Here is a 57,671-nt window from a genome sequence, read left to right as displayed (position 1 = left end):
ACAAACTCCAGGACATCTTCAGCTGTTACGATGAGACCAACATCTTTTAATTTCCCTAGAATGACATCCAACCTTTTTCTTCTCATTTCTTGTTGACCCTTTAGCATCACACATAATTCTTCATTTTCGTAGTCTAGACCATACCCAAGAATATGAACGCTTTTCCCATTATACTTTGTTGAAAATTCAATTCCTGGGATTACAGTAATACCTAATTGTTTACCTGTTTCAATGGCTTCTTTAACACCTGCAGTCGTGTCATGATCTGTTAACGCAATATATTCAAGACCGACATCCTTACACTTTTGAATCAGCTCACCTGGTCGGTAACCACCGTCAGATGCTGTAGAATGCATATGTAAATCTGTATCTGTATTCCCGAGCTCGTTTTTCATCCCATCATTCCTTTTCGTCGTTCACCATTTTTATCCTTTCATGATCAACATACCAGATCACTTGTCCTGTTCGCAAATGATCTGTGTAGATAAATTCATAGTTATCATTTAGCGGTACCCAAAATGCTGCTTCGCCCCGCACGGTTCGTCCCGGTGCAATCTGACCGCCCAAGATCCCCTTTGTTTCATAGTGGTGGTCATGCTTATGGGCGAAACCTTCTTCATCGACCATCGTTAGCTTATGTAAAGTGAACTCATGGATTTGGTCTTTTCTATTGGTAATGCTTACGTCAACGATGATATATCCATATTCCCCATCTGCTGGTTCAAGTTTTACTTCATTTAATCTAAAATCAATTCCATTGATTTCTACAGAATCACCAACCTCTAATCGGTCACTTATCGTTTCAATGGCTTCAGAATTTACCATTGTAGACCCGGCATAGTTTGTCCCTGCCCAAAAACCGACAACACCAAATAATATCGAACTCAACGCTAATAATAAAATATATTTTTGCTTAATCATAATTTACTCCCTCTTTTACAATTGGTATTAAATTACCCATTGAATATTATGTGGAGGAAGCTTCTTTCATTCTTTTGTTATATGGCATTTATGTGAAAAACCATTGGTCAAGTAGAATAGCCTCTTAACTAATGGCATTCTTTATCGCTCACTATTCAATTTTCCACCAAGTATCGAACACTGTGACTGGTAACTTTCGTTTATGTTCAGTCAATATATAACGCTTTTCGATTTTTTCTTTAATACCAGATGGCACTTCTTTTCCTTCTAAATAATCATCTAACTGGTCATAACTCATACCTAGTGCCACTTCGTCTGGTAACGCTGGTCTATTTTCTTCTAAGTCTGCAGTTGGTTCTTTTTCATATAAATGAGATGGACATCCTAATTCTTTTAACAATGCTTTTCCTTGACGTTTTGTTAACCCAAACAATGGAGCAATGTCACAAGCACCATCTCCATGTTTTGTATAAAATCCAGTAACAGCTTCAGCTGCATGATCCGTACCTACAACTAAACATTGATAGTGTGCACCAATGTCATATTGAACTTTCATTCGTTCTCTTGCCTTTGTGTTACCTTTATTAAAATCTGATAACGTTTGACCAGTTGCTTGTGTAACTGATGAATAAGCTGCATCAACTGCCGGTTTTATATTTACTGTCACCCTTTGTGAAGGTTGAATAAAATCTAATGCATCTTGTGCATCCTGTTCATCTAGTTGGACACCATACGGAAGTCGTACGGCTATAAACGTATATTGTTTAGTTTTAGTTTCACTATTTAATTCATCGACTGCCATCTGAACCAGTTTTCCTGTTAAAGTTGAATCCTGTCCTCCTGAAATGCCAAGTACATACCCTTTTGTTCGAGTATGCAGTAAGTATCGTTTTAAAAAATCAACTCTTCGTTGAATTTCTACAGTTGGCTCGATTTCAGGTTGCACTTGTAACGCCCGCATAATTTGTTGTTGCATTTTTTCCAATTATATTACCCCCAATAACATTCTATCCTGCTATTAATTTGCCCGCTTTCACTAATGACAAACGGTATCTCCACCCTAACATATACATTACATTTTAAATATTGTCATTTCTTTTGTTAAAAAATCTTTCATTTTAATTTTAACACGGAAATCAGGATGGCATAATGGCGTATGACTGTAGCACCGAACGATTAAAAATAAGTCGTATTTTAGCTCACATAGGCATCAAAAAAAGCAGGATTGCCTTTTCACAATACCTGCTTTTCCATTGAATTAATAATTGCCGCGTTCACGGTCTTCTTGTTCATCTTTAATTTCAGATTCAAATGCGTGGATACTCTCGCGGCGACGGTCATTTTTTTGCTCAATAGCTTGTCTTTCAGCCCCATCCACATCACTTTGCGCTAAAGTCTCTTCAGCTGCTTCAATGTTTTGGATCGTATTTTCTCGCATTTGTTGTAATCGTTCTACATTGTTTTTGCGGTTATCTGGTTTTGCCATGGAAGTTCCTCCTTAAGATTTGTACAAATCTATTTTGCTGCTGGAGGTTCCTTTATATTCGGCTTAGAACTTTACTCCACTTCCTTTTTTTCACGCTCATAAACAGCATGCCAATCCGGTAAATGTTTTCTAATGGAAATAGGGCGGAAGGATTCTTTCTTAACACATACGTGTTCACTGGTCCCTGTTACACATTGAACCCCGTTCCCATTTACAATGTTATATCCATATACGACTCTTATTCCATCATAGCGTTCTATCCACGTTTCAATTGTGACTGTATCCCCATATTTAGCTGGAAATTTATAAGCTAAATTAATTGCAGTAACTGGAGACAAAATTCCGTCACTTTCCATCTCGGCGTAATTAAAACCTAATTCTCTTATTAAATGGGTACGACCTAACTCACACCATACGACGTAATTGGAGTGATGAACGACTCCCATTTGATCTGTTTCTTTATATCGGACTTCAATTTCAGTTACTGACTTTTTCATATTTAGAGCTCCTTCCCTAAAGTTGCACTCTTTCTTAGAAATTTCCTAAAACTCTAATTCGAGTGTTAAAAAACAAAATCCTCTTTCGTTAATATCATCAGGTCATCTGGTTGAATTTCATCTTCTTTTAACTGGCAAATTCGTTGGGCTTGTTCGCGAATGGCTAATTCCACTAAATTCACAGCATAACGTCCATTACTTGTTATTGCAATGTTTTGAATTCCTTTTTCGAGGTGTTTAATGGCTCCGTCATCTAGTTGATAACCGTACTCTAATGCATACATCGTCACCATGCGCAAGATTTCGTCTTTTGAGTAATCCTCAAAATGAATGTACTTCTTAAATCTCGACTCTAAACCTGGATTTTGCACAATCAAACGCTTCATTTCATTCGGATAGCCCGCTAAGATCACGACTAGATTTTCATTATGTCTCGTCATCTCTTCAACTAATGTGTCAATTGCTTCTCGTCCAAAGTCTTTTTCTCCGCCAGCAGCTAATGAATAAGCTTCATCAATAAAGAGGACACCGCCCAAGGCTTCTCGAATTTTTTTCTTCGTTTTTATTGCTGTTTGTCCCATATAGCCAGCCACAAGATCTGTTCGACCAGCGACGATGACATGTCCACGTTTTAGTAAACCCATTTCCTTTAATAATTTTGAGAATAGTTTAGCTACTGTCGTTTTACCTGTTCCTGGATTACCTGTAAAAATAGAATGAAGCTGAACGGGTATGACACGCATGTTCTTTTCTGCTCTTAATTGTTGAACACGAACTAATGAGCTAAGTGCTTGTACTTCCCGCTTTACTTCATCTAAACCAATTAAGCGAGACAGTTGTTCCAATGCACTGTCTTCGTTTTCTTCAATTGTACGTTGGTCGGCTTTAACATCTTTTCCGTCAAGCACCGTAAGTTGATCGATTGTTAAGGACTTCGCTGTATCGACCCGAGATCCTTTTTTAAAAATGGAATCAAGTACGATATTTTTCACTGTCCGTGCGTTACCGAATGTTTCATCTACTTGCTCTGTTTCAATCCGTTTTCTTAACTCTCTTAACCCGTCCATTGAGATAACAAAATCATTTTCAAGTGCCATTCTTTCACCAATTAATAGCAACTCATCAATAGAATAGTCGGGTAAATGAATGTGATTCGGCTCCGGGAACCGACTTCTAAGACCTGGGTTTGCCCAAAGAAATTGCCGCATTTCTTCTGGATAACCCGCTAATATCACTGCAAACTTCCCAGCATAATCGCTGCTGGACATCGCTGAAACTAACGTATCAATGACAGCTTGTCCATAGTCATTACTTGCTGCACCTTCTCTTTTTAAACTATAAGCTTCATCAATAAAGAGAATACCACCCATTGCTTTTTCAATTATGTTTATTGTATTTTCTTCCGTTTGTCCTACGAAGCCGCCAACAAGTTGAGAACGGTCGACCTCAAGCACATCTTCTCGCGGCAAAATTCCAAGTTCATAATAAATTTTTGCAAGTAGACGAGCTAACATCGTTTTGCCGGTTCCAGGATTTCCTGTAATGATCATATTTAAACTCAAGTCATCTTGAATGCGAAACCCTTCTTCTTTACGATGGCGTTGATATTGAAGAAAATGATAAAGTCCCCTCACTCGTTCCTTCACGTCTTTTAAACCGATCATTTGATTTAATGTTTTTAGCGATTGGGGGTATCGGTCGTTCGGTGTCATCTTTGCATTTTCTTTTTGAATTGCTTCTTGCCAAGCTTTTTTGGATTCCTCTATCGCTTTTATCGACGATCTAATTTCTTTTAACTGTGAGGCAGAATAAAAGATGCCTGTGGCAGACTCTTGATAAGCCTCAGTCGCTTTTGCAATAGCTAACATCGGCTCATGTAATTCTGAAATGATCTTTTCTAGTTGAGTTACTTTTTCAATTTGTTTATTGTTTTGATTTAGTTCAGCTGACTGTTTGGCTTGATTAAGAATAGAATAAACTTCCGAAGCTTTCGAAAAGAATTGGTTTGCAATCTGAAAATAATCTTGAGCGATTTTTTTCTTCGAAGCCCCATGATCTGTTTCCCGTATTTGTGGTAATTTTTCTGGGATAATATCAATTTCTAATTGTGAGATTAGTCGTTCGGTATCAATCTGATTAGCTAATGGATGGTTCGGTTCAATAGTCAATGCCTCGTCTAGCCATTTTTTTAGTAGCGGATCATCAAGACTATAACGTTCACTTCTTTTTAGAGCTAATAAGCTTAAAACAGATGCACGAAGCCTGCGAGATGCAGGTTCCGTTCGATTCTCTAAGATAGTAAGGTAGCGAAGGGCTACAGCTTCTTGGATAAATTGTTCAGGTTCCTCTAGCCATACTTGGACGTCATTTTGAATTTGGTCAATTGATACTCTTAGCTCGTTCATCAAGATGTTCACCTCTATGTCCAACTTATTTCTTTATTTTACCATCACCTGTTTTTCCTGAATATCCTCTTTGTGTTTCTTTGCTCTTACATAGGTTCCTATATATACCCCTGATAAAACGAAAGCCGCTCCGACTCCATGAGCTATTGTAAATGTTTCACCTAGAAACAGTGTCGCCATAATAACAGCTGAAACAGGCATAACATTGATAAAGATAGATGCCTTAGCAGCACCGACTTTTTGTATCCCTTGATAGTACATAATAAAACTAATAACCGTAACAAATACACTCATATGAAGAAGAGATGCCCATACCCCAATTGACGCGCCTTGTACCTGGGTCCATGTTAGTTCATAAAGTGCAAATGGTAATAAAAAGAGGGTTCCGAAAAATACAGCATACGTCGTTGATACAATGGCACTATATTTTCCAAGCACAACTTTTCCTAATACACTATAGAGTGCCCAGCTAATAACCGCTCCTAATAATATAAAATCAATCGGTTCAAAACCTAGCTTTACTAAATCTAGGAGGTGGCCATTTGAAATAATAATCGCAACACCAAATAAAGCTACACTCATTCCAACAATGTGACGTTTTGTAATTGTTTCTTTTAGAAATAAACCTGATAGTAACACAATTAATACCGGGTTAGATGCAATAAAAAGAGAACTTTTAATTACGGGTGCATGTTTACTCGCTAAAAAGAAGCAAATATTATAAATCGCTATACCGGTTAAACCTAGTAATGCAAATAGTCCCCAATCTTTTTTTGTAGGCTTCGGGCGATTCTTCTCCATCACCCACATAATTGGAAACAACAAAAGTGCCGCTCCAAGGAAACGAAAAAAGGCAACTGTAGCAGGTTCAAAGCTCTCTACCGCAACCTTTCCAGCAATAAATGCACTTCCCCATATACTCGTTGCCACCGCTAACATTATGTACGTTAAAATAGGTGATTTTTGTTTTTCCATTGTACTCCCTCAATTTCACGATTATTTTCTTTATTGTAACACCTTTTTCGGAAAACGAAATATGTGAAGTTGTCGGATTTTAAGAAAAGCGGAGGGCCCTGGAGCTAGACATCTTCGAAAAGCGGAAGGCGCCTGAAGCTAGACATCTTCGAATTTTATAATTCTTCCTTATAAAAAAATTAACACAAGATACGGTGTGATTCCCCTTTAAACTAAAAAAGAGGGAACTATTATCGTTCCCCCAGAATCGTTACTAATGGCAATATACCCCTTCTTCAAGAAAGCCTCTCATGTATCCACCGATAACATCCTCATTTTCATCGAAAAATTCAATCGGGTGATTCGGATCCCATTCTGTATCAGCACTAATTACGTTGATAAACGTATTGTTTTCTACTCGTGCTTCACTTGTTTGCCCTTCAAAATAAATGGTCACTCGGTCCACACCTATAGGCTCACGAATATGCCCAATTGTTACATACGTAAATGGCTGATCTTCTTGAAGCCATGGACCGTTTCGAACAATAAAAGTACGAATTTTATGATCCATTTCACTAATAGGAATACCGCCGATCATTAAGTTACTATCATTAACTTTAAAATACTCCTCGCCCTCTTGATATAAAAGGTCTGCTGCTAATCGATCGTAGTCAATATGATAAACAACCGCGACAAAACCATCATGAAGTCTACGTTCAACCAATACTTCAATCTCTCCAGCTTGACTGGATTGAATTGCTTGTAACGGAGTAACAAACGCCTCTTCCCCAATCCAACCTTGGCTTGATGGCTGCGTGCTGAGTAAGAGTCCTATTAAGGTCACTACTGCAAAAAAAGTAGACACGACCGTGATCCTAATTACCCCTTTACCTTTCATAATTTCAACTATTAACAGAAAAAGAAGTACTGCAGCACCGACTGAAACGCTCGCTGACAACCAATTCACCGAGAAAGCAAGCGGCACCAATGAACCAATATGATCACCAACCATCCACTGATATAACAAGGAAGGATCAGTCGATTGTAGTGTTCTGGCGACTTCATGCGGCGGGACTCTTTCAGTCATAATAGCTGTAATTCCAAAAATCATTAGACCGACAATACTTTCTCCTTTTAAGGTTCGCTTAAAGCTCGAAATACCAACTTTTTGTAATCTTACCCTTAATAAGAAGCCATGAACTACCCCATAAACTACGATTGGAATAATTAAGATATGCTTTAATAGCAATAACTGCCCATAAGAAAGCACCCAAGAGTTCACATACTCTGGAACAATAATTGTCATTAATAATAACCCCGATAAAATTAACATACTTACGGCACCTATTGCGACAGGAGAAAACCAACGAATAAATGAGGACCACTTTTGTAAGTTATCATCATTTGCAAACCAACTAACTATAAAAATTGTACCCATCCATATCGTTGCAGCAATAAAGTGCATTCCATTATACAAAAAGCCGCTAGCCTCGTCTAAAGAAGCAGCATGGCTAGCCCAACTCGATGAAACTGTAAACGCAAGAACGAGAATAAAAAATAGACTTTTGGCGAACATGGATTGCGTCTGCTCAACGATAAAATAACTAACACTTACGAGTAAAGCCAGAATCATCGTAACCATCCAAGCTTGCCCGATTTTATAGCCAAGCACAACTTGTGTGAAAGTTGAGAAGAATGGAGCTTCATATTGTATGTGAATAAAATAGGACACTGATACTACCGGGACGATACTTAACAAGGGGATTAAACCAATGCTTCCATAAACGAAACGGCTTTTCACAAAAAATGAAGGTCTCCATTGACGAGGTACCACTAATAGTAAAGCTATACCTAGCAAAAATGAAAATAAAACATACAGCAGCGCCTGACTCAATTCAACCATTTCTAATCCCCCTCTCCACTTATTTACGGCGACGTAAAAGTACTACAGCTCCGATGACAACAACCAAACCAATTAGTAAAAATAGAATAATATTTGTCGCTTCTTCCGTGTCTTCTTCTATCATTTCTTCACTCTCAACTAGTTCTTCTTCCATTATTTCTTCTTCTAAAACTTCTTCATTAATCTGCGGAACTTCTTCATCTGCTTCAGGAACCTCTTCGTTCACGACTTCTGGTTGAGGCGCATCAACTGCAAATGAAATCATACCTTCAGTTGTGTGTCCGTCACTTCCTAGAGCGGTCCACTGTATCGTATAATGACCACTGTAAATTAACTCATCTAATAACACCACTAAAGTTCGTTCTTCAACATATTGCTCCCGAATTAGAACATTTACTCCGTCCTCATCAACAAGTTCAATCGACGTATGTTCTTCAATGCCCGCATCAAACTGTAATAAAATTTCTTTTAATGGCTCATTTACTACTTCTCCTTCACTAGGTGTAGATGAACTAACATATGAATGACCCAACACTTGTAAGGGCATTAATAAACAAATAACAAATAACAAGCCGACAAATTTTTTCATTATTTCCACTCCTATAAAACCAAGTATTCACCTATGTATTATACACTATATATTAACAATGTGAACTAATCGTGAAAAGTAAAAAGTTTTTTTAGCTAATTTCTTTAAATAAAAGACCTGTCTCGTTATAATTGGTTAAGTTACTAATAGATCAAAATGAGCGCTCATTACCTTAACCACACTACACTTGCAACGAGGAGAGTTTAATGTTTAAAAAAATTGGGGTAGTTACTCTTTATATTATCATCGGATATTTACTATACATTTATGGAGATCAATTAATAGGCTGGCTAAACACGTATGCTAGAAATTATCTACTATTAACGATGATGGTTGCCACTTTATTATCTTTATTTCCCATTATCCCTTACCCTATTATTGGCGGAATCGTTGGCGCAGCTTTCGGCCCAGCATTAGGAGCCTTTGTCATTTGGGTAGGTTCTTCGGCAGCTTCTATTATTATGTTTTTGGTCATTCGTTTTAGTTTTCAAGATTGGGGTAACGCAATCTTGCGTAATTACAAGCCTTTAGAGAAAGTTACCGTTTTGTTTGAGCGAAATGCATTTTTTGCCTTATTTTTAAGTCGACTCATACCATTTATTCCTTCGATCATCGTTAACGTTTATGCTGCTTTAAGCAGGGTTTCATTTATTAACTATGCCGTTGCATCCTCCCTAGGGAAGATGCCATCCATGATGTTATTTGCCATTGTTGGGAATACACTAGTAACCAATCCGCGGGACTTGGTTCTAATATTCTTCTTTTATATAGTATTTGTAGGAATCGTTTTCGGTTGTTATAAACTTTGGAAAAAACGTGTCCTACATCTGAATGAGTCATAAACAAATAAGGAACCTTAACTAAAATGTTAAGGTTCCTTATTTCTTATAAAAGATAATAACCCGCCTATTAATCGACCTCAGAAACACAAATAGTAGGACTCCTATTAATGCACCAAACGTATTTAATATAACATCGTCAATATTTGCAACGCGATACGTAAACATAAACTGACTAGACTCAATAAAAATGGATACAATACAGCCGGCAATTGTAATCTTTAAAATAACTTTTTTTAACTGTTTCATTGCAAATGGAAGTAAAAAACCGAACGGCATAAATAAGACAACATTTCCCACTAATATGGTAATTGGGTCCATTATATCTTTACTAAAAACAGAAATTCGGTAAATACTTCTAAAAGGAATTAAATTAAAATTGCGGCCACCTGGTCCTTCAGCTCCAAGTGAAGCTCCATAATTCCAAGCAAACAACGTGACATAAAAAAGTAAGCATAAGTAAATTATAAATAAAACAAGAGCAAAGGCTCTTATTTGTTGAGAAGAAGATAATTTTCGTTCGTTATTGTTATTAATAGAAAACACGTCCTTCTAATCCACATCGTAACTTAATCTTTGTTTCATTATTGAATTTTTTGGACGATTAGACAAGACTTTTTCTTCTCAAATTTTTGATGAATTTCATCACTTTTCAACACCACGTTTTTGCATTATTTTTACAACTGCTTCTTTCGGATCCCAACAATTAAATTGATAATTTGATTTTGTTTCGTACTTTAAACGAGAACAAAAATAATGGGTATTTCCATCGTTTTTTAAAACTTTAAAGTGCTTGCAAGTAGCACAGCAATGATATTGTTCTTTACCCATACTATCCCCTCTTTAATTCTTTTTCTTCATGATAGCATGGTACTATTGACGTTACGAGGAAAAAGTATTGGTAACAGCAGCTCAACAAGACTTGAATATAAGGTTAACCACCACAAAAAAGTGCTAGGCCTCAACTGAGATGGTGCTATGATTTATAGCACTCCATCATAATTGAGGTCAACTAGCACTTAACGCTTATCCTTTTGGCGGGACATAATCAGGATGTTCATTTCCTTTTGTATTCATTTTCTTTCCGTTATTAGAGTCACTTTTTCTAGGCTGTGTACCTAGGTGATTTGGGCGAAACTTATCAAATGCGTGCTTTGACTTTGCCATTGTTCTCCCCCTTTCTCTACCTATAATGTAAGCAGAAAGGGTGCGAATCATAAGTGGCAGTTTTTGAAAAGAAAAGCGCAAGATCCAGTTTAGCGCGTTCAGGCTGGAGCCTGCCGTATAAGATAAAGGAAACACGGTAAACAGATTTAAAATGCCACACCATTTTCCTTCTGAATTTTTTGTTCCCAGCGCTCTTCAATTTTTTCAAGCGCTTCTTTATCATTCATTAGTTGCCGTTTATTTTCTTGAACTAATTCCTCAAATGATAATTTTCTGACTTTCCTCATGTATATCACTCCTAACAAATAGTATCACTATTTTTACTGTTATAGAGTGAATTTATACCTAATTGTAAGAAAACTCTTACTTTATATTATTATTGTGGCCCTTAATACCCTATTGTGCTCCTTGTTTTTCCTGTGGGCTTATATAGATTTGTCCTGATTCATCCATTGTCATTAGAAATATGTCTTTATAGCTGCCATAACCATGCTTGGTCACTTGGTCTCTGAGCCAATCAATGGTCCCTACCTTATTAACATTCGCTAAGATAATATGTCCATCTTCAATAAGTACGGTTGGATATCCTTTATTGGGTGTTTCTATGGACATATCCTGTGGAGTGATCGTGTCGTATTGACTTTTTTTAATGACACTAATCTGTCCATTCGCTTCCAATATAGCATAATCAACTTCGTTTAAATTCGTTTCAAGTAACCGCATATCCATTAATAAGGAATCAATTGTAACTTTAGCTTTTGTCATTTCCTCTTTTAAGATTTTTCCGTGGCGAATTAAAATGATTGGTTCATCTTCAACAACTCTTCTAAATCGTGGAGTATGTAGCGATATTACGGTTAATGCTAAATGCAGTCCTACAATTAATGCTGCTGCTGCTAATGGTCCACCTAATGGGAGTTCACCACTTGATAAAGGCTCCCCAACAATATCACCAATAATAACACCAAAAATAAAGTCAATAGGATTCACAGTACTTAGAGAGCGCTGACCTAATATCTTAACCAAAAGAAAAACATAAACATAAACAATAAGTGCTCGTATCAAAAATCCGTACACTGCTAAATCAGGTGACCCTGTCCAAAATTCAAACATGTAATGTATACTCCTTTCTAAATTAAGCAGGCTGACTCAAACAAAGTAAAATACACCACTCTATAGATTGGGTGTATAAACACAGGAGTCAGCCCATACCGTCTTAGCCTTGAAAGAAGCCATATCGAGAAGTCTTTTTATACAAAAACAGTTTTACTGATTTTGATTAAATTGCGGCTCCTCGTTTAAAACTTGCTGATATCGACCTTCAAGTAAATTACAGATGTTCTTTTGCTGTTGAGCTAATTGTTCGAACATTTGCTTTGCTTGTTGATTTTCTGTTTCCAACGAAAATTGTACAAGACTAGCTTGAACACTTTGGGCTTGTGCCAGCGCTTGTTGAATTTGCGTTTGAACTGTCATATCACTAGTCTCCCCTACTTGTCCATGTCGCGACTCATTTTTTCAGATTCTACTTCCGCATAAGATGCAAACTCTTCTGCATGGTTTTGTTTGCCTTGCTTTTTAGCATTGTTATTTCGATTGGCATTTGCATTGCCTTTTTTTGTACGTCCCATTTCTTTTTTCCTCTCTTTCACAGAAGTTTTAATTTTTCGTTCATAGGTTTGGCTAAAGTAGAAGAAAATATGAATGTAAAATGGAAGGGGGATTCAAAATGTCTAGCAAGTCAAACGAAGAAATTCAATCTATACTTAATCACCTAAATGATTGGAAAGGTGAACAGCTTTCTATTGAGAAACAAGAACGAGATGATGTAGACAGGAATACTCTGTCACTAGAGGAAGTGGAAATTGTTGAACAAGTGGAAGATACCGATGATTATGTTGATCCGTACACCATTCAATTACGTGGGAAGGGCACAGTCGTTCATACAAATGGAAAAGCCAAACTTCCATTAAATAGTTATGAATTACCGATCCGACAACTGTTATCATTTGAAACATCTAGAGAGTTTATGACCATTAAGACCGACCGGGCTACGTATTATATTAAGAAATAACATTGATGTTACTTGTGTTAGATCATATTTGAATTTTACAAGAAAAGAAAAGCGGAAGGCGTCTGCTTTCGGCTACAAGCGCTGGAGGGCCAGCAATAAGTGGCTTGCTCTTTAGACACGCTTGAGGGACCGAAGCGACCTCGAGCCGATGGCACCTGGAGCTAGACACGAAAAGCGGAAGGTGCCTTCTTTGCGGCGACAAGCGCTGGAGAGCCAGCAATAAGTGGCTTGCTCTTTAGACACGCTTGAGGGACCGAAGCGACCTCGAGCCGATGGCACCTGGAGCTAGACATCTTCGAACTTTTAGATTTTCTAATCTCTTAAAATAAAACAAGGCTGACCCAATGGTCAGCCTTGTTTATTTTAGGAATTAAGCATTTGCTTTTTCGTTAGCTAGTTTGTTACGAAGGATCATTTGAAGAATTCCACCGTGACGGTAGTATTCAATTTCAACTTCACTATCAAAACGAGTTAGTACATCAAATTGCTTTTTGTTTCCATCTTCGTCTGTTGCAGTAACCGTTACAATATCACGAGGTTTAACATCATTTGTAACTGCTACTTCAAACGTTTCTTTTCCAGTTAAGCCTAAAGTCTCAGCGCTATCACCTTCTAAGAATTGAAGTGGAAGAACACCCATTAATACTAGGTTAGAACGGTGGATACGCTCATAGCTTTCAGCGATAACTGTTTTAACACCTAATAGGTTAGTACCTTTAGCTGCCCAGTCACGTGAACTTCCCATACCGTAATCTTTACCAGCAAGGATCGCAAGGCCAGTACCATCTTCTTTATACTTCATAGCCGCATCATAGATTGCCATTACGTCGCCAGTTGGCCAGTAAGTTGTATATCCACCTTCTGTACCAGGAGCTACTTGGTTACGGATACGGATATTTGCAAACGTACCACGCATCATTACTTCATGATGTCCACGACGAGAACCATACGAGTTAAAGTCTACTGGCTCAACACCTTTAGATACTAGGTATTTTCCAGCTGGAGTCGTACTACTGAATGAACCAGCAGGTGAAATATGGTCAGTTGTTACTGTATCACCAAATTTACCTAATACACGTAAGCCTGAAAGTGGTTTAACTTCGCCTGGCTCTTTAGAAAGTCCTTCGAAATAAGGAGGATTTGCGATGTAAGTAGACTCGTCATCCCACTTATAAAGCGCATCTTCTGTTGTTTCGATTTCGTTCCAACGCTCATTACTTTCGAATACATCGTTATATTCTCTACGGAACAACTCAGGAGTTACTGTCTGTTCTACAACAGCAGAAACTTCTTCAGCAGTTGGCCAAATGTCTTTAAAGAATACATCGTTTCCGTCTTTATCTTTACCGATTGGATCGTTCTTAAGATCAACATCTACAGTACCTGCTAATGAGTAAGCAACTACTAATGGAGGTGAAGCTAAGTAGTTCGCTTTCACTAACGGGTGAATACGTCCTTCAAAGTTACGGTTACCAGAAAGTACAGAAGTAACTGTTAAGTCATTGTCAGCGATTGCTTTTTCAAGCTCGTCAGCAAGAGGACCTGAGTTACCGATACAAGTCGTACAGCCGTAACCAACAATGTTATACCCTAATTGCTCAAGGTAAGGAAGTAGTCCAGAGTCACGTAAGTAACCTGTTACAACTTTTGAACCTGGTGCTAAAGATGTTTTTACATACTCAGGAACTTGTAAGCCTTTTTCTACAGCTTTCTTCGCAACAAGACCTGCCCCTACTAAAACGTACGGATTAGATGTATTTGTACAACTTGTAATTGCAGCAATTGCAATTGCACCTGTTTTCATTGTTGTTTCGTTACCATTCGCTAGTTGAACTGTAACTTCTTTATTGAACTCATCTTCTGAAAGACCTAAACCTTGAGTTCCTTGAGGTGCCACTACTGCATTACGGAAAGATTCCTGCATTTGAGAAAGTGGTACAAGGTCTTGTGGACGCTTAGGACCTGAAAGGTTAGCTTCAATTTCAGAAAGGTCAAGTTCTACTACATCAGTAAATACTGGATCTGGAGTTTCACCAGGAACGTAGAACATGCTGTTCGCTTTACAATATTCTTCAACTAACTTAATTTGCTCTTCAGAACGTCCTGTTAGGCGTAAGTAGTTTAATGCTTCCTCATCAATCGGGAAGAAACCACATGTAGCACCATATTCAGGAGCCATGTTAGAAATTGTAGCACGGTCTGCAAGCGGCATTTGTGCAAGTCCTTCACCGAAGAACTCAACGAATTTACCAACAACTTTCTTTTCACGAAGTACTTGAGTAACTTTTAAAGCCACGTCAGTAGCAGTCGTTCCACTTGGAAGTTGTCCAGTAACTTTTACTCCAATAACTTCAGGAACTGGGAAGTATGAAGGTTGTCCTAGCATTGCAGCTTCTGCTTCAATACCACCAACACCCCATCCAAGAACACCAATACCGTTTATCATTGTTGTATGAGAGTCTGTACCAAATACTGAGTCTGGTAATGCTACTGTACCATTCTCATCTGTTGTCGTTTGGATAATATTTGCTAAATACTCTAAGTTAACTTGGTGAACGATACCTGTTGCTGGTGGAACAGCACGGTAATTATCAAATGCTTTTTGCGCCCAGCTAAGGAACTGATATCTTTCTTCATTACGTTGGAATTCAAGGTTCATGTTGAACTCTAATGAGTCAGCAGTACCTGCTTTGTCTACTTGTACTGAGTGGTCAATTACAAGATCAACAGGAATTTCAGGGTTAATTACTTGCGGGTCTCCACCTAGGTCAGCCATTGCTTTACGTAAAGAAGCAAGGTCAACGACACATGGTACTCCAGTGAAGTCCTGGAAAATTACACGTGAAGGTTTGAAAGGTACATCAATGTCTTGTACTTCACTAGTTCCCCATTTTGCTAGATTTTCTACATGTTCTTTCTTAATAACAAAACCGTCTTCTTGGCGAAGAACTGACTCTAATAAAACCTTAATTGAATAAGGAAGTTTAGAGACTTCTCCAACACCAGCTTCTTCTAATGCTTGAAGGCGATAGTAATCGTACTTATTACCATTCGCTTCAAAAGATGAACGTGCGTTAAAAGTATTTGTCATATGTATTCCCTCCTCATAGCTATTATATAACAGATTGACAAAGTTGTCGAAATAGTTGGGAAAAAATTTAATTAAATTTTGTAAAAGCACCTAGGTAAGCGCTTTTAACACTCGAATGTCATTTTCCCTACTCTAGAATAGCAAAAGATTCTTAAAGAATAAATGAATTTTTTAAATTAATATTAAGATTTTAGAAAAACTATTGAAATGGAGGTGATTTCATTGACTAAACGAAAATCTAACCACATCATTCCTGGAGCTAATGCTGCTAAAGGACAAGGGAAAGATGTAGGCTATAATTCCAAGTTTGGGCAAGAAATGGCAAATGAACCATTGACTGAGGAGCAAAGACAAAACAATAAGAAGAAAAAGAAAAATCAATAAGAAAATTCTGCTATGTTGGCTAACTATTGAATAGGCGTGTGACATTTGAAAATTACACATTCCGCCACGAAAACAATAAACACTAACACAGTTAACAGAAAAGCACCCCCAATTTAGATTTTTGACTAAATTGGGGGTGCTTCATGTTATGTTGACGTTTACTCTTGGACTTGACTTCGTAACTGCTCTAAGTCCTGTTCGTATTTATTTAGCTGTTCTCTTTGATGTTCTGATGCATTGGTTAAGGCTTTATTGATTTGAGTAAATGCTTCTTCTATTTCTTGCTTTGCTCTTTTTACATTATGTCCATAATCTGCCCTAGTTGTGTCAATGGAAGCTGTCGCTTCTTGGGCTTGAACAAAAGCTTGTTCTGCGGCTTGGAACGATTGTTGTTTATCTTTATGATAAGGCATAGTATCCCTCCTCAATAATCTCATTTTATTTTTCATTACTTTATGTTGCTTTATTCATCGAATAAACCGAATAAAGATTTTAGATACTATTACTGTAAGTTATTTAGATGCTATCCGATGCTTGTTTAAATAAAGGAGGGATAAATTATGGCAGAACACAATTCTTACAAAGATATCCGCAAGAATGCCCCTAAAGGAGAGAACCCTGGTCAACCGGCACCAATGAAAGGTTCTAAAAAAGTAAAACAACGGAATCACGTTGGCCAAACCGATGGTGAGGGTTAATAGATGAATTTCCATCAGTGGAGAAGGTTTTTTCCACTGATGGCTATCAATGACATAATTTACTGATTTTTTATAGACGTTGAAGCGTGGTAATGATAATATCCACCTCTTCCTCTGTAATGGTACGTAAGTCAATGTGAACTTTCTCGTCAATAATTCGAGTAACAATAGAAGGTTCACTTAAACGCAATTCGTTAAATAACCGCTGTGCACTCCACCCTTTCCTTGCAATGGACACTAAGAAAGTGCCTAATTCAACTCCTGGCATCGTTCCACCACCAATTTGTGATGTTCCTTCTTCAAGTTTTAAGTGATATGGTAGACCTTGTCCTTTTTCTAAAAATTGCATGGCTCTTTTTTGAATACTGCTTTTAGACTCTAATATGGCCTTAACAGTAGGTATTTCATTTCGCATTTCATCAGAATTTGTATAAGCTTTTAACGTAGCTTCAAGTGCTGCTAGTGTCATTTTATCGACCCTAAGTACTCGTGCTAATTGATGTTTTTTCAAGCGTTGAATAATGGCTTTTTTTCCAGCGATAATACCGGCTTGTGGACCGCCCAAAAGCTTATCTCCGCTAAAGGATACGATATCTGCTCCATTTCCTAATGCTTCCTTGACCGTTGGCTCTTCCCCAATGTGGAAATCACGAAAGTCAAGAAGAGCACCGCTTCCTAAGTCTTCATACAATAGTACTTGAGGGTGATTCTTTTTTATTGATGTAAGATTTTTTAAAGGAACAGACGCGGTAAACCCAATCGTCCTAAAATTACTCGTGTGCACTTTCATTATCATAGCGGTTTGTTCTGTTATCGCTTCTTCATAATCATACGAGTGCGTTTTATTTGTTGTACCAACTTCCACAAGTGTTGCTCCGCTTTCTTCCATAATCGAAGAGACTCGAAAAGAGCCGCCAATCTCAACTAATTCACCTCGAGAAACGATTACCTCTTTTTCTTGCGCTAATGCCTTTAGAATGAGGTATACTGCTGATGCATTATTATTCACAACCATCGCAGCTTCTGCACCGGTAACGGTATTAATTACTTTTTCAATAATATCGTGCCTTGAGCCTCTCGTCCCATTTTCGATATTGTATTCTAAGTTAGAGTAATTTCTTGCTGCCATAACAACTTGATCAATGGCTTCTTCACTTAACTTCGCCCTGCCTAAATTCGTGTGTAAGATGGTTCCTGTACCATTAATGACACGTTGAAGAGAGTAAGCTGAAAATTCTTTCACTTTCTTTTCAAGTTCCTCAAAAATACGATGCTGAATTTGTTCGGGGGCTAGAGTGCACTCGCTGTCAGAAGTATTGAGCAATTCTTTTCTAATATGTGCTACCACTTCCTTAGCCATTGCAGTTAATTGGTCTTGTGAAAGGCTGTACCTATCTTTTATTGCTAAAAACCTTTCATGTTTTTGAATTTCGTGAATTGGAGGCAGTTGTCTCATTAACTCATTCATTGAAAACCCTCTTCTCGTTCGTTCGTTACATAATAACCATGAAAAAGAGGCTGTATCCTGATGTCAGCCTCTTTTCGTTTAACTAGCATATTTTCCACATAAAGGTTACCAGTCAGGTTATAATTCCATTACTATTTAATACTTGCATCTCACGGGGCTTTTGTCCCCCACAAAACGCCTTTTTATATTATATCGTTTCTTACATTTTTTCCATTTTGTCAATAATCAGACTTGTTTCAGGGAATTCACCTGTTTCAAGCTTCGAATAGAGTTGTTCTCCATTCACGGTTACTTCAAAAGCACCACCTGAACTTGGGATTAACTCTAATGTTTCAATATTGCCTCTAAAGTGATTAAATAACTCTTCCGCAAACCTTGCGGCTTTAGGTGCGAAGTTTCACATCATGCAAAATTGAACAGATACTTTATAATTCATAAAAAACAACCTTCCCTTCATCATTGTATTTCACCTTCCATTGTAAGGTATCATTTGCCAGTATGCAAAAACATTCATTATACTAAGATTAAATGAAGGTGGAAGGAGGAGAAGAACATGGACGAACGTGAAAAAATCCGCCTTACAGCAATGTCTACAAAAGCTGGCTGAGGATGCAAATTAGGTCCAGGAGACCTGGCGCAAGTTTTGTGCCATTTACCTAAAACGACTGAAGATCCTAATGTTCTCGTTGGATTAGAAACATCTGATGATGCTGGTGTATATAAAATAACAGAGGACCTAGCGATCGTTCAAACGGTTGATTATTTCACACCGATTGTTGACGACCCTTATATGTTTGGTCAAATTGCTGCTGCGAATGCATTAAGTGACGTGTATGCAATGGGAGCAGTTCCGAAAACGGCTTTAAATATAGTTGGTTTCCCTATTAAGAAACTTCCAGAAGAAATGCTTGCCCAGATATTGTTAGGCGCAGCGGACAAAGTGAAAGAAGCTGGTGCGGTTATCATCGGCGGACATTCTATCGATGATCAAGAACCCAAGTTCGGTCTATCTGTTACTGGCTTTGTTCACCCTGAACGAGTGTTTAAAAACTATGGTGCAAAACACGGTGATGTACTAGTTCTAACTAAACCAATTGGAGTAGGAATACTAACAACAGGGATTAAACGAAATGCTGTAACAGCAGAACAAGAAGCAAACGTTACCGAAGTCATGGCTACATTAAATAAAACGGCTTCTGAAACGTTATCTCCCTATCGACCACATGCTGTAACTGATGTAACAGGCTTTGGATTGTTAGGGCATGCTTTTGAAATGGCAAAAGCTAGTGAGGTTAGCTTTATTATTAATCATGAGTCTGTTCCTCTACTCGATGGGACATATGAGTTAGCTAATAAAGGAATTATTCCTGGCGGCTCTAAGGCTAATGCAAAGTGGTTAGAGGATGTCGTTCACTATGACGACTCTCTGCCAGAAAGTACGAGTGCCATTCTTTGTGACGCGATTACTTCCGGCGGGTTACTCATCAGCCTTTCTAAAAGAGAAGCGGAACTCTATATTAATGAGCTACAAGCAAAGGGAATTCGCGAGGCAAGGATCATTGGTAATGTAATTGAGAACCAGGAAAAAGCAATATATGTAAAGTAACTATTTCGTTAGACATAAGGGTACCAGGTACCTCAAACTTAACAAGTTTAGGGTACCTGGCTTTTTATACTATTTCCACACTCGATTTTGCTCTTGTCGGGTTGTGTAACCTAACCGATCTAGCAGTTCTAATAACGGAACAAGATACTTTCTAGAAACATTCAAGACTTCTTTTGCATCTTTGAGCGAAAATTCCTTACTCGTTCCATTTTGTAAATGGGTAACTGTTTCCTTTAAAACAGCCTCATGAATAAAGTGTTTTTCATCGAGGGCATATAGTTGTTCGTTTCGCACCAAGAAATGCCTAATCTCCTCTTGAAGGTCTGATGGAATTTGCTGCCGTGTAAACCAGTCGCTTAACGGTGATACATTCACGCCTTCTTCTTTTAAGCCCGAACAAATAAAGTTGATCCGCTTTTCCCATGTTTTAGGGATAAATGGTGTAAATTCTTTCAACGCTAAAAAAGGTCCTTCTCTCGTAATTTCACCCTTTTCAACAGCTAACTGAATAAAATATTCTAGAAGTTTGAGCTGAATGATTGTTCCAAAACTTTGAGTAATTTCTGCCTTTTTTTTACCGATTTGCATAGAGTTAGTTTCATGAAATTGTCTGAGGTCCTCTTTCATTTGTAACAACGTGCTCTCATAAAGAGTTCGTAATGTAAATTGTCCCTTCTCCCACTCTATGATCTTATTTGTCTCTAGGAGTTGGTCCATGATAACTGTTAATTCCTCTTCATCAATTGCAGATTGAATTAATAATTGTTCATGAGTAACACTTTGCTGCGTTTTCACAACTTCGATTATGATGTCTTTTGGTTCACCTGCTTGTTTACGTTTAAGCATTTCTACTGTTTTTTCACCGAAACGGTACTTTTGCCCATTTGCGTTTATCACTATTCCCCCGCCGATCGTCTCCATAGGGGTAGGACGCCTTAATATAAAATGGTCCCCTCGCTTTGTAACGACTGGTTCTTCGAGCTGCAATTGGCAAAGTACTTCTTCTTTTTCCTCAAGTTTATTTCGATCAAACATAACGATCTTACCATAGACTTCCGCAGTGCCGATATGTACTTTTATGTACCCTCTTTGCTTGACAGGATAATCTAATTTTTTTACAACTTGTAAAGAGACATCGATTATCGTCGTTACCGTGTAATGTTGTGAAGAAACGAGAACATCTCCTCGTTTTACCTCATCCTTGGATAAACCTCCGATGTTGATTGCCGCTCTTTGACCAGCTGCTGCTTCTTGAACAGGCTGGTGATGGACTTGAATTTGCCGTGCTCGTGTCTTTTGTTCCGATGGTAAGATTTCAAGAAATTCACCTTCTCTTATTCTACCTTCATAAACCGTTCCACGTACTACAGTTCCCTGTCCCTGAACAGAAAATACTTGGTCAATAGGCAAACGAAAAGGACCCATTGAGTTTCGATGTGTTACAAAGTGGAGTTCATTGTTAATTAATTGCTTTAAATCATCAATCCCTTTTAAACTAACGCTGTCTACATTACAGATTGGGGCACTCTCGAGAAATGTCCCTGTACATTCTGAGCGAATATCCTCTTCAACTAACGCTAGTAATTCTTCATCAACTTTATCTATTTTCGTAACTACTATTATTCCGCGTTCAATACCAAGAAGGCGGAGAATTTCTATATGTTCTCTCGTTTGCGGCATCACAGCCTCATCCGCTGCAACAACGAGCAACACTAAATCAATACCGGCAACTCCTGCAATCATTTGCCGTATAAACCGCTCATGTCCTGGCACATCAATAACTGAGATGACAGATTCGTCCGAAAGTTGAAAATAAGCATACCCCAACTCTATTGAAATATTTCGCTCTTGTTCTTCTTTTAATCGATCCGTTTCCATATTCGTTAGTGCTTTTGTTAATGATGTTTTTCCATGATCGATGTGCCCTGCTAAACCTATTGTATAATGTGTTTTGATCTTGATCACCCCAACTAGCTCATTTCACCCTATTATAACTATTTTTTATAGAAGCTAAAATATTTACATTAATTATCTTATAACCTTTTGTGGAACAAGTGTTATAATAGGGCTTGAATCGATGGAGAAAGGCGGATAGTATGAAAGCTTTAAATCGCTTATTAAAAACTAAACCTTATTATAAAATTCCCTTACTATACATTATATTAGGGATCGTTTGGATTCTCGGGACGGACCTATTTCTAACTCATATGGAGCAGTCAAGTAATATTGATACGATATGGAGAACCTTTAAAGGCTGGTTCTTTATCGTTGTGTCAGGAATACTTTTTTTTATATTATTTAAAAACCAATATAAAATGCAAAAAGTTGAAGAAGAACGCGAAATGCTGTCCTCTTTTATTAATGCGATGTCAGATTTTATTTCTATAAAAGATGGTGAAAATCGTTGGCTCCAACTAAATGACTTTGCTTATAAATTATATGATCTGCACGAGGATGACTACTCTGGAAAGAATGATGCAGAACTTAGTCAGTTATACCCTGACTATCGTGAGCACTTCATAGAGTGTGTTAAAACAGACGAAGAAGCATGGGCTAAGCGAAAACCAATACAATTCGAAGAAGTTCTCCAACTAGAAGAAGGAGAAAGAATTTTTCAAGTCATTAAAGTCCCTTTGTTCACTAAAGAAGGAAAACGCAAATCCTTAGTCGTTATTGGAAGAGACGTGACTGACATTAAACGCGCGGAAGAATTGATTGCGAAAAATGAAAAGTTATCAGTTGTAGGACAATTAGCTGCCGGTGTGGCTCATGAAATTCGCAACCCCCTAACCTCTTTAAAAGGATTTGTTAAATTAATCCAGGAAAATAAAGGGGATAATGACTTTTATTTAGGAATTATGGATAAAGAATTAGAGAGGATTAACATTATTGTAAATGAACTTCTATTAATTGCGAAGCCTCAAAAAGAAGCCTTTACTCAAAATAATATCGTTAATTTATTAAGAAGTGTTATCGATTTAATGATCTCCGAGGCAAAATTGACTGGGGTTAAAATAGAAGTGGATGCAGCAGACGACCTCCCTCTCATTGATTGTGAAGCCTACCATCTTAAGCAAGTATTTATTAATATTATTAAAAATGCGATTGAGGCTTCTATTGAAGGTGACCTCATTAAGGTAAAGATTTTTCAAAACGAAGGAAACATCTGCGTTGCAGTAATCGATGAAGGTTGTGGCATTGAGAGAGAACGCCTGCAAAGAATTGGCGAGCCGTTTTTTACAATGAAAGAAAAAGGGACAGGTCTCGGAATGACGGTTTCGTATAAGATTATCCAAAATCATAACGGTTCCCTGCATATTGATAGTGAACTTGGCAGTGGTACCACCGTTACCGTTCACTTACCAATTGAAAATAAGCAAAAATAATAAAAAAACGAGAGGCTATATCCATTGGATATAGCCTCTATCTCTTATTTAAAAAGTAACTCATCGCTCCCGTAAAAGCACCTAATAACGCTCCAGCAAAGACTTCGCGTGGTTGATGACCTAACATTTCTTTTAACTTACGATCCTCTTCTTCATGTGCTGCATGCCGGTCATGTCCCGCTAGTCGTTCTATTTCATCGTCCAAATGATTTACCTTTATTGACAATTCCCCAGCTTGTCTTCGAATACCTTGTGCGTCATACATGACAATCATGCCGAACACCGCTGCTAACGCAAAATCGACAGAAGTAAATCCCTTTTTTAAACCAACGTACGTTGCTAATGCGGTAACTCCTGCAGAGTGTGAACTTGGCATATTCCCACTTTCAATAACTGATTTCCAATTCCACGATCCCGTCGCTTGTTTATTCAAAGGAACTTTCAGTAACTGCGCAATACCGATCGTCGTTAGTGCCGTTGTAATTTCTTTATTCACCCGTTATCACCTCATCTCTTATTGTTTGTTATCCATAAGTTTCTATGCTGATAAACAAAAAATAAAGAAGAGGATAGTGGATTTCTTTCTAATTACTTCCCAAATTTATCGATGATGTCTTTCATTTCATTTGGTCGTAAAAATTCAACGGGTGACGCCCCTTTGCCAAACTCCAGCCTGTCCCCTTCTAATAATACATAATACCGACCATTTTGTTTTCCAATATGAACGTTGACACCAAAGTCAGAAAGAAGTGCTTTAATTCCGATATGATCTAATTTAAACGATAAGTCTAATTCAGGAATTTGTTCGACAAGATGATAAGACGCTTCCATCACTTGTTCGGCTGACCACTGCTCTTGGAGTTCCCGTTTTGGCGTTGTCGCCCACACTTCCATCGTTGTATCGAAATCCGTTTGTGGTGGTGGTGATGGTGCTTCAGCAGGACTTATAGCTTCCGTTTCTTCGATTTCTTCGGTTTCTTCTTCCTCAGGCTGTGTAATTTTTAGGTTAGGCATAACTCCCGTATCTTCATAATACTGCTTTGCCATCGTAATCACTTGATCTTTCACAATTTCAGGCATCGATCGTTCATACTCTACAAACTTCAGGAAATCTTCGAAATAACGGGAGTGAGACGATTGATGAATTTTTAACTCCCATTCTTCGATCATCCCCTCTTCTGGCATGTAGGGGTATTGGATCGACTTCATATTTTTGGTTGTTATCGCCATTTCAACCTGTTGGATCAAACTTCTTTCATCTGTAATGGTAGCTACTTTCGGTTCAAAATCACATTTTAAAACGAAAACAAATGGTTCATCGAAATACTTATTTAGTTTAGCTCTAGCAACAATTAATGCGCCTCCTCGGATCGAACTTGTATCCATATAGGATCGGACCAATTGTTCGCAGCTATGTTGAAAATCGTCCGAGGACTCAGCACTACGAATTTTATTAAATTGATTGTAATTCGGGTTTGATGCTAAGTCATACCCTTCTTCCACGAGAAACCTTCCTATTTTCGTAGGGACTTGATCAGACTTTGGATGCCTTTCAACTTTTCTCTTAGAAATTTTCATTAACTCCCCTTCAAGAAAGTCACTTAAAGGATGATTTACGTAAGAAACTTCATCTAACGTTTGATAATGTTTGTAGCTTTTCGCTCCTTGTTCCCCTTGTCCTTCACTATCAATGACGAAGAATGATAAATATTGAATATCAAAGTCCATTTACTTCACCTAATTTATGTATAGAATGATAACTTATTTAGTATAGGTATTGGCGTCTCCAGCGTCAACCGCTAACCTCAAGAAAAAACAACTCTTGAATTAACAGGACGAAAAATACTATAATAGTGTTTAGTTGTCCGCAAGTATCTATACGGGGCTGGCTGGGGTACTGGTGTCCCCCAAGGTCTTCAAAACCTCTCGGGAGGCACGTGCTGTCTCCGGTGGGTTCGATTCCCACACAGTCCCGCCAAACACTTACATATCAAGGGTTTAGTCCTTCCCCTCTTATCTTGAGAGAGGGAAGGATGACCCTTTTTTTATGCACCGGTGCCGAAACGGTGCCGATTTTGTTATTCATCGAATACTTGATCAAAAACGTCTACAGCACTTTCCTGAAGAGATGGAACAGCGTGACTATATAAATCCACTGTAATGGAAGATTTCGAATGACCTAAACGATCACTTACAATTTTGTGATGGACGTTTTTTTGAAGCAAAATCGTCGCATGTGAATGCCTTTGGTCATGAAAACGGCTATCTGAAGAACTGCTCTTTTAATCGCTACCTTTAATGCTTTGGATACTTCTCTTGGATCAATATAATTTCCCTTGGAATTGTAAAAAACAAGATCCAACGGATTCAAAGTCTCTCCCAATTCTTCTTTCAGCGAATGATACGTTTCTTGATGTTTTTTTAGAAATTCCATTAATCGTTTCCCCATAAATAGATACCGGTCTTTGCCATTTTATCTCGTGATAGTATTCGTTCCATTAACATTTCGATATTCCTTTCCACGTGAATGAGTTTGTCTGTTTTGTTTCAATTCCTATTCCAACCTCTTGAAGTCCCCGTGTATTCACCACTTCCTCCTTCAAGTAAGTCCTCTTGGATTGTCTGTTTCAACATAGGAATTAGACGCCGAGTTCTCATTCTTCCTAATTGTTCAGTCCTTCCTTCATCATCTCGAGTTGATGAAGTACTATGACGTCTGCTGACTTCTGACTGTTCAGCTATTTATCACTAAATAGGTTACCAAAGGAGTTTGGCGTACCAATCAGACCTCCCCAGGTAAGAATACAATCTTTCCTTCCATGTATCTGCTTCATTTAGTCTGTATTACCTTCGGCAGAAAGGGCTTGCCCAATAGCTTTATGCGTTTTGCCAACACCTGGCGCCCCTAAAAATATTAGATTAAAAAATTCTTCAAGCCAAGAGAGCTCTTGTAGCTGTCTTAATGTCTCTTACTAAGTGATGGCAATTCTTTAAGATCAAACTCATCAAGAGTTTTTTGATAAGGAAACTTTGCCCACTTCAAGTGTTTTGCGATCATCTTTTCTTCCGGCGCTTTTCCTCATAAGAAAGTAATTCCCGAAGAAACTCTTGATAGGTCCATGAGTGTAACTCTGCTTTCCTTAAAAAAGAAGGCAGCTCCTCAGATGTTTCGGACATTCTTAAATGATGCAATTGTCTTTGTAAACAAGAAGTCGGTGAGATAATAGGGGTATCCAAAGTAGCCGTATCAGGTTATGAGAACGGAATTCGTAATCCTGAAATAGATACCTTAAAGAATATTGCTAATTTATTTGGGACGTCTATTGATTACCTCGTCGGTTATTCAGATATTCCTGACAAAGCTTCAGATAAAAATAACTCAACATTTGTTCACCATGTTTCTGATATCGGTTTAATTAAGGGTGAAAATAAACTTATTATCGACAATAAACTATTAGAAGATGATTTATTAAAAGAAGCTTTAGATTTTATAAGAGCAAAAAGAATTATGAAAGAGTTGGTAGCAAAAAATTGCCACAAAGCATAAGATTCTTAGACTTGAAAAATATTCAGTTATATTTATATAGAATAATAAATTGCATAATTATCTATGTTTGTCATCTCAGTTGTCAAATAGCAACTTGAAGAGTTAGACCTCGGTTTAGCTCCCCTCTTTACAGTATCTCAAGGCTATAAAAAGATACATTAGTTATTACAACGTAAATGTAAAAAAACAAAACAACCTTAGTCCTGTTGAATTAAGAACTAAGGCCGCTTAAATGGAAAGTCAGAGTAAATAAATATTTAATTTGATCAAAACTCCTCAAAAAATACCATTGGTTCTATAAATCTATCACTTGCAAAAACAATTGGAAAACTAAAACCACAAGACCCCATATATTCAATCAAATCTTTCTGGTCAAAAGAGGTTGGTTCAAATGTGTAGCAGTCTGTACCTACATCTAACGACCAAGTTAAATTATTGGCTGAAGTGTACTGGGTAATATTATTTACAAGATTTCTTCCCCAATCTCTTACAAGTTCTTGTTCATTAGCAGCATGAATGGTATCAAATACTTCAAGCGTTGAATCTGGAATATGTAAGGCTTCAACTATTAAATTGTTATTAATGATTTCTACACTCCAGTCTTCAATACTAATTAGTTCTCCCTTGAAACTTAACTTGACATTTTTTAAGGATGTTCGAAGGTCCTCCAACGTTGGGATATTATATCCAATTCCGTCTGACGTTGAAGATGAACCAAAGTTAGCAGCTGGCTCTTTAGTAGAATCTTCTAAATAGGATCGCGGTAAGTCGATAACTAAACCACTGTCTGAATACACTTTGAAGATCGGGAAATCGTTATTACTATTTACTTCTTCAAAATAATAAACAAGGGATTCTTCCATATCTTCTCTAATTCTTGTCACTACCATATTTTCTTTTTCGAAATATCTCTCTGCTTCTTCCCATGTTAAATCTAAGTCATAAGATATAAACTCAAACCGATCTATTAACCATTTATCCTCAACATACATAGCAAAGATTGTAATTACTCCTCCCGCTCCTTCCATAGTAGCAAAAGATAGTGTATCTATTTTCAGCAAATCATCATCAATCATTTCTGATGTTATTCTTACTTCGGGTTGCACGTTACCAAGTAACAGGCCTCCTATACCCCCATCCATTATAAAAGCATCTATTTTGTCTTCTAAAAGTATGTTTACAAAGTTTTCTGTAGCAAAATCACTGATCGAATCCAAGATTAGTTGATAATCCGGTTCCTGAATTTCTAATGACCACCCTTGCTCGAAACTTAGTTGATAAATGGTATATATTATTTCTGAAAATTGTTTTACTAGTTTAACTTCATCAACCGGTTCTCTTACGGCTTCTTCTTCAATAACTCTTGTATTATCAGATGTTTCTTTTACAAATAGCAGTTCTTCCTCTTTGTTGCTAAGCATAAGTTCATCATTATCGACCTTGTAATTATATGTTAATGATTCTTCGCTTAAGTTAATCGTAACTTTGTTTTTACTAATTTGGTATTCAGCCTCTTCTTTTCCTTCGTCTGTTTCATAAATAATAGTGCCATCTTCCATAAATTCTAAAATCAACTGTCCAGGTGTCTCTTCTATCCATTTTCCGATTAATCCCTTGACTTCGGTGCTTGTATTTTCCGAACAAGCTAATAAGACACTAATGTGTAGTAGGACAAAGATACTGAGTTTGATATACTTCATTAAATTCCATCCTTTTCAAATTAAAATCTCTTCTATAAAAATCACACCTTAAAAAAATATTATATTTTCCCAAGGCCAAAAGTCCCATAATCACCATAATAACCCATTGCTCCCCACTTGTAAACCAAACGTTAATATAATTAATAATATAACTTAAAGTTAACAAATTATAATAAATCATTATCAAGTGGGAAGATATCAAAGCAGCTGTTTAAAAAGTTCATCATTGCTTACTTCATTTTTTGTTCAGCTAATTCATTTTTCTTTAAAAGAACTAAGGTCTGACTCTACCTTACCCAATTTCTTAAGATCAAGAGGTAAGTCAGATCTAAGTATAATCTTATTTCTTATTTTGCCATTGTTGTACAACTGCAACATCTTAACATTCTACGTTGTTTTAAAATCTAAAATCGGTGCCGAGCTTGGTGCACAAATTAAAAAATTTAACGAAACTCAAGATCACAATAAATTATCAAAAGCTTAATACAAAGCACTATACAGCTCTCTTTGATGCTATAAAGTATAGACCATATAGAACTTAAAAACCTCTCGGGAGGCACGTGCTGTCTCCGGTGGGTTCGATTCCCACACAGTCCCGCCATAATCGTTAATTTAAAATTATTATTAACGATAGTCACATTAAAACAATACAACTTTAATTTACTGAATACTTGCTATATTCTCGGTTATACTATGAGTAAAAGAGAAGGAGCAATTCAGTGTTATATCCGGCTTTTTTCTGTAGAGAATGTGGCAGAGACTTAACTCAAGAGATTGAAAATACTAAAGCTAACATCGGTACTTGTGAGAAATGTAAAACAATCAAACCGCCCCACGACCAGTTTAAAGGAATATTAGGTCAGTCTGATTTATGGCGACGAAAATAAGCCCTCAAAATCATAAGAAACTCAAAATATTAAAAACAACCATTTCATAAGGAGAATGGTTGTTTTTTTGATGATGTCCTATTATTAAAAACCACCACTTGCTGGCCACCTTGATGTAAGTGGAATATTTTCATATTCTTCCGGGTCAATTTCATATACAGAACCATCAACCATACCGTCAATAATTCCATATAATCCGCGCTCTACAGCTTTAACGAGTTTACCACGTTCTTTTTGACCAAAATTTTGCGTTTGTCCAGTTACTTCAAACAGAACCGTTCCACTACCATTTAACGCATAGGTTCCTAGGGCAGTACCTGGCAGATCCAGTCCTTGAGAATAAAGTGTTACATTTCCAAACGGTGAGTTACCAATGCTATTCAACGCATCATAGATGGCAACATTTAATTGTCGAGAGAAATCATAGTTATATTTTTCTTTGTACTCTTGATACTTTGCTCCTTGTTCTGTATTAGGGTCTGGAACAAACTGACCTGAAATCGATAATGTCACTCTGTCATCTGTTCCTTCTACGTAATATATACCCTGGTGGTGAAGGTCAACGAACACATCAACGTTTCCAAACTCCTCTAATAAACCTTTATATACATCACGTGAAGCTTGTGCTTCTGGTGTAATAAACCAGCCAGGCGCTGCTGAACGACCTGGAAAATCTTCAGGTTGAGGAACATAATTTAAATTTGGATTAAAATCACGGTTAACGTCAAATCCAGGATTTTCTGCATAATTATAGCTTTGACTAACTCCTCTATCTAGGTAGTTCCAGGCTGGAGCACTAGCATTTGAAAGTTGAGGGAAAGCTTCCACAACCTCAGCCCACGTCATATCATTTCGTCGTTTATCCATTTCAGCTCCATCTGGGTTCATCTTAGGCATGAAAACTATAGTGAGTTCGTCACGAATTTTTTGAGATTGTCGTGAGTTATTCCCAAGCTGTTGAAGCATATTCATAATTGCCTCTGTCCCTGTTTTTTCGTTCCCATGGATCTCACTTTGGATTAATACGACTCTATCCCCTGTTCCAACTCGTGCCATATAAATGTCTCTTCCTCTGTTGGATTCTCCTACCACTTCCACCTGAACTCTTCCTTGACTCGTTCTTTCAATTTGTTCAAGTCGCTTTGCCATTTGTTCATGTGTCATAAACCCCGAAATCGAATAATCATGATGATGAGAAGTTGTTTCTTGTGCAAATACACTAGGTGTAACTATTGGAGCTAATAAGCTTGTACACAGAACCATTGCTCCTAATGTTTTTACTACCTTCTTCTTTTTCATAACAAACACTCCCATTGGATATTTTGCCGAAAAGAACTGAATAGAAAAGCCGAATTATTCCGACACGCTAAATATTCCATACTAGAAGGAGTATTCCTTCGCCGCTCGAAAAGATAGGAATTTTATACTTAATTTGGTTAATTATGGAACATTATATTGTAATTTCTTATGTACTTGTTCTCATAGACAAATGGTGGAATGTCTTTACTACCCTTAAAAAAGTACATATTTTACTAGGACTCAATCATAAATAGAGGATGTTACTTTTTCCATTCTCTAATTGTTTTCATAAAGTTAAGCCGTTAGCAGGAGAGAGAAATGTAAGCATAACTTCTATTACATTTTTGGGTCACTTTTTTATTTCTATATAACGAAATACTCTAAAATCAGAATAAGCATACTAAATATGTATGCTCATAGTCTTTGTTATTGGTTAAATAACAAGGAAGTTGATAGAAGTCTAGTTCATTGGTAATTCAACAAATTAAATACTTTACCAACCGATATTCATTTCTATTAGAGGAACAGAAGAAAATAAAAACAGAACCACCTAGATGGTTCTGTCTATTAACTTTCGTGTGATGTAAGTAAATCTATACCGTAGTTTTCTTCAAGTCAATTTTTTCTGCAATCACTTTATCCTTACCTTTTCGTCTTTTCAACCTGCCTAACCCTCTTGAAATGTCTTCAAACAATAAATAAACCGCAGGAATGAGAACGAGCGTAATCATTGTCGCAAAGAGTAACCCAGAGATAACAACTGTTGCTAACGGCGATTGATAGCTGCTCGACACACCGGTCGCGAGAGCTAGTGGCAACATGCCACCCACTGTTGTTAATGTCGTCATAAAGATCGGTCGTAGTCTTGATTTACCGGCTTCTACTACGGCTTCTGCAACTTGGTGATCAGCATTTCTTAATTGCTTCGTTCGATCAATAAGTAAAATCGCATTGTTTAATACGATCCCGATCAACATGACGACACCCATCGCGGACATAATGCTTAACTCCATTTGTGTAATAAACAGCCCTAAGATGACGCCTGTAATCGTCATAGGGATGATCGACATGACAATAATCGGGTGCTTTAAACTGTTAAATTGGACAGCCATTACCACATACACAAGAAACAGCGCAATTCCTAGAATAATGATCATTTCTTGCATTGCTTCTTGTTGTGCTTCAAGATCACCACTCATTGAAATCGAGTACCCATTTGGTGTATTGAAGTCTTGGAGCATTTGTTGAATATCACGATTAACCGAGCCAAGGTCACGACCTTCTAAATCCGTGATAACCGTTACATATCGTTCACCGTCTTTTCGATCGATTTGAGTCGGAACTGTATTTTTTTCAAGCTCCATATATTTAGACAGTTTTTCTTTTTCCCCTGTTGGCGTTGTGAACTCGAAATTAAGCAGCTGCTGTTTATGGTCCATTTGTTGATCAGTTGTTAGAATTAATGGTCTAGGCGTATTATCTTCAGCGGTGACTTCTCCAATCGGACTCTTTAAAAATAAAGGTTGAATGATATTTGATATTTGTACAGGGGTTAGATTATCCTCTTTAATGGTATCTTCCTTCAAGACAATATTAATCTCATCTAACATCTTTTCTCCAGCGGCGGCTTTAATACCAACTAACCCATCAATTTGTTCAAGCTCATGTATTAAATCACGGGAAATCCCTTCTAATTCCCCAAGATCTTCCCCGTTAATTTCGAGTGAGATTGGGAAGCCTCCCCCCATATTCATAGCAGAACCAACACTTGTGATCGGGTACTGCTCTTCTAAAACTCGTAGGGCAGATAAAATTTGTTCATTGACTTCACTTTGTTCAGTAGTCGCCTCTTCAATTGGCGTCATATTAATAATGGCGTAAATCGAATTAATATTGTCGATGACAATCGTATTGGTTAAATCTGACACTCTTTTTAAGCGGTCGTACATTTCTAATGCGATTTCCTCCCGCTCAGATGGTGTCGTTCCACTTTCTAATTGCACCATCACTTCAGAATATCGGTTAAAAACGTCTGGCATGATTGTCATCGGTACTTTGGATACTAGTGTTAATGACCCAACAAACATCATAATAAACAATATAATGACACTGTAACGATAACGCCTCTTTCTTCCCATCCAAGAAATTAATTTTCCATATTGCCTAATAATCTTCCCTTCACTACGATTTTTAGCTTTGTTACTAACTTTTAAGAAGTTTTCAGCAAGCGTTGGAATTAATGTAAAAGATACAATGACTGAACTTACAAGTGTAAACACAACGACTAATGATAAAATAATCATGAACTTCCCAGCTTCTCCACCGAGTAATCCAATCGGCAAAAAGACAACAATCGTAGTTAGCATTGAGGCTAATACAGCCGTTGATACTTCTATTGTTCCTTTCACGACAGCTTCGTAATTTCCAAGCCCTTGTTCTTTTTTCTTAAAGATCGATTCAAGGATGACAATAGAAGCATCGACCATCATACCAATTCCTAATCCTAGTCCAACGAGACTTAACATATTAAAGCTGTAGTCAAAATACCACATTGCCGTAAACGTTAATAAAATAGAAACAGGGATCGCTAAGCCAATGATGATCGTCGCTCGTATATTCCGTAAAAATAATAACAATACGAATAAAGCGAGGATCCCTCCAATTAAAACATTTTGGGACACCCCATCAATCGCATCAGTCACATAGTCTGCTTGTGAAACAACTTCATTTAATTCAAAGCCCTCAACTAAACCAGCAGCCCGAATTTTATCAATCTCAGCTCTTATCGCTGCAGCCATTTCAATCTGTGTCACATCAGACACTCTTCCGACTTGAACAAGGATGAAATGGTCACTTCCGTTTTTCCAAACTCCAGCCGAATGTTCACTCGATTGTTCTGAGACAGCAGCTATCTCACTTAATTTTTTTACTCCATTTGTTGTAGGGATTGTGATATTTTTTACATCATTGACATTTTGGATAGACGTATTCCAGCGCAAAGTTGGTTTATTTTGTTCTCCGTTCAATACGCCTAATGCAACCTCACTGTTCGACTGTTGAATGATCCCCATAATTTGTTGCGCATTAAGACCTAATTCTTCCATTTTAGTTTGCTTTAATTCAATAATAATTTCTTTTTGATCCATACCGACTAAGTCAACATCACGTACTTCCGGCAATGCTTCCAAACGAGGCTCTAATACTTCTCTTGCAAAAATAGCCATATTTTCTTTATCACCGTTTGAAATATCCATAAAAAACTCATACGTTCCATTCATCGAATACGGGAAAACATGAATCTCATTAACTCCATCCAGTTGCGGTTTCAAGCCATTTAATGTCGATTTCACCTCGTTTGAAACCTCTTCACCGCGACCTTCTTCAATCTCTATCGTTATCGTACTGTTACCCACACTAGATGAAGATCGAAATCCTTCTACACCATCAAATCCAAGCAGGGTCTGTTCAATAGGGGTCGTAACCCGTTGCTCCACATCAAGTGTAGTCATATCTCCTGCATCCACTTGAATAACGGCACCGTCGAAAGTAATAGGCGGCATTAACTCTTGATCTAACTTTGTCGTTGCATATGTTCCGATAAATATCACAAACACAACCATCAACCCAACGATTAACTTTCGCTTTAATAAAAGATTTAAGAAACCCATCTTTTTTTCCTCCGCCCTTTTTCTTCATTAAATTATGTGCACAATGAAACTCCAACTTTTAGCCAACAAGATATAATTTATTCTCATACAGGAAGATTATATTACTTATATTTAGGAAAATTATCCTGTCTAAGGTTTAATTTGTAATCAGTCTCAAGCCTGATATAAATGAGATTATTTTTGTTAACATTTGTATAAAATAATCTCAATCGTCAGAATGAACGTTTTTTGAATTCGTCTTAACGTTTTTTCTGATGAGCATCCGTGCTACCTCCTCCCACATCATGCAATTTCACATTAATGGTGGCACGGGTTTATGGTAAAACAATAAAAAGAAGCAGGTGAAAACCTGCTTCTAATTCCATATATATTTAATTATTGGAGGTGTGGTCAGGAATAATTATTTTGTGGGATTACCATTTAACTGTTGTTCAGCCATTTGAACTAAACGTTTTGTAATCTCTCCACCAACTGACCCGTTTGAACGAGATGTGCCATCAGCACTTAATTGCACACCAAATTCTTGTGCGATCTCATACTTCATTTGGTCTAGGGCTTGCTCAACTCCTGGTACTACTAATTTGTTTGAACTATTGTTGTTTGCCATTTAAATGACCTCCTTTGTATGATGTATCTATAACTTGTGTCAGACTGCAATGATTTATGTAACCAAATGTTGGTATTCCTATTTATTAAGTACACTTTAAATTTTTTAGCTAGGTATCAGCCTATTCTGGATGCTTTCGTGACAATCGCCCACCCATTAGGGATGCCTTTACATATACTTATATTGAAACTACAAAAAGGAGGCATCCATTTATGAACTTCTATGGAGCACCACAGTTTCACGGCTATCAAGCTGGACCTCAATTCCACGGCTGTCAACCTACCCCTCAATTTCACGGCTGTCACGGTGGAGCAGGGAAAGGATTTTCATTGATCGTCGTATTATTTATCCTACTAGTCATTGTAGGAACAGCGTATGTAAAATAATGATTTGAATATAAGAGGCAAGGGTCAACCTTGTCTCTTTATTACGTTAAAACAAACACAAAAAAGCGCTATTAGCGCTTTTTTGTGTTTGTTTAGTTTATAGAAAATCAGTAAACTTAATGATAAACATGGCGATAATCGCTAACATAAGTAAAGTACTAAACATTTTTACTTTATTTACCGACTCCTCAAACACTTTCTTATTGTCCGCTGCTTCTAGTGATTCTCGCACAAATTTTGCTGTTAACCCTAAATAAGCCCCAATAATTACCCAGACGATAACAACGATGATTGTCCACAGTGAAAGGTCAAATCGAATAAATACACCAGTTACAAGCATAACAACTAACGCACCATGTGCAATCATAATTATCTTTTTATAAATCTTTAAAATTAAATGAATCCGTTCAGAACCTTCAGTTAAAGTTACATGGATGATGACAGGTAAAGGGATTAAGATAAAAAAGATAATCGAAATAAATAAATGGAGTGCGTACATTAAAATTTCAAACAACATGAATTAACCACCTCAATGTTCTATTTTATAGAAAATTAGTGAACGAGTAAAATATATTTTATGTTCGTCCCCTATTATGTTAATATTTAATGGTTAGATGAAAGTATTGAGGTGTTAATATGTCTACTTGGTTTATGTGGTTTATCGTTTTTTGGACGATTTTTTTAGTAACCGTCATGTTTATTGGTGGATATTTTATGTTTAGGAAATTTTTAAAAAAACTGCCAAAAGAAGATGGAATGTCGATTTTAGATTGGCAAGATCATTATATTAAAGAAACGATTCATTTGTGGCCGGATGATATGAAACAACTTTTAGAGGAGCTTGTATCTCCAGTTCCAGAACTTTTTCGCGATGTGGCCAGGCAAAAAATTGCCGGAAAAATTGGCGAGATAGCAGTTGAGGAAAAAGCTGATGTGATTACAGAAGAGCTGGTGGTACGTGGTTATATTCTGGCAACACCAAAACGCGATCATAAATTTTTATTAAAGAAATTAAATGAAAAACAAATTGATGTCGCACCGTATCAAGCATTATTTAAATAAATAAAAAGGATGGAACCTCGAATTCCATCCTTTTTATTATGTTTCTGCAGGTACTAGTGTTTCCTTACTGCTATTTTTCAATTCTTGCTCTACTTTTCTAAATGATAAGTACATTGCAATTCGCCACGGAATGATCATTCCGTAAGCTAACAAGAAGAACATACCGCTAAGCTCTTCAATATTAATCGAATCCCCGATAATGATCTTAAATAGTATACGGGCGATCAGCAGGCCAACAAGTATGAATACAAAAGCTTTCGAACGCTTTAAATATATTTCCTGGTCTTTTATTTCAAATTTCGATGTTTTTATTAATAATATGGAGAAAAGCATCCCCACCGAAAGAGCTTCAAGAACTTGCAGTGGTGCAGGTCGTGTTGGTTCATATAAAAACATTAAAAATCCTGTCGACATGAATAAAGGAGGTAAAACAATCTTCTTTATTGATGCAGGTTTTTTCGTTGCTTTTAAGCGAATAATGATTGCCAATGTCGCCATCATCGCTGCACCAATGGTTGTGAGTAAAACTGATGTGGTCATTTGCCAGCCTCCTTTCTGTAACGATAAATTTAATTATAGCATATCCAAATCTATATTACTTGATTTGAAATGGGACAAGCAAGGTTTTCGTAAAAATTAAAGCGATTATTAAAACAATCGTTGTTTTTCCTTTCCCATTTAACCTTGTCCATTGCAGTGTAAAAAAAAGAAACACAACAAGTAATACAGTTTGGTATACATTCACCGAATGAAAATAAACACCGTCAATCTTCCAGCCGAAATTAAGCGGATTACTTTGCCCGACTTCTTTAAGAACGATCGAATATATAATTAAACTGCTATAAGCAGCGATACTTATTCGATCAATGAGGTGAATGCCCCATCGTTGCTTCAGCCAACTGACGATAAAGAAAGCTAAGCTTACGAGACTCGCAGCAACAATTGCTCCGGGTCCTCCAGCATAATAAATTAGATTACTCAAATTAGATAATAATGATGGTTCCAGAATAAATGGCCAAAATTTATAAACCACTAAAAAAATGACAAATGTGGTTGACACTTGATTTAATATATTTTCCCGATTAATTTCCCAATCCGTATTCTTTAGTGAGTAGCTTAAAATACCATAAAACGTAGCGGCACAAATCATGTAGGCAGCCATCGTCACTGACAGCTGAACGGGTCCAAGTTGTAATGTATTTAAAGGTTCAAACATATTAATTACTTCCTTCCTCAAGAACTGAATGAATGACATTCATCAATTCTCTTTCAGTCATTCCACCGACCCGACGGTAAGTAATAATACCTTTATGATCAATGACAACAGTTGTTGGAAAAGCAGTGACCCGAAATTGTCGTGCAACTCCCCCATCGTAATCGACTAAATTATCGTAAGGTACTTCATAATGGGCAATAAATTCAAGTGCAGCCTCATTACGGTCTTGATGAGCCATATTAATTCCGACAAAATCCACTTGATCTGAAAATTGCTCGTATACACTGATAAGATGCGGCATTTCTACTCGGCACGGCGGACACCAAGAAGCCCAAAAATTAAGCAATACAGGTTTCCCTTCAAACTCTTCTGAGTCGATCATACGCCCTTCGAAGTTTTCAAGTGAAAATGCAGGAGCTTTATAACCTACTTGCGGTAATACTAAATGGTCCTCATTTGTAGCTGACGATTTTTGATAGTTGCCAAACCATATGAAAAATCCAACAGTCATAACAACTAATACTAAAGACAAATTTTTCAACGTTCAATTCCTTTCTTACTTTACTTGACCGTTGTCAATTAAGACGTTCCAGTTTTCATTATTTTCTTGCTTCAGTAAAGATGAACGTTCCGTAGTAATTACGAGATTTCCCATTTCATTTACGACGATATAATTGACGGCACCGTACTCAGTTGGGTAAGAAATAGTTTCACTTTTTTCTCCAGTCCATCGGTAAAGTTCTTCATTACTGCCGTTAAAATAATACACTTCATTATTACCAAGTACAGCAAGCCCCTTAATATTACCTGTAGCTGCTTCTGACCAATTAACTCCACTATCATCAGATCTAAATAACCCTTTAGCAGTAGCTGCAAATACAATCTTATCATCTTCAGGTGAAAAGGCCATGTCATGAACGGCATGTTGATCTAAAGGTAAGCCGTTCGTTTCTACACGCTCCCAATTAAAGCCTTGGTCATTACTTCTGAAAATAAATGATTCAAAATTATTCTTGAAATCCAATGCATGACCTAGAATGTAATTATTGTCTTGATAACTCGCTGTAAGCGCATGAAAATCATATTCTCCAAGTAAGCTCCTGAACTCCCATGTCTGACCAGAATTTTCACTCCACATAAATCCTAACGGGTCAGGAAGATCACTTCCATGTCCAGGATGCCCGCTCGACATGAGATACTGGGTATCAGCGACGCGGCTGAAGCCCATAAAGTCATCTCTCAATTCACCAAGAACATAAGCTTGATTCGGCCCTACATACTCCACTACACCATGATGCGTCGCAATTAAATAACTGTCTGGGTTAGAAGGATTTAATTCGAGACCGTGCGTATGACTGATCTCAGCTGTTTCTTCACGTACGATGTCTGCCTCTTCCACCTCGACTTCTTCTGTAGCCTCAACTTCAACTTCCTCTACCGTATTTTTCGCTTCAGCATCAGGTGCAGCCTCAGGAATCGTTTCATTTTGCCCGCACGCCGTTAAAAGTAATCCACCTGAAATGAAAACGGACACTAAGATCATTTTCTTATTATATTTTTTCATATAGTACACTCCATTCCTTTTTGATTATTATCGCTTTAGGTAGTAATAGTAAGCAAGATATGTATATATTACGTTAAAAGTAATAGAACCACACTTTTGACTTCACTATAAAGGCGATATCGATAAATTATATCTATTTTTAATGAAAAAACTATGAAGGGAGCACAAATATGAATTTGGCTCCCTTCTCTAAATTATTAAGCTACATCGAAGCCAGTGTCTTCGATTTCAGTTTTTAATTGCTCAACTGTTACTTGCTCTTCGTTGAATTCAACCGTTACTTCTTTATTTTCTAAACTAACTTCTGCACTCACAACACCTGCAAGTTTAGTTAATGCTCCTTCTACTGAAGCTTTGCAATGTCCACATGTCATTCCATTTACTTGAATCGTTTCTTTCATCATTTTCATATCTCCTCTTTCATTAAATTTATTATCAAAGCTTTACCCTTTTTAAACGTAAAGCATTGCTAACTACTGAAACTGAACTAAAAGCCATCGCAGCTCCTGCCACCCATGGCGCTAATAAGCCTGCAGCGGCGATTGGTAAACCGATAGAATTATAAATAAATGCCCAGAACAAATTTTGTTTAATGTTGCGCATCGTTAATTGACTCATTTTAATCGCTTGCGGAACAGCTAATAAATCTCCCCGCATTAACGTGATATCTGAGGCCTCAATCGCTACATCTGTACCAGTTCCAATGGCCATTCCTATATCAGCAACAGCTAGTGCTGGAGCATCGTTAATACCGTCACCAATCATGACAACCTTTTGCCCTTGTTTTTTCAACTCTTCTACTTTTTTGGCCTTTTCATCTGGTAAAACTTCAGCAAAAACCAAATCAATCCCTACTTGTTCAGCAATCGCATTAGCCGTTCGCTCATTATCACCTGTGAGCATAACAACTTTAAGGCCCATGCTTTTCAATTGCCGAACTGCTTCCTTAGATGTTTCTTTCACTTCATCGGCAACAGCTACAATCGCTGTGAGTTGACCGTCTTTTGCTGCCAGCATCGCTGTTTTACCTTCAAATTCAAGCTTTTTTAACATTTCTTCATGCTCATCTTTGATTACAATACCATAATCGTTCATAAGTCTTCTAGTTCCAACTAAAACATCTGAATGATCGACTACACCTTTTATACCTCTGCCAGGTATAGCCTCGAATTGTTTAGGCTGAATTAACGAAAGGTCTTTGGCTTTAGCGCCTTTAACAATCGCTCGCGCTAATGGATGCTCAGAATTTTGCTCTAAACTTGCTATCCATTGCAAAACATCTTCTTTTTGAGAATGATCATACACAAAAAGATCCGTTAATGCTGGTTCCCCTTTTGTAATTGTACCTGTTTTATCGAAAACGACTGTGCTAATTTTATGAGCTGTTTCTAATTGCTCTCCACCTTTAAATAAAATACCATATTCAGCCCCTTTTCCTGTACCTACCATAATGGATGTAGGTGTCGCCAAACCTAAAGCACATGGGCAAGCAATAACTAATACAGCTGTAAAATTAATCAATGCGATCTCAAAACTTGTTCCTAAGAAGAAGTACCAAAGGATAAATGAAAAGACCGCAATTCCAAACGCAGTAGGAACAAAATAACCAGAAATAATATCTACCATTCGTTGGATCGGTGCTTTCGATGTTTGTGCTTCCTCAACTATTCTAACAATTTGAGCCAGTGTTGAGTCCTTCCCCACTTTAGTTGCTTTTAATTTGAAGCTGCCATGTGAATTGATCGTAGCACCAATAACATCGTCACCAACACTTTTATCAACAGGTATACTTTCGCCCGTAAGCATGGACTCATCTATGCTGGAATATCCTTCTACGATCGTACCATCTACAGGTATTTTCTCCCCAGGTTTAACAATAACGATGTCGTTTAGTTCAACTCTTTCAATTGGAACTTCAATTTCTGTTCCATTTCTAATGACAGTTGCCTTTTTTGCCTGGAGGCTAAGCATCTTCTTAATCGCTTCAGAAGTTCTTCCTTTCGCTCTTGCTTCTAATAATTTACCGAGAAGAATGAGAGTAATTATAACTGCACTCGTTTCAAAAAATAAATAGACTTCTCCTTGTAAAACGAGCCAGACAGAGTAAAAATAAGCAGCTGATGTCCCCATTGCAACAAGAACATCCATATTAGCACTCTTGTTTTTTAATGTTTTGTAAGCCCCTTTATAAAACTGCCATCCAGCATAAAACTGTACTGGCGTTGCTAATACCCATTGTAAGTAACCATTCATTAACCAATGAGGCAATAACATGCGTTCAGGGTAAAAATGATCAATCATTGTAATAAATAATGGTAATGAGAAAATCAAAGCAAATATAAATTTATTTCGTTGTTTTCTAATTTCTAATTCCTTTTCATCTACTTCTGGACGCTCATCTACTGGTAACTTTGCTTCAAATCCCAACTTATGGATCTTCTCTGTAATAGATTCAAGCTCTATCAACCCTTCATAAAAAGTGACTGTTCCTTTTTCTAACGGTAGATTTACTTGAACCTCTTTTACCCCTTCCATTTTCCCAACCACTTTTTCAATTCTTGACGAACAAGCAGCACATGTCATTCCTTTAATATCTAAATCTACTTTCTTGGTTGGAATTGAAAAGCCTAATTTATCAATCTTTTCAACTACGTTTTCCGATGTATTTTTAGTAGGATCGATTTGGATAGAAGCTTTTTCTAAGGAGAGGTTAACAGACGCTTCAACACCCTCCATCTTATTCAAGACTTTTTCAATCCTCGTCGAACAAGCTGCGCATGTCATACCTTGTATCGGTATATTCATATCGCGTTTTTCCATCATGATCACCTGCCTTTTATTTTGTAAATTGATGAATGACTTTCATTAATTCATCTAAGGCTTGTTCTTCTTCACCCGATTTAATCGCATTGGCAACACAACCTTTCGTGTGCTGTTCTAACAAAGTATATCCGACTTTTTTTAGAGCTGCATTTACAGCAGATAATTGAACAAGTACATCTACACAATATCGATCTTCATCAATCATCTTTTGTATACCTCTTACTTGACCTTCAATTCTCTTTAAGCGGTTTTGAAGCTTTTCTTTTTCTTCTTGCCGTTTGGCCAATGAAAATGATGGTACTTCATTTATAACTTCTAAAGGTATTTCCTTTTTCATACGATCACCTCACTCCTCTACTATACCCCCGTACAGTATATCCGTCAATCATCGAGCGAATTTATTTAAATTAATATTATTCTCATATAACAAAAATTGATAATTGTGTAATTTTCTTTCAATCAGTTGAGATTTTATCCAGTTTTTTGTATAATTTTTAATAGATGTAAATACGAAGGAGAACATCATGTGTAGAGATATTATACTAGCAACGATAGAAGAGCAACGAAATAAATTAATTACAGTAGGTCTAATGTATGGATTAAGTTCTCCAATTGCCGTACAGCAAAGTCAAGAACTTGATAGACTATTAAACTCTTACGACCAATTACAAAAATCAAATGAGAGAGAACCACAATTAAAAAAGCCTTAACTCCTATTCTAATTCAAGAGTTAAGGCTTTTTTATTATGATATTCCAACCTCTTTTTCAACGCCTTGTTGTAACAAATACATCTTATGGTAAAGTCCTGACTGCTTTAACAATTCTTCATGATTACCTTGCTCGACAATTTCCCCCTGATGGAGAACAATAATATGGTCCGCATCCTTTATAGTAGAAAGTCTGTGAGCAATTGCTATCGTTGTTCTTCCTTTTCGCATTTTTTCTAATGCAATTTGTATGGCTTCTTCAGTTTCAGTATCAACACTAGCCGTAGCTTCATCTAATATTAATATTTTTGGTTGAATGGCCATCGTTCTTGCAAATGATAGAAGTTGACGCTGCCCGCTTGATAATGTGGATCCACGTTCTGCTACTTCTGTGTCATAACCGTTTGGAAGATTTTCAATAAATGAATGAGCATGAACAAACTTTGCAGCTTCTTCTACATGTTCATCTGTAATATGCTCATGATACAGGCGGATGTTCGATTTGATATCTCCTGTATACATAAAAGGATCTTGCAAAACTAAACCTAATCGATTGCGCAACTCTGCTTCGGAGAAAGCCTGAAGCGGCTGACCATCAATTAAAATTTCTCCTTCTTTTACCTCATAAAACCTCATCAAAATATTTATGATTGAACTTTTCCCACTACCGGTATGACCTACAAGGGCTAGAGTTTCACCTTCATTTACTTTAAAAGAGATATTTTTTAAAACATCGGTTTTCCCATCATATGAAAAAGTAACGTTTTTAAATTCGATCTCACCTTTCGTAACCTTAGCTGAATGATCCCCTACTTGAGTGGGAGCAAGTTCATCATGGTCGAGTAATTTAAATACCCTTCCGGCAGAAACGATCGCTTGTTGAAAAAGAGAAAGGCGCATCATCATCTGATTAACAGGTTCAAAGAAGCGATCTAAATAATTGACAAAAGCATACAATACCCCAATCTCGATCGGGCTATTTAATGAAGTTATACCAAAATAACTTAAAATTAAAATTAACGCTAAGATCGAAACAAAATCCACAGCTGGCCTTAGTAAAAGTCCATCTAATTTCATGCTTTTCATCCAGGCTTTTTGATGCTGATCATTAATGTCTTTAAACTCTTTTCTCATCCGGCGTTCTTGGCGAAATAACTGAATGATCGACATTCCTTGAATCGATTCATTTAACTTAGCATTTAAATGGCTCAGCTTTTCACTCATATCCGCATAAAAGCGAGAGCTGAACTTTCGATACATTTGCATCAATAGAAACAAGATAGGCAATAGGAATAAACAGAAAAACGCCAATTGCGCATTGAGGTAAAACATCGCTACAAAAATTCCAATTAAGAATATAAAGTTTTGTACAAAAGTTGCTAAAACCGTTACATATAGTTCCTTTATCGACTCAGAGTCATTCGTTATTCGTGATACTAATCCTCCAGCTGGAGTGCGGTCGAAAAAAGAGAGTCCTAGTTTCTGAACTTTTGAGAATACATCAATTCGCATTTGTTGAATGATCTTCAAAGCTACTTTTTGAAACGTAAACAATTGAACATAATTTAAGATAACAGCACTTAAATGAAGTACGATATACGTAGTTGCTAATATAACTAAAGCTCTAAATTCAAATACACGCGGTGTTAAATAATCATCAATAAAAATCTTAACAAGAATAGGACCTACAATATCGGCACCTGTCGCAAGGATTAACAGTACAAAAGCAAATGTCATCGTTTTTATATGTGGTTTTGTATAAGCTAGCAATCTCTTAAAAACAGCACGTTGTTCTTTTGCACTAAGAACACGATCTTTATGTTGCATGATTGTCCCCTCCTTGCTGCACCAAAGACTCGAGTTGTTGATGCTCATACATTTTTCGATACCAACCATTTTGCTCCATTAATATTGTGTGATTTCCTTGCTCAATAATTTTCCCTTCATCTAAAACAATTATTAAGTCCGCATGTTTAATCGCACTCAAGCGATGCGCGGTAATAATCGTTGTTTTTTTCTTTCGCTCATAACGTAGCGCGTGAAGGATTTGTTCTTCCGTTTTCGCATCAACTGCTGATAGAGAGTCATCTAGTATTAATATTTCAGGGTCTAAAATAAGGGCTCTAGCAATAGATATTCTTTGCTTCTGGCCGCCTGAAAGAGTAACTCCGCGTTCACCAACAATCGTTTCATAACCATCAGGAAAACGAACGATATCTTCATGTATAGACGCTAGTTTACTCACATCGATAATCTCTTGAATAGAAGCAGTTGGTTTAGCAAACGCAATGTTATCAGCAATAGTCGCTGAGAACAAAAAGTGATCTTGTGGCACATAACCAATGGCCGTTCGTAAAGCATCAAAATCATAGTCTTTCACTGAACGATGATCTATGTGTACTTCGCCGTCAGTTACATCAAATTCACGCATTAATAACTTGAGAAGTGTCGTTTTTCCACTTCCAGTTTTTCCTACGATGCCAAGAGTTTGCCCTTTCTGAATGGCAAAATGAATATTTTCTAATGTATTCTTTTCACCTTCAGTATAATTAAACGAGTCAATATGATATGAAATATTTCCTTCAGGCATTTCACTGTGCTTCGCATCGGAGTCACTAATCTCAATCTTCTCACTCAATATCGACGATACTCGACCGTAAGAAGCTCTTCCTCGTTCTACTATATTAAATAACCAACCAAAAGCCAGCATTGGCCAAATAAGTAATCCTAAATAAATAGTGAAGCTCGTTAATTGACCAATCGTCATCTCATCAGCTATGACATACCTTGCACCAAAAACAATTGCAAGAAAATACGAGATTCCTACAATCAATGAAATCGTCGGGTCAAATAAGGCATCTACCCTTGCTACGGCAACATTTTTTTCTACGACTTGATTTGACTTTTTCTTAAAAGACTCAACATCGGCGTCTTCATGACCAAATGCTTTCGTTACCCGGATTCCTGTCATACTTTCTTGAACTTTATCGTTAAGTTCTGAGAATGCTGCTTGAGCTCCTGCAAAGCGTTTATGCAGTAATGAACCATAATAGCTCGTCGATAACGCCATAAAAGGCATAGGGATCAGACAAATTAAGGTCAGCTTCCAACTTATCGTAGCAGCCATTGTAATAATAACAAAGCCACCCATTGTTAAAGAATCGACTAAAGTCAGGACACCGGCACCTGCAGTTTGCTCAATCGCTTTAATATCATTCGTTGAATGAGCCATTAAATCTCCTGTACGACGCTTCTGATAAAACCTGCGTGACATATTGGTAAAGTGCTCATACAGTTGATTACGCAACAATCTAGCAAGACGAATAGAGGCACCGAAAATCATAATTCTCCAAATATATCTAAAAATATAAGTGGCAACCCCAATTCCTAGTAAAATCAATGCCCACTGCAATAATATATCTTTTGTAAGTGTACCTCGTTCAATATGGTCAACGATAACGCCTACAATATAAGGAGGTAATAGAGATAAGAAAGATACGACCATCAAAGTTAGGATCCCAAATCCATATCGGCGCTTTTCTTTCTTAAAGTACCACCACAAATCAATAAAGACCTTCATTATTTCCCTCTTTTCTATCTCTATATTGCTTTTAATAATAGTAGAAATCTTTCGAAAATCGAAACGACAGAATAATTTTAGCAAATCGTCACGTATCTGGCTATAGGTCTATCCTTATATTTGGAAAAAGAATTCTAATTCTAACGATTTGTCTTCTCATTATAAACGCCCTTTACAAATAAAAAACACCTCCTAATGAGGTGCTTGTCCTTTATTTATTTAGACGTTTGCTTTTGCATCGCCTTCATCATCTGGTTGATTTTCTTCTGTGACGGGTTTTGTCCCATCTGCATCATCATGACACGTAACATTTGTTCATTAATTGGTGGGTTTTTCTTTAAATAATTCATCATTGTTTTACGGGCAATAAAAAAGCCAATCGCAACTCCACCAATTAGGCACAATGTACCTACTAGGATATTAATCCACATAAAACGGCTTCCTCCTTCTTGTTGAAAAACATTTTCATCAAATTATTATAGAATGAATAGTACAATCTTACTTATTATAACGTAACCCATCAGTGAAGAAAAGGTCTAAAGAAAAAATCTTTATACGAGCTTAACTTGTTTAATTGGGTTTAACCATCCGTACCTGTATGTTGAAACATCGAGCGCAAAAAAAGAGGGGCTTATTTTCCTCATCACTTCAAAAAACATCGTTTCCGCTTCAAACGATCCGTCACTGACCATATGTATATAATTCGGAAAGATAAACAACTGGGCTTTACTATATGGTTCAGTCAAATGAATACGATGGGCATGATCAAAAAAGAAATAATCCGTACGATGTTTAAAGGATTGGAGTAATTTTTGTTGTAGTTCAATAACAGATATCGGATTTGATATATATTCAATTTGTTTTTTTATAATGTCTTTAGTATCATCTAACGCTCTTGTCTCATCTAAGAATAAGTGAAAAAGTTTAGACTCTTGTCCAAAATAATATTGAGCAACCTCTTCATTAATTAGGTAGATATCATATTTTCGCATTATAATCCCCCCACCATTTTTGACAAGTATAATATAGTCGAAGAAAAATTGTTGTCACTTTAATGGAGAACATACCTTCTAATTTTGTCGATTGTTTAGAAATACTTGTGCGTGGACGAAAATTTATCTACCACCACCAAAACCTAATATAATAAAAGAGCTTGTTTCGTTGTTGTTATTTTAAAGGACTGAGTACGCATAAAAGGACCGACTTAACAGTCAGTCCTTTTGTAGCAAATAATATTATTTTTGAAGCATTGCTTTAACACGAGCAACGACATTCTCAACGGTAAATCCGTATTCTTCCATGATCTTCTCACCTGGTGCAGATGCACCAAAACGGTCAATGGCAATCACATCGCCTTGATCGCCTACATACTTACTCCAACCTAATGAAGAGCCCATTTCGATACCTAAACGAACCTTAACTTCATTCGGAATGACACTTTCTTTATATTCAGCAGACTGCTGCTCAAAACGATCCCAGCTTGGCATACTTACAACAGATGTATAGATGCCTTCTTTTTCTAACACTTTTTGAGCCTCTACTGCTAATGTAACCTCAGATCCACTTGCTAGTAATAGTGCACTAGCTTTTCCGATCGCTTTTGAAACGACATAAGCACCCTTTTTCACACCTTCATAAGAATGTTCTTGTGTTGTTTCAAGCGTCGTTAGGTTTTGACGTGATAATACGAGAATTGTTGGCTGATCTTTACTCTCTAGAGCCAAACGCCATGCTGAGACAGTTTCATGTCCGTCGGCAGGACGAATGATTGAAATATCAGGCATAGCACGTAATGAAGCTAGTTGCTCCACAGGCTCATGAGTTGGACCATCTTCACCAACCGCGATACTGTCATGTGTAAATACATAGATTACCGGTAATTTCATTAGTGCAGACAGGCGAATTGCTGGACGTAAGTAATCCGAGAAAACGAAGAACGTTGCACCGAATACTTTAACGCCGCCGTGGAGAGCCATACCATTTACAGCTGCACCCATCGCAAACTCACGAACACCAAACCAAATGTTACGACCACTATAGTCCTCACGATTAAAATTACCTGTGTTTTTCATCATTGTCTTATTCGATGAAGCTAAGTCTGCTGAACCACCAATTAATTGTGGAACTGTAGCCGCAAATGCATTAATAGCGTCACCTGAAGCAGAACGAGTAGCCACTCCTTTTCCTACTTCATAAACAGGTGCATTATCAGCCCATCCTTGTGGAAGCTCGCCTTTGATAGCCATTTCTAATTGTTTAGCAAGCTCAGGATACGCTTCTTTATATTTCGAGAACATATCATTCCACTCAGCTTCTTGTTTAGCCCCAGCTTCTTTTACATTCGCATAGTATTCAGCAACATCTTCAGGAATATGGAACTCATTTTCAAACGTCCACTCATAGGTTTCCTTCGTTAATTTAACTTCATCTGAACCTAGCGGTGCACCATGTGATGCAGATTTACCTGATTTATTTGGTGATCCATAACCAATCGTCGTCTTCACTTCTATTAATGTAGGACGGTCATCGGCTTTTGCAGACTCAATGGCTTTTCCAATCTCGTCAAGGTCATTCCCGTCTTCAACACGAATCACTTGCCACCCGTATGCTTCGTAACGTTGTGCTACATTTTCAGAAAAAGACATATTTAAATCGCCATCTAAAGAAATATCATTTGAATCATACATAATCACGAGACGACCTAGTTTAAGATGCCCTGCAAGTGAAGCTGCCTCCTGAGAAACACCTTCCATTAAGTCTCCATCACCACATATAGAATACGTATAGTGGTCAACAACTGGGAAATTATCCTTATTATATGTACTAGCTAAATGTCGTTCTGCCATTGCGAAACCTACTGCCATTGCGACACCTTGTCCTAAAGGGCCTGTAGTTGCTTCAACACCTGGCGTATGACCAAACTCTGGATGGCCTGGTGTCTTACTTCCCCACTGCCTAAAATTTTGTAATTCTTCGATCGATAAATCATAACCTGTTAAGTGTAAGAGGCTATAAAGTAACATCGAACCATGCCCTGCTGAAAGAACAAAACGGTCACGGTTAAACCAGTCTGGATTGCTAGGGTTGTGCGCCATGTATTTTGTCCATAATGAAAATGCCATTGGTGCCGCTCCCATTGGCATACCTGGATGTCCTGAATTTGCTTTTTCAATACTATCGATCGATAACGTTCGGATCGTATTTACTGCTAATTTTTCAACGTGAGAAGTCATCCCTTTTGTCACCCTTTCTATTATATCTAACTAGTGTCTATACGTTTTTCATCATATACTTTCTTTCTTATTTTAACAAGGAAACAAAGTAAATTTTATCTATCAAAGTTAGCTTTTACGATAATAAACAATATCATCCAATTAATGTTTTATATCATTATTTCCTTTTTTGGCATCTTTTAACTTTTCAGGAGTAACATCTTGTCCCTTTTCATCAACGACTTTAACAGAGTGAAGTTGTTTTTTAAACGATGCACGAAATGTTTTTACATATTCTGCTCTTAATTTCTTCTGTTCTTCCACTTCTTTTGCAGTTAATCCTGTAGTTTTAGCTCGATTGGCTAATTCATTTATTCGTGCAATTTTCTCTTTTGATAACATCAATTTATTCCTCCTAGAAGACTCATCCATTCCTTCTATTAATGTACACGAACAACTAATATCATTCAACTTTGTTGACTTTTTCAATATGCTCTAAATATCGCCGATTTACCGTTGCCTTCGAGGTATCGTAACCAATCCCATTTAAAAAACTGCTAATCTCAGAAAAAGTAAGTCCTTTATCTCTTAATTTGATAATTTCTTCGATTGGTAATTCTTTTCTCTTTCGTCCGCCCATTTGAAGATTTGTTAAGTTCATTTGGGGGCGGTAGCCTTTATTTATAGCTTTCTTCATACCTCTTTTAATTTTCATGTTATGTGATTTCCGTTGATATTCCTCCACAATTCCAATGATATCCATTAGTATCGTGTCCATTTCAGTTGGTTCTAGTTCGTTCCCTAAATTAGAAAGGGTATAAATCTTTTTGTTCATTTTTCTAATCTGATATAGAAGTGCAGTCTTTGTATTACCTCTCCCTAACCTTGTATCATCCTGTATAAGTAATACATCTGCATCATTCTTAAGTAATTCTAATACTTCAATGATTCCTTCTCTATCTGTTTCATAGCCGCTCATCCGCTCTTTTATAACCTGTATCACTTCAAACTGAAGGCGGTTAGCTAAATCCATTAATTCTTCAGCTTGTCTGTTTAAAGATGAAGTTTGCTCATCATTTTTCGTACTTACCCTGCAATAAATAACTGCCTTTACCAATATATTCACCTACTGTTTGTATCTACTGGAATAACTAATGTTTGACCTGCAATTAAATTAGATTCTTGCATCTCATTCGTTTGGAGCACCCATTGTATAAACTCATCAATTGAAAATGGATGATCATATTTAGTTGCAAACCCCCATAATGTATCTCCCTCTTTAACAACTACTTCAATCGGTTCTGCAAACCCTTGTTTTTCAGCGCCAGCCACTGACATAAATGCAAAAAATAAGATAGAAAGTACAAATATAATCACTAGAGATATCTCTTGTCGACTTAAATTTACTAGTTTCATCAAAATCACCTCATAAGAATGTATGTTCTTGTCTAATATTGTAGAGGAGAACACCTATTCGTGTCAATGATAAATTAGAACTTATGTTTGCATCCGTTTTTTTGACATGATATACTTTATTTAAGATTAATTGGATAAATGAGGTGTCAGTGATGACAAAAGTGTCAAAAAGACAACAAGAAATCTTAGACTATATCAAAACCGAAGTTCGAAAAAAAGGTTATCCACCTTCAGTCCGAGAAATCGGTGAAGCTGTAGGGCTAGCATCAAGTTCTACTGTACACGGTCACCTTTCTCGGCTTGAAAAAAAAGGACTTATTCGCCGTGACCCTACAAAACCAAGAGCAATTGAAGTTATTGATCAAGATCAAGTTGATGCTGAACCTGGAATAGATACAAGAACCGCTTTTGTCCCAGTAATCGGAAAAGTTACAGCTGGACAACCTATTACAGCTATCGAAAACGTGGAAGAGTATATTCCTTTACCGGAAAGACTAGTCTCAAACGATTCAGTCTATGTTCTTATCATTGATGGAGATAGTATGATAGAAGCCGGTATTTTCGATGGAGATATGGTCATCGTGCGTCAACAGCAAACAGCAAACAATGGTGACATTATAGTTGCTATGACCGACGAAGATGAAGCAACCGTTAAGCGCTTTTTCCGTGAAAAAGACTATATACGTCTTCAACCTGAAAATTCAACAATGGAGCCGATTATTCTTAACAACTGTACAATTCTTGGAAAAGTGATTGGTGTATTCCGAACCATCCATTAAAAAGTACCCCAACCGGGGTATTTTTTATGCTTTCTGTACAGTACGAAGAAATTTTTTCTTTATTATGTCGGCAAAATTACCGGGAAAATTTTTGTGGGATACTTTTTCCGCAGCTTATCCATCAAAAAAAGAACCCTCGAAGCATATAGCTCCAAGGGTTACAGATTTTAGTATGAAGAAAGGTACTGTTCGCGCTCCCAAGGGTGAACCTGTGTACGGAACATATCCCACTCGATTTCTTTAGCTTCAATAAAGTGCTCAACCGCATGCTCGCCTAAAGCTTTAATTAACACTTCATCTTGAGATAATTTATCCATTGCTTCTTTTAAAGTTGCTGGAAGATCTTTAATTCCTTCTTCCTCACGCTCTTCTTTACTCATGATGTAGATGTTACGATCAGTTGCTTTTGGTGGAGTAAGCTTACGCTTGATTCCATCAAGTCCAGCAGCCAGCATAACAGCCATTGCTAAGTAAGGGTTCGCAGCAGGGTCTGGAGAACGAACTTCTACACGAGTACTTAGACCACGAGAGTTTGGAATACGGATTAATGGACTACGATTACGCATTGACCATGCAACATATACTGGTGCTTCGTAACCAGGAACTAAACGCTTATATGAGTTTACTAGCGGGTTCGTAATAGCTGTAAACCCTTCCGCATGGTCTAAAATACCAGCTAGGAATTGCATTGCTGTTTCACTTAACTGAGATTCTGTCGTCTCGTCGAAGAAAGCATTTCCTTCAGGAGTGAATAGAGACATGTTACAATGCATTCCTGACCCGTTTACACCAAATAATGGTTTAGGCATAAACGTCGCATGTAATCCATGTTTACGAGCAATTGTTTTTACAACTAGCTTAAATGTTTGGATCTCATCACACGCTTTAATTGCATCTGCATATTTGAAATCAATTTCATGCTGCCCTGGAGCTACTTCATGGTGGGATGCTTCAATTTCAAAGCCCATCTCTTCTAATTCAAGTACGATATCGCGGCGGCAGTTCTCTCCTAAGTCTGTAGGAGCTAAATCGAAATAGCCACCTTTATCATTTAATTCTAAAGTCGGCTCACCTTTTTCATCATTTTTGAAAAGGAAGAACTCTGGTTCAGGTCCGATGTTGAACGATGTAAAACCTAGCTCTTCTGCTTCTTTTAATACACGCTTCAAGATACCACGCGGGTCTCCAGCAAATGGAGTCGGCTCTTCACCTGGCTTTCCTGGTTGGTAAACATCACAAATTAGACGTGCTACTTTACCTTTTTCTGAAGTCCACGGGAAGATTACCCAAGTATCGAGATCTGGATATAAATACATATCAGACTCTTCAATACGAACAAATCCCTCAATTGATGAACCATCAAACATCATTTGGTTGCTTAACGCTTTTGGAAGTTGATTGACAGGAATTTCTACGTTTTTAATAATCCCCATTAAATCAGTAAACTGTAAACGAATAAAACGTACATTTTCTTCTTTTGCAACTTTTAGAATATCTTCTTTAGTAAACTTAGCCATATTATGTATTCCCCTTTCAAGAATATATTAAAAGAATTGATTTTAGTGGAAGAAGCGAGATAGCTGCCCCTGTATAATAGAAGCCTTCCCGTTTCGACCGGCCATTATCAATTCATTCTTTAAATGTTTACGCAGTTCCTTATCAGAGATTTCAGCTGGTTCTCCTTGAGCTAATGTCCCCATTTCAGCCGCTTTTTCATTTAACTCAAGAATTCTCTTAATTCCTGATATATTAATACCCTGTTCAATTAATGTCTTAATTTCTAAGAGCTTATCTACATCATTAAATGAAAATAAACGTTGATTTCCATTTGTTCTCACTGGATGAATGAGCCCATGTTCTTCGTAATAACGAATTTGTCTTGCAGATAATTCTGTTAACTGTTTTACAATACCAATTGGGAACAGTGGCATATTACGACGGATTTGATCGCTCATAACCAAACCTCCTTCTCTAGAACTTATTATTAGAATAATAGATGTAAGCTATCATGTCAATAGATGTGAGGAAAGTTAACATTGGTTTTTTTCAAATTATTACTTTTTTCGATCTTTTTTAACTTTTAGCATTCTTTCGTTTATCCCTATGTAGATCTTTTTTCTATGACCTCCATTACATCTTTTCTTTAATTAAATTCCATAAAAAAAAGCACTCCTTTGAGTGCTTTAGCCTTATAGTATCAAATACTTCTTTTCCAATAGATGATTTACAGCCTTCACAACTGCAATCTTCACGTGAGAATAGGTTAATCCCCCTTGTACATAGGCAACATAAGGCGGACGCAACGGACCATCCGCTGACAGCTCGATACTTGCCCCTTGAATAAAAGTTCCTGCCGCCATTATGACATCATCCTCATAACCTGGCATGGGACTTGGATGTGGAACGACATGTGAATTAATCGGTGACGCCTGTTGGATTGCCTGACAGAATGCAACCATCTTTTCACGATCGTCAAATTGTACGGATTGTATAAGGTCTGTTCTTTTTTGGTACCATGCAGGCTGTGTATTCATTCCTAATTCTTCGAGGAACGCAGCCGTAAAGTGGGCTCCCTTTAACGCCTGAGTCACGGTATGAGGAGCTAAAAAGAACCCTTGGTACATTTCAAGCAAGCTGTATAATGAGGCTCCACCTTCCGCGCCAATACCTGGTGCTGCTAATCGATAGGATGCTAACTCTACTAACTCTTTTTTCCCTACTAAATAACCGCCTGTTTTTACGATGCCGCCCCCTGGATTTTTAATAAGAGAACCCGCCATTAAGTCCGCGCCAACATGGCATGGTTCTTTCAATTCTACAAATTCACCGTAACAATTATCAACAAAAACAATAACGTTGTTTTTTATTTCTTTTACAAATCGAATCATTTGTTCAATTTGATCAATAGTGAAAGAAGGGCGGTTATCATATCCTTTCGAACGCTGAATCCCAATCACTTTTGTTTTTTTTGTAATCGCTTGTTCTACAGCTGTAAAATCTACTGTTCCCTCGTCTGTTAATGGTACCGCATTATACGATACTTGAAAGTCTCTTAAAGAACCGTTTCCGTTCCCTCGAATACCTACAACTTCTTCTAACGTATCATACGGTTTACCTGTAATATAAACCAATTCATCTCCAGGACGCAGTACACCGAATAATGCTGTAGCGATCGCATGGGTACCTGAAATGATTTGCGGTCGAACTAACCCAGCTTCAGCTCCAAATACGTGGGCATAGATCGCTTCTAAAGTATCCCTCCCTGTATCGTCATAACCATAGCCAGTCGAAGGTGTAAAATGAAAATCACCGACCTGAAATTTTTGAAAGGCTTGTAAAACCCGAAGCTGGTTTGTTTCAGTCACTCGATCAATTTCTTGAAATTGTTCTTTTAATTTCTTTTCTGTTCTCTCTACAATTGGTTGTAATTGTTGTCCAAATGAAAACTGTTCGTACATACTATTCTCCCTGCTATTTAATGCTCTGATTGGTTTAGTTGATGTGCAAGTGAGTGATTCGGATAAACATATCCCTCACATTCATAAGTTTCTGTTTCTTCATCCCAACTTTGATTTAAAAGAATTGTTTCCGTTTTAACTCTGGCTAGTAATTTTCCTTGATCGGAATGAATTTTTGCTTTATAAAAGACCATTTCTTGTTTAAGTGTTTCTTCAATCTTATCTTGTAGCTTTCTTAATTGCTTTTCATCTTTTGCTGAGATTAAAAGTTCTGATGAATGAACAAAAACATCATCTTTATCCTGAATTAGATCCGCTTTATTATAGACCGTTAACATCGGTATTTCATTTACATCAAGATCTTCTAATAACTTTAAAACTGTCTTCTCGTGTTCACTAAAATTCTCATGTGAGGCATCAATAATATGTAAGATCAGGTCAGCTTCTTGAACTTCCTCTAACGTTGAACGGAAGGCAGCAATTAATGTCGTTGGGAGGTCTTGAATAAACCCTACCGTATCGGACAATAAAACGTTCAATCCACTCGGTAATTTTAATTTCCTTGTCGTAGGATCTAAAGTTGCAAACAATAGGTTTTGTTCAAATGTGTCAGCCGCAGTTAACCGATTAAGAATCGTAGATTTCCCTGCATTTGTATAACCAACCAAGGCGATTTGTAACACTTGATTTTCTTTTCGTCGCTCGCGATACTGTTTGCGATGTTGAACAATCGTTGATAGTTGCTGTTTGATTTCGTCCATCCGACGGCGGATATGCCTTCTATCAGTTTCTAACTGTGTTTCACCGGGACCACGCGTTCCTATTCCACCACCTAAACGAGATAAAGCTAAACCTCGTCCCATAAGACGGGGCAGAAGATAATTTAATTGGGCAAGCTCAACTTGGAGCTTACCCTCCCTTGATTGCGCTCGTTGCGCAAATATATCTAAGATGAGCTGCGTTCGGTCTATCACACGTACATCTTCTCCAAATATAGAAGATATATTTCGAATTTGACCAGCCGATAACTCATCATTAAAAATGACTAAATCTGGCTCTTTCTCTTCTATTAGCAGCGAAAGCTCCTCGATTTTACCACGTCCTAAATAGGTCGCCGGATCAATGGACACTTTCTTTTGATCAATCATAGCAACAACTTCACCGTTAGCCGTTGCTGTTAAAGATTTAAGCTCTTCCATAGAATATAAGAAATGGTCGTCAGTTCTATCTTTCGTTTGACAACCTGCTAAAATAACGCGTTCTTTTGAATCATTTCTAACTTCTTGCACTATGAACTCACAACCTTTGATTTCTAATTCCGTCTTGAAGATATTACACATACGTCCACTAAATGTCAAGAAAACGGTTGAACTCTAGACTTCTCAAAGTCAAAGTCCTCTGCTTGAAGAGTGGATAAAGATTGCCGGTCGTACTTCCCTTCAACAAGAAGGCGAACAGCTTGAGTACGAATTGCTTGCTCAATTAAGTTTCTCACAAATCGGCCATTACTAAACGTTTTTCCGTGTTCACCTTTAATTCTTCGTAAATATTCTCGAACTTTTTGTTCTCCAGCCCTCGACAGCTGATATTCTCTTTCTGCCAACATGATTTCGCTAATTTCCATTAATTCATCCGTTGAATAATCTTCAAAAGGAATGGTGATTGGGAAACGGGATGGCAAACCTGGGTTTAGAGATAGAAAATAATCCATTTCTCTACCGTACCCTGCTAAAATTAAAACAAAGTCGTGTTGTTGGTCTTCCATCGCTTTAACTAACGTATCAATCGCTTCTTTCCCAAAGTCCTTTTCTCCGCCGCGAGCTAATGAATACGCTTCATCAATAAATAGTACCCCACCCAACGCTTTCTTTAGTACTTCTCTCGTTTTTTGCGCGGTATGTCCAATATATTCACCTACTAAATCAGCTCTCTCAACTTCAATCAGATGTCCCTTCGAAAGTACTTCCATTTCATGAAACAATTTCGCAATGAGACGCGCTACTGTCGTCTTCCCCGTTCCAGGATTTCCTTTAAAAATCATGTGCAAAGACTGCCTAGAACTTTTTAACCCATTTTCTTTACGACAGTTATTGATGTAAAGCCATGCATATACTTCTTTTAACAACCGTTTTACATCGTTTAATCCAACTAATGAAGACAACTCTTTTTCCATACGCTCAAGTACTTCATGTTTTTCTGCCAATGTATTTCCAAAAGATTGTTCTTTTCGATATAAATTTTCCTTATCTCGCTTATTTTCACGGTTCAGGACAACATTAATTTGTCCTTTC

Annotated in this window: 59 protein-coding genes, 1 tRNA gene and 2 pseudogenes (2 of these 62 cut by a window edge); 12 read left to right on the top strand and 50 right to left on the bottom strand. The window is 37.3% G+C overall.

Features of this window, described 5'->3' with window-relative positions:
• The 9 genes from AC2VNP_RS19065 to AC2VNP_RS19025 all read right to left on the bottom strand — a co-directional run.
• Window positions 1-395: the 5' portion of a PHP domain-containing protein gene (locus AC2VNP_RS19065; protein ID WP_486918833.1), read on the bottom strand. 481 nt of this gene lie to the left of the window's left edge; only the first 395 of its 876 coding nucleotides appear in the window; its start codon is at window positions 393-395; the stop codon falls past the left edge of the window.
• Between the two features lie 4 nt (window positions 396-399).
• Entirely contained in the window at window positions 400-921 is a 522-nt protein-coding gene (locus AC2VNP_RS19060; protein ID WP_486918832.1) for a DUF4352 domain-containing protein, read from the bottom strand.
• A 151-nt stretch (window positions 922-1,072) separates the two neighbouring features.
• On the bottom strand, window positions 1,073-1,897 hold the full coding sequence (gene nadE / locus AC2VNP_RS19055) for an ammonia-dependent NAD(+) synthetase (RefSeq protein ID WP_486918892.1): 825 nt from the start codon (window positions 1,895-1,897) through the stop codon (window positions 1,073-1,075).
• 282 nt (window positions 1,898-2,179) lie between these two features.
• Window positions 2,180-2,407 carry a small acid-soluble spore protein Tlp gene (gene tlp / locus AC2VNP_RS19050; protein WP_275117458.1) on the bottom strand — a complete coding sequence of 76 codons (228 nt, stop codon included), beginning with the start codon at window positions 2,405-2,407 and terminating at the stop codon, window positions 2,180-2,182.
• A 71-nt stretch (window positions 2,408-2,478) separates the two neighbouring features.
• Window positions 2,479-2,904: an acyl-CoA thioesterase gene (locus AC2VNP_RS19045; protein WP_486918831.1), complete on the bottom strand. Its 426-nt coding sequence runs from the start codon at window positions 2,902-2,904 to the stop codon at window positions 2,479-2,481.
• A 65-nt stretch (window positions 2,905-2,969) separates the two neighbouring features.
• Window positions 2,970-5,309, bottom strand: a complete 2,340-nt coding sequence (locus AC2VNP_RS19040) for an AAA family ATPase (protein ID WP_486918830.1) — start codon at window positions 5,307-5,309, stop codon at window positions 2,970-2,972.
• A 33-nt stretch (window positions 5,310-5,342) separates the two neighbouring features.
• Complete coding sequence (locus tag AC2VNP_RS19035) at window positions 5,343-6,284, bottom strand: DMT family transporter (RefSeq protein ID WP_486918829.1); 942 nt, start codon at window positions 6,282-6,284, stop codon at window positions 5,343-5,345.
• Between the two features lie 253 nt (window positions 6,285-6,537).
• Window positions 6,538-8,166, bottom strand: coding sequence for a copper resistance D family protein (locus tag AC2VNP_RS19030; protein WP_486918828.1), 1,629 nt, complete (start codon window positions 8,164-8,166; stop codon window positions 6,538-6,540).
• Between the two features lie 19 nt (window positions 8,167-8,185).
• Complete coding sequence (locus AC2VNP_RS19025) at window positions 8,186-8,755, bottom strand: copper resistance CopC family protein (RefSeq protein WP_486918827.1); 570 nt, start codon at window positions 8,753-8,755, stop codon at window positions 8,186-8,188.
• Window positions 8,756-8,961: 206 nt separating this feature from the next.
• On the opposite strand from AC2VNP_RS19025, the gene AC2VNP_RS19020 reads away from it, so the two are divergent.
• A complete protein-coding gene (locus AC2VNP_RS19020) occupies window positions 8,962-9,597 on the top strand; it encodes a TVP38/TMEM64 family protein (RefSeq protein WP_486918826.1) in 636 nt (211 codons plus the stop codon).
• 36 nt (window positions 9,598-9,633) lie between these two features.
• On the opposite strand, the gene AC2VNP_RS19015 is transcribed toward AC2VNP_RS19020, so the two are convergent.
• From AC2VNP_RS19015 to AC2VNP_RS18985, 7 genes are all read right to left on the bottom strand, one after another.
• Window positions 9,634-10,140 carry a VanZ family protein gene (locus AC2VNP_RS19015; RefSeq protein WP_486918825.1) on the bottom strand — a complete coding sequence of 169 codons (507 nt, stop codon included), beginning with the start codon at window positions 10,138-10,140 and terminating at the stop codon, window positions 9,634-9,636.
• 99 nt (window positions 10,141-10,239) lie between these two features.
• Window positions 10,240-10,425 (bottom strand): hypothetical protein, encoded by a 186-nt coding sequence (locus tag AC2VNP_RS19010; RefSeq protein ID WP_486918824.1) that lies wholly within the window; start codon window positions 10,423-10,425, stop codon window positions 10,240-10,242.
• Window positions 10,426-10,620: 195 nt separating this feature from the next.
• Window positions 10,621-10,761 carry an acid-soluble spore protein N gene (locus AC2VNP_RS19005; RefSeq protein ID WP_216827844.1) on the bottom strand — a complete coding sequence of 47 codons (141 nt, stop codon included), beginning with the start codon at window positions 10,759-10,761 and terminating at the stop codon, window positions 10,621-10,623.
• A gap of 146 nt (window positions 10,762-10,907) precedes the next feature.
• On the bottom strand, window positions 10,908-11,048 hold the full coding sequence (locus AC2VNP_RS19000; RefSeq protein ID WP_486918823.1) for an FbpB family small basic protein: 141 nt from the start codon (window positions 11,046-11,048) through the stop codon (window positions 10,908-10,910).
• A 109-nt stretch (window positions 11,049-11,157) separates the two neighbouring features.
• Complete coding sequence (locus AC2VNP_RS18995) at window positions 11,158-11,874, bottom strand: DUF421 domain-containing protein (protein WP_486918822.1); 717 nt, start codon at window positions 11,872-11,874, stop codon at window positions 11,158-11,160.
• A gap of 153 nt (window positions 11,875-12,027) precedes the next feature.
• On the bottom strand, window positions 12,028-12,237 hold the full coding sequence (locus AC2VNP_RS18990; RefSeq protein ID WP_486918821.1) for a DUF1657 domain-containing protein: 210 nt from the start codon (window positions 12,235-12,237) through the stop codon (window positions 12,028-12,030).
• 14 nt (window positions 12,238-12,251) lie between these two features.
• Window positions 12,252-12,392 carry a hypothetical protein gene (locus AC2VNP_RS18985; RefSeq protein ID WP_486918820.1) on the bottom strand — a complete coding sequence of 47 codons (141 nt, stop codon included), beginning with the start codon at window positions 12,390-12,392 and terminating at the stop codon, window positions 12,252-12,254.
• Window positions 12,393-12,490: 98 nt separating this feature from the next.
• Between AC2VNP_RS18985 and ymzB the strand changes: the two genes are divergently transcribed.
• Window positions 12,491-12,835 (top strand): protein YmzB, encoded by a 345-nt coding sequence (gene ymzB, locus AC2VNP_RS18980; RefSeq protein WP_486918819.1) that lies wholly within the window; start codon window positions 12,491-12,493, stop codon window positions 12,833-12,835.
• Window positions 12,836-13,205: 370 nt separating this feature from the next.
• Here the strand turns inward: ymzB and acnA are convergent, their stop codons facing one another.
• The gene (gene acnA / locus AC2VNP_RS18975) at window positions 13,206-15,926 is read right to left on the bottom strand and encodes an aconitate hydratase AcnA (protein ID WP_486918818.1); all 2,721 of its coding nucleotides are present in this window, start codon (window positions 15,924-15,926) and stop codon (window positions 13,206-13,208) included.
• 222 nt (window positions 15,927-16,148) lie between these two features.
• On the opposite strand from acnA, the gene sspO reads away from it, so the two are divergent.
• Window positions 16,149-16,310 carry a small acid-soluble spore protein SspO gene (gene sspO / locus AC2VNP_RS18970; RefSeq protein ID WP_075386108.1) on the top strand — a complete coding sequence of 54 codons (162 nt, stop codon included), beginning with the start codon at window positions 16,149-16,151 and terminating at the stop codon, window positions 16,308-16,310.
• 158 nt (window positions 16,311-16,468) lie between these two features.
• Here the strand turns inward: sspO and AC2VNP_RS18965 are convergent, their stop codons facing one another.
• A complete protein-coding gene (locus AC2VNP_RS18965) occupies window positions 16,469-16,723 on the bottom strand; it encodes a DUF2524 family protein (RefSeq protein ID WP_486918817.1) in 255 nt (84 codons plus the stop codon).
• Between the two features lie 147 nt (window positions 16,724-16,870).
• On the opposite strand from AC2VNP_RS18965, the gene AC2VNP_RS18960 reads away from it, so the two are divergent.
• Entirely contained in the window at window positions 16,871-17,008 is a 138-nt protein-coding gene (locus AC2VNP_RS18960; RefSeq protein WP_216827852.1) for a small acid-soluble spore protein P, read from the top strand.
• A 70-nt stretch (window positions 17,009-17,078) separates the two neighbouring features.
• Here the strand turns inward: AC2VNP_RS18960 and selA are convergent, their stop codons facing one another.
• Both selA and AC2VNP_RS18950 read right to left on the bottom strand, forming a co-directional pair.
• On the bottom strand, window positions 17,079-18,476 hold the full coding sequence (gene selA / locus AC2VNP_RS18955) for an L-seryl-tRNA(Sec) selenium transferase (protein ID WP_486918816.1): 1,398 nt from the start codon (window positions 18,474-18,476) through the stop codon (window positions 17,079-17,081).
• A gap of 199 nt (window positions 18,477-18,675) precedes the next feature.
• The gene (locus AC2VNP_RS18950; protein WP_486918815.1) at window positions 18,676-18,912 is read right to left on the bottom strand and encodes an Rdx family protein; all 237 of its coding nucleotides are present in this window, start codon (window positions 18,910-18,912) and stop codon (window positions 18,676-18,678) included.
• A gap of 117 nt (window positions 18,913-19,029) precedes the next feature.
• On the opposite strand from AC2VNP_RS18950, the gene selD reads away from it, so the two are divergent.
• A complete protein-coding gene (selD, locus tag AC2VNP_RS18945) occupies window positions 19,030-20,082 on the top strand; it encodes a selenide, water dikinase SelD (protein WP_486918814.1) in 1,053 nt (350 codons plus the stop codon).
• Between the two features lie 69 nt (window positions 20,083-20,151).
• On the opposite strand, the gene selB is transcribed toward selD, so the two are convergent.
• Window positions 20,152-22,047 (bottom strand): selenocysteine-specific translation elongation factor, encoded by a 1,896-nt coding sequence (gene selB, locus AC2VNP_RS18940; RefSeq protein ID WP_486918813.1) that lies wholly within the window; start codon window positions 22,045-22,047, stop codon window positions 20,152-20,154.
• Between the two features lie 242 nt (window positions 22,048-22,289).
• Here selB and AC2VNP_RS18935 point away from each other — a divergent pair, with 242 nt between their 5' ends.
• A complete protein-coding gene (locus tag AC2VNP_RS18935) occupies window positions 22,290-23,468 on the top strand; it encodes an ATP-binding protein (protein WP_486918812.1) in 1,179 nt (392 codons plus the stop codon).
• Window positions 23,469-23,505: 37 nt separating this feature from the next.
• Here the strand turns inward: AC2VNP_RS18935 and AC2VNP_RS18930 are convergent, their stop codons facing one another.
• The gene (locus AC2VNP_RS18930) at window positions 23,506-23,964 is read right to left on the bottom strand and encodes a divergent PAP2 family protein (protein ID WP_486918811.1); all 459 of its coding nucleotides are present in this window, start codon (window positions 23,962-23,964) and stop codon (window positions 23,506-23,508) included.
• 92 nt (window positions 23,965-24,056) lie between these two features.
• Window positions 24,057-25,196, bottom strand: coding sequence for a DUF3900 domain-containing protein (locus AC2VNP_RS18925; RefSeq protein WP_486918810.1), 1,140 nt, complete (start codon window positions 25,194-25,196; stop codon window positions 24,057-24,059).
• 153 nt (window positions 25,197-25,349) lie between these two features.
• Between AC2VNP_RS18925 and AC2VNP_RS18920 the strand changes: the two genes are divergently transcribed.
• A tRNA-Sec gene (locus tag AC2VNP_RS18920) sits at window positions 25,350-25,446 on the top strand.
• Between the two features lie 100 nt (window positions 25,447-25,546).
• On the opposite strand, the pseudogene AC2VNP_RS18915 reads toward AC2VNP_RS18920, so the two are convergent.
• A pseudogene (locus AC2VNP_RS18915) lies at window positions 25,547-25,726 on the bottom strand (tyrosine-type recombinase/integrase); the annotation flags it as partial.
• A 594-nt stretch (window positions 25,727-26,320) separates the two neighbouring features.
• Window positions 26,321-26,645 (bottom strand): annotated as a pseudogene (locus AC2VNP_RS18910) (ATP-binding protein); the annotation flags it as partial.
• 43 nt (window positions 26,646-26,688) lie between these two features.
• On the opposite strand from AC2VNP_RS18910, the gene AC2VNP_RS18905 reads away from it, so the two are divergent.
• Window positions 26,689-27,015 (top strand): helix-turn-helix domain-containing protein, encoded by a 327-nt coding sequence (locus AC2VNP_RS18905; RefSeq protein WP_486918891.1) that lies wholly within the window; start codon window positions 26,689-26,691, stop codon window positions 27,013-27,015.
• Window positions 27,016-27,281: 266 nt separating this feature from the next.
• Here AC2VNP_RS18905 and AC2VNP_RS18900 read toward each other — a convergent pair whose 3' ends face one another.
• The 4 genes from AC2VNP_RS18900 to AC2VNP_RS18885 all read right to left on the bottom strand — a co-directional run bounded on the left by AC2VNP_RS18900 (window position 27,282) and on the right by AC2VNP_RS18885 (window position 35,176).
• A complete protein-coding gene (locus AC2VNP_RS18900) occupies window positions 27,282-28,715 on the bottom strand; it encodes a hypothetical protein (RefSeq protein ID WP_486918809.1) in 1,434 nt (477 codons plus the stop codon).
• A gap of 971 nt (window positions 28,716-29,686) precedes the next feature.
• Entirely contained in the window at window positions 29,687-30,901 is a 1,215-nt protein-coding gene (locus tag AC2VNP_RS18895; protein WP_486918808.1) for a M14 family zinc carboxypeptidase, read from the bottom strand.
• A gap of 593 nt (window positions 30,902-31,494) precedes the next feature.
• Window positions 31,495-34,569, bottom strand: a complete 3,075-nt coding sequence (locus AC2VNP_RS18890; protein ID WP_486918807.1) for an efflux RND transporter permease subunit — start codon at window positions 34,567-34,569, stop codon at window positions 31,495-31,497.
• 400 nt (window positions 34,570-34,969) lie between these two features.
• Entirely contained in the window at window positions 34,970-35,176 is a 207-nt protein-coding gene (locus AC2VNP_RS18885; protein WP_216827877.1) for an alpha/beta-type small acid-soluble spore protein, read from the bottom strand.
• Between the two features lie 212 nt (window positions 35,177-35,388).
• Between AC2VNP_RS18885 and AC2VNP_RS18880 the strand changes: the two genes are divergently transcribed.
• Window positions 35,389-35,562, top strand: a complete 174-nt coding sequence (locus tag AC2VNP_RS18880; RefSeq protein WP_486918806.1) for a YjcZ family sporulation protein — start codon at window positions 35,389-35,391, stop codon at window positions 35,560-35,562.
• Window positions 35,563-35,659: 97 nt separating this feature from the next.
• Here AC2VNP_RS18880 and AC2VNP_RS18875 read toward each other — a convergent pair whose 3' ends face one another.
• Window positions 35,660-36,079, bottom strand: a complete 420-nt coding sequence (locus AC2VNP_RS18875; protein WP_486918805.1) for a hypothetical protein — start codon at window positions 36,077-36,079, stop codon at window positions 35,660-35,662.
• 119 nt (window positions 36,080-36,198) lie between these two features.
• Here AC2VNP_RS18875 and AC2VNP_RS18870 point away from each other — a divergent pair, with 119 nt between their 5' ends.
• On the top strand, window positions 36,199-36,624 hold the full coding sequence (locus AC2VNP_RS18870; protein WP_486918804.1) for a DUF2621 domain-containing protein: 426 nt from the start codon (window positions 36,199-36,201) through the stop codon (window positions 36,622-36,624).
• Between the two features lie 36 nt (window positions 36,625-36,660).
• On the opposite strand, the gene AC2VNP_RS18865 is transcribed toward AC2VNP_RS18870, so the two are convergent.
• The 7 genes from AC2VNP_RS18865 to AC2VNP_RS18835 form a co-directional block, all read right to left on the bottom strand.
• Window positions 36,661-37,164 (bottom strand): CcdC family protein, encoded by a 504-nt coding sequence (locus AC2VNP_RS18865; RefSeq protein WP_486918803.1) that lies wholly within the window; start codon window positions 37,162-37,164, stop codon window positions 36,661-36,663.
• A gap of 55 nt (window positions 37,165-37,219) precedes the next feature.
• Window positions 37,220-37,840, bottom strand: a complete 621-nt coding sequence (locus AC2VNP_RS18860) for a hypothetical protein (RefSeq protein WP_486918802.1) — start codon at window positions 37,838-37,840, stop codon at window positions 37,220-37,222.
• A 1-nt stretch (window position 37,841) separates the two neighbouring features.
• On the bottom strand, window positions 37,842-38,381 hold the full coding sequence (locus tag AC2VNP_RS18855) for a TlpA family protein disulfide reductase (RefSeq protein ID WP_486918801.1): 540 nt from the start codon (window positions 38,379-38,381) through the stop codon (window positions 37,842-37,844).
• 15 nt (window positions 38,382-38,396) lie between these two features.
• Window positions 38,397-39,404 (bottom strand): F510_1955 family glycosylhydrolase, encoded by a 1,008-nt coding sequence (locus tag AC2VNP_RS18850; protein WP_486918800.1) that lies wholly within the window; start codon window positions 39,402-39,404, stop codon window positions 38,397-38,399.
• A gap of 197 nt (window positions 39,405-39,601) precedes the next feature.
• On the bottom strand, window positions 39,602-39,808 hold the full coding sequence (gene copZ, locus AC2VNP_RS18845; protein ID WP_486918799.1) for a copper chaperone CopZ: 207 nt from the start codon (window positions 39,806-39,808) through the stop codon (window positions 39,602-39,604).
• 31 nt (window positions 39,809-39,839) lie between these two features.
• Complete coding sequence (locus AC2VNP_RS18840; RefSeq protein WP_486918798.1) at window positions 39,840-42,227, bottom strand: heavy metal translocating P-type ATPase; 2,388 nt, start codon at window positions 42,225-42,227, stop codon at window positions 39,840-39,842.
• A 13-nt stretch (window positions 42,228-42,240) separates the two neighbouring features.
• Entirely contained in the window at window positions 42,241-42,564 is a 324-nt protein-coding gene (locus AC2VNP_RS18835) for a metal-sensing transcriptional repressor (protein WP_486918797.1), read from the bottom strand.
• 187 nt (window positions 42,565-42,751) lie between these two features.
• Here AC2VNP_RS18835 and AC2VNP_RS18830 point away from each other — a divergent pair, with 187 nt between their 5' ends.
• The gene (locus AC2VNP_RS18830; RefSeq protein WP_486918796.1) at window positions 42,752-42,937 is read left to right on the top strand and encodes a Spo0E family sporulation regulatory protein-aspartic acid phosphatase; all 186 of its coding nucleotides are present in this window, start codon (window positions 42,752-42,754) and stop codon (window positions 42,935-42,937) included.
• Window positions 42,938-42,971: 34 nt separating this feature from the next.
• On the opposite strand, the gene AC2VNP_RS18825 is transcribed toward AC2VNP_RS18830, so the two are convergent.
• The 8 genes from AC2VNP_RS18825 to yneA all read right to left on the bottom strand — a co-directional run bounded on the left by AC2VNP_RS18825 (window position 42,972) and on the right by yneA (window position 51,143).
• Window positions 42,972-44,762 carry an ABC transporter ATP-binding protein gene (locus tag AC2VNP_RS18825; protein ID WP_486918795.1) on the bottom strand — a complete coding sequence of 597 codons (1,791 nt, stop codon included), beginning with the start codon at window positions 44,760-44,762 and terminating at the stop codon, window positions 42,972-42,974.
• The gene (locus AC2VNP_RS18820; RefSeq protein WP_486918794.1) at window positions 44,752-46,515 is read right to left on the bottom strand and encodes an ABC transporter transmembrane domain-containing protein; all 1,764 of its coding nucleotides are present in this window, start codon (window positions 46,513-46,515) and stop codon (window positions 44,752-44,754) included. Before AC2VNP_RS18820 ends, AC2VNP_RS18825 begins: the two co-directional genes overlap by 11 nt.
• Window positions 46,516-46,730: 215 nt before the next feature.
• Window positions 46,731-46,946 (bottom strand): YneF family protein, encoded by a 216-nt coding sequence (locus tag AC2VNP_RS18815; protein ID WP_486918793.1) that lies wholly within the window; start codon window positions 46,944-46,946, stop codon window positions 46,731-46,733.
• Between the two features lie 120 nt (window positions 46,947-47,066).
• A complete protein-coding gene (gene sirA / locus AC2VNP_RS18810; protein WP_486918792.1) occupies window positions 47,067-47,507 on the bottom strand; it encodes a sporulation inhibitor of replication protein SirA in 441 nt (146 codons plus the stop codon).
• Window positions 47,508-47,750: 243 nt separating this feature from the next.
• Window positions 47,751-49,748: a transketolase gene (tkt, locus tag AC2VNP_RS18805; RefSeq protein ID WP_486918791.1), complete on the bottom strand. Its 1,998-nt coding sequence runs from the start codon at window positions 49,746-49,748 to the stop codon at window positions 47,751-47,753.
• 141 nt (window positions 49,749-49,889) lie between these two features.
• Window positions 49,890-50,129 (bottom strand): DUF896 domain-containing protein, encoded by a 240-nt coding sequence (locus AC2VNP_RS18800; RefSeq protein ID WP_486918790.1) that lies wholly within the window; start codon window positions 50,127-50,129, stop codon window positions 49,890-49,892.
• Window positions 50,130-50,190: 61 nt separating this feature from the next.
• Window positions 50,191-50,844 carry a YneB family resolvase-like protein gene (locus tag AC2VNP_RS18795; RefSeq protein ID WP_486918789.1) on the bottom strand — a complete coding sequence of 218 codons (654 nt, stop codon included), beginning with the start codon at window positions 50,842-50,844 and terminating at the stop codon, window positions 50,191-50,193.
• A 5-nt stretch (window positions 50,845-50,849) separates the two neighbouring features.
• Window positions 50,850-51,143 carry a cell division suppressor protein YneA gene (gene yneA, locus AC2VNP_RS18790; protein ID WP_486918788.1) on the bottom strand — a complete coding sequence of 98 codons (294 nt, stop codon included), beginning with the start codon at window positions 51,141-51,143 and terminating at the stop codon, window positions 50,850-50,852.
• A 152-nt stretch (window positions 51,144-51,295) separates the two neighbouring features.
• On the opposite strand from yneA, the gene lexA reads away from it, so the two are divergent.
• Window positions 51,296-51,922, top strand: a complete 627-nt coding sequence (gene lexA, locus AC2VNP_RS18785; protein ID WP_486918787.1) for a transcriptional repressor LexA — start codon at window positions 51,296-51,298, stop codon at window positions 51,920-51,922.
• 167 nt (window positions 51,923-52,089) lie between these two features.
• On the opposite strand, the gene glnA is transcribed toward lexA, so the two are convergent.
• From glnA to spoVK, 5 genes are all read right to left on the bottom strand, one after another.
• On the bottom strand, window positions 52,090-53,439 hold the full coding sequence (gene glnA, locus AC2VNP_RS18780) for a type I glutamate--ammonia ligase (RefSeq protein ID WP_486918786.1): 1,350 nt from the start codon (window positions 53,437-53,439) through the stop codon (window positions 52,090-52,092).
• A 42-nt stretch (window positions 53,440-53,481) separates the two neighbouring features.
• Entirely contained in the window at window positions 53,482-53,877 is a 396-nt protein-coding gene (locus tag AC2VNP_RS18775) for a MerR family transcriptional regulator (protein WP_486918785.1), read from the bottom strand.
• 234 nt (window positions 53,878-54,111) lie between these two features.
• Complete coding sequence (locus AC2VNP_RS18770) at window positions 54,112-55,380, bottom strand: methionine gamma-lyase family protein (protein WP_486918784.1); 1,269 nt, start codon at window positions 55,378-55,380, stop codon at window positions 54,112-54,114.
• Window positions 55,381-55,397: 17 nt separating this feature from the next.
• Window positions 55,398-56,720, bottom strand: a complete 1,323-nt coding sequence (gene hflX / locus AC2VNP_RS18765; RefSeq protein ID WP_486918783.1) for a GTPase HflX — start codon at window positions 56,718-56,720, stop codon at window positions 55,398-55,400.
• Window positions 56,721-56,734: 14 nt separating this feature from the next.
• Window positions 56,735-57,671, bottom strand: the 3' portion of a protein-coding gene (gene spoVK / locus AC2VNP_RS18760; RefSeq protein WP_486918782.1) for a stage V sporulation protein K. It continues 26 nt past the right edge of the window; 937 of the gene's 963 nt are visible here — the last part of the coding sequence; the start codon falls outside the window, past its right edge — the gene reads right to left on this strand; its stop codon occupies window positions 56,735-56,737.

This window comes from Alkalihalobacterium sp. TH-98, from assembly GCF_057473385.1.
This window is presented reverse-complemented; position numbering and strand designations above follow the sequence as displayed.

Excerpts from the sequence above, each read along its gene's own strand:
- sirA (WP_486918792.1), bottom strand. The coding sequence starts at position 47,507 with ATGCGAAAATATGATATCTACCTAATTAATGAAGAGGTTGCTCAATAT.
- AC2VNP_RS18815 (WP_486918793.1), bottom strand. The coding sequence starts at position 46,946 with ATGTGGATTAATATCCTAGTAGGTACATTGTGCCTAATTGGTGGAGTT.
- ymzB (WP_486918819.1), top strand. The coding sequence starts at position 12,491 with ATGTCTAGCAAGTCAAACGAAGAAATTCAATCTATACTTAATCACCTA.
- AC2VNP_RS18825 (WP_486918795.1), bottom strand. The coding sequence starts at position 44,762 with ATGCAACATAAAGATCGTGTTCTTAGTGCAAAAGAACAACGTGCTGTT.
- AC2VNP_RS18870 (WP_486918804.1), top strand. The coding sequence starts at position 36,199 with ATGTCTACTTGGTTTATGTGGTTTATCGTTTTTTGGACGATTTTTTTA.
- tlp (WP_275117458.1), bottom strand. The coding sequence starts at position 2,407 with ATGGCAAAACCAGATAACCGCAAAAACAATGTAGAACGATTACAACAA.
- nadE (WP_486918892.1), bottom strand. The coding sequence starts at position 1,897 with ATGCAACAACAAATTATGCGGGCGTTACAAGTGCAACCTGAAATCGAG.
- AC2VNP_RS19040 (WP_486918830.1), bottom strand. The coding sequence starts at position 5,309 with ATGAACGAGCTAAGAGTATCAATTGACCAAATTCAAAATGACGTCCAA.
- AC2VNP_RS18775 (WP_486918785.1), bottom strand. The coding sequence starts at position 53,877 with ATGAGCGATCAAATCCGTCGTAATATGCCACTGTTCCCAATTGGTATT.
- AC2VNP_RS18925 (WP_486918810.1), bottom strand. The coding sequence starts at position 25,196 with ATGGACTTTGATATTCAATATTTATCATTCTTCGTCATTGATAGTGAA.
- AC2VNP_RS18900 (WP_486918809.1), bottom strand. The coding sequence starts at position 28,715 with ATGAAGTATATCAAACTCAGTATCTTTGTCCTACTACACATTAGTGTC.
- hflX (WP_486918783.1), bottom strand. The coding sequence starts at position 56,720 with ATGTGTAATATCTTCAAGACGGAATTAGAAATCAAAGGTTGTGAGTTC.
- AC2VNP_RS19020 (WP_486918826.1), top strand. The coding sequence starts at position 8,962 with ATGTTTAAAAAAATTGGGGTAGTTACTCTTTATATTATCATCGGATAT.
- AC2VNP_RS18850 (WP_486918800.1), bottom strand. The coding sequence starts at position 39,404 with ATGAAAAAATATAATAAGAAAATGATCTTAGTGTCCGTTTTCATTTCA.
- AC2VNP_RS18770 (WP_486918784.1), bottom strand. The coding sequence starts at position 55,380 with ATGTACGAACAGTTTTCATTTGGACAACAATTACAACCAATTGTAGAG.
- AC2VNP_RS18895 (WP_486918808.1), bottom strand. The coding sequence starts at position 30,901 with ATGAAAAAGAAGAAGGTAGTAAAAACATTAGGAGCAATGGTTCTGTGT.
- AC2VNP_RS18830 (WP_486918796.1), top strand. The coding sequence starts at position 42,752 with ATGTGTAGAGATATTATACTAGCAACGATAGAAGAGCAACGAAATAAA.
- AC2VNP_RS18820 (WP_486918794.1), bottom strand. The coding sequence starts at position 46,515 with ATGAAGGTCTTTATTGATTTGTGGTGGTACTTTAAGAAAGAAAAGCGC.
- copZ (WP_486918799.1), bottom strand. The coding sequence starts at position 39,808 with ATGATGAAAGAAACGATTCAAGTAAATGGAATGACATGTGGACATTGC.
- AC2VNP_RS19000 (WP_486918823.1), bottom strand. The coding sequence starts at position 11,048 with ATGAGGAAAGTCAGAAAATTATCATTTGAGGAATTAGTTCAAGAAAAT.
- yneA (WP_486918788.1), bottom strand. The coding sequence starts at position 51,143 with ATGAAACTAGTAAATTTAAGTCGACAAGAGATATCTCTAGTGATTATA.
- AC2VNP_RS18875 (WP_486918805.1), bottom strand. The coding sequence starts at position 36,079 with ATGTTGTTTGAAATTTTAATGTACGCACTCCATTTATTTATTTCGATT.
- AC2VNP_RS18890 (WP_486918807.1), bottom strand. The coding sequence starts at position 34,569 with ATGGGTTTCTTAAATCTTTTATTAAAGCGAAAGTTAATCGTTGGGTTG.
- AC2VNP_RS18885 (WP_216827877.1), bottom strand. The coding sequence starts at position 35,176 with ATGGCAAACAACAATAGTTCAAACAAATTAGTAGTACCAGGAGTTGAG.
- tkt (WP_486918791.1), bottom strand. The coding sequence starts at position 49,748 with ATGACTTCTCACGTTGAAAAATTAGCAGTAAATACGATCCGAACGTTA.
- AC2VNP_RS18840 (WP_486918798.1), bottom strand. The coding sequence starts at position 42,227 with ATGATGGAAAAACGCGATATGAATATACCGATACAAGGTATGACATGC.
- AC2VNP_RS18835 (WP_486918797.1), bottom strand. The coding sequence starts at position 42,564 with ATGAAAAAGGAAATACCTTTAGAAGTTATAAATGAAGTACCATCATTT.
- AC2VNP_RS19045 (WP_486918831.1), bottom strand. The coding sequence starts at position 2,904 with ATGAAAAAGTCAGTAACTGAAATTGAAGTCCGATATAAAGAAACAGAT.
- AC2VNP_RS18995 (WP_486918822.1), bottom strand. The coding sequence starts at position 11,874 with ATGTTTGAATTTTGGACAGGGTCACCTGATTTAGCAGTGTACGGATTT.
- AC2VNP_RS18935 (WP_486918812.1), top strand. The coding sequence starts at position 22,290 with ATGGAGCAGTCAAGTAATATTGATACGATATGGAGAACCTTTAAAGGC.
- glnA (WP_486918786.1), bottom strand. The coding sequence starts at position 53,439 with ATGGCTAAGTTTACTAAAGAAGATATTCTAAAAGTTGCAAAAGAAGAA.
- AC2VNP_RS19010 (WP_486918824.1), bottom strand. The coding sequence starts at position 10,425 with ATGGGTAAAGAACAATATCATTGCTGTGCTACTTGCAAGCACTTTAAA.
- AC2VNP_RS18860 (WP_486918802.1), bottom strand. The coding sequence starts at position 37,840 with ATGTTTGAACCTTTAAATACATTACAACTTGGACCCGTTCAGCTGTCA.
- AC2VNP_RS19035 (WP_486918829.1), bottom strand. The coding sequence starts at position 6,284 with ATGGAAAAACAAAAATCACCTATTTTAACGTACATAATGTTAGCGGTG.
- AC2VNP_RS18880 (WP_486918806.1), top strand. The coding sequence starts at position 35,389 with ATGAACTTCTATGGAGCACCACAGTTTCACGGCTATCAAGCTGGACCT.
- AC2VNP_RS18800 (WP_486918790.1), bottom strand. The coding sequence starts at position 50,129 with ATGTTATCAAAAGAGAAAATTGCACGAATAAATGAATTAGCCAATCGA.
- AC2VNP_RS19025 (WP_486918827.1), bottom strand. The coding sequence starts at position 8,755 with ATGAAAAAATTTGTCGGCTTGTTATTTGTTATTTGTTTATTAATGCCC.
- AC2VNP_RS18990 (WP_486918821.1), bottom strand. The coding sequence starts at position 12,237 with ATGACAGTTCAAACGCAAATTCAACAAGCGCTGGCACAAGCCCAAAGT.
- AC2VNP_RS18865 (WP_486918803.1), bottom strand. The coding sequence starts at position 37,164 with ATGACCACATCAGTTTTACTCACAACCATTGGTGCAGCGATGATGGCG.
- AC2VNP_RS18985 (WP_486918820.1), bottom strand. The coding sequence starts at position 12,392 with ATGGGACGTACAAAAAAAGGCAATGCAAATGCCAATCGAAATAACAAT.
- lexA (WP_486918787.1), top strand. The coding sequence starts at position 51,296 with ATGACAAAAGTGTCAAAAAGACAACAAGAAATCTTAGACTATATCAAA.
- AC2VNP_RS19030 (WP_486918828.1), bottom strand. The coding sequence starts at position 8,166 with ATGGTTGAATTGAGTCAGGCGCTGCTGTATGTTTTATTTTCATTTTTG.
- AC2VNP_RS18965 (WP_486918817.1), bottom strand. The coding sequence starts at position 16,723 with ATGCCTTATCATAAAGATAAACAACAATCGTTCCAAGCCGCAGAACAA.
- selA (WP_486918816.1), bottom strand. The coding sequence starts at position 18,476 with ATGAATGAGTTAATGAGACAACTGCCTCCAATTCACGAAATTCAAAAA.
- AC2VNP_RS19060 (WP_486918832.1), bottom strand. The coding sequence starts at position 921 with ATGATTAAGCAAAAATATATTTTATTATTAGCGTTGAGTTCGATATTA.
- AC2VNP_RS19005 (WP_216827844.1), bottom strand. The coding sequence starts at position 10,761 with ATGGCAAAGTCAAAGCACGCATTTGATAAGTTTCGCCCAAATCACCTA.
- acnA (WP_486918818.1), bottom strand. The coding sequence starts at position 15,926 with ATGACAAATACTTTTAACGCACGTTCATCTTTTGAAGCGAATGGTAAT.
- AC2VNP_RS18960 (WP_216827852.1), top strand. The coding sequence starts at position 16,871 with ATGGCAGAACACAATTCTTACAAAGATATCCGCAAGAATGCCCCTAAA.